This window comes from Halorubrum ezzemoulense DSM 17463 (assembly GCF_002114285.1).
GTDB classification, from domain to species: Archaea; Halobacteriota; Halobacteria; order Halobacteriales; family Haloferacaceae; genus Halorubrum; species Halorubrum ezzemoulense.
Genome location: NZ_NEDJ01000018.1, coordinates 1 through 52,247, shown reverse-complemented (window position 1 = coordinate 52,247; position 52,247 = coordinate 1). Strand labels below are relative to the sequence as shown.

The 52,247-nt window shown below is 70.8% G+C and carries 58 protein-coding genes, 1 tRNA gene and 1 pseudogene; 31 read left to right on the top strand and 29 right to left on the bottom strand.

All coding sequences use genetic code 11. The annotated features are described in order from the left end of the window. A pseudogene (locus B9H04_RS07275) lies at positions 1-263 on the bottom strand (HPP family protein); the annotation flags it as partial. A 194-nt stretch (positions 264-457) separates the two neighbouring features. Between B9H04_RS07275 and B9H04_RS07270 the strand changes: the two are divergent. Then, positions 458-979: a nucleoside deaminase gene (locus B9H04_RS07270; RefSeq protein ID WP_049929764.1), complete on the top strand. Its 522-nt coding sequence runs from the start codon at positions 458-460 to the stop codon at positions 977-979. Then, on the top strand, positions 976-2,079 hold the full coding sequence (locus tag B9H04_RS07265) for a carbohydrate kinase family protein (protein ID WP_049929765.1): 1,104 nt from the start codon (positions 976-978) through the stop codon (positions 2,077-2,079). Before B9H04_RS07270 ends, B9H04_RS07265 begins: the two co-directional genes overlap by 4 nt. Before the next feature lie 30 nt (positions 2,080-2,109). On the opposite strand, the gene B9H04_RS07260 is transcribed toward B9H04_RS07265, so the two are convergent. Beyond that, positions 2,110-2,937 carry a BtpA/SgcQ family protein gene (locus tag B9H04_RS07260; protein WP_049929766.1) on the bottom strand — a complete coding sequence of 276 codons (828 nt, stop codon included), beginning with the start codon at positions 2,935-2,937 and terminating at the stop codon, positions 2,110-2,112. Between the two features lie 76 nt (positions 2,938-3,013). Between B9H04_RS07260 and B9H04_RS07255 the strand changes: the two genes are divergently transcribed. From B9H04_RS07255 to B9H04_RS07245, 3 genes are all read left to right on the top strand, one after another. Next, a complete protein-coding gene (locus B9H04_RS07255) occupies positions 3,014-3,493 on the top strand; it encodes a DUF7124 domain-containing protein (RefSeq protein WP_049929767.1) in 480 nt (159 codons plus the stop codon). Between the two features lie 85 nt (positions 3,494-3,578). Then, on the top strand, positions 3,579-3,926 hold the full coding sequence (locus B9H04_RS07250; RefSeq protein ID WP_049929769.1) for a 4a-hydroxytetrahydrobiopterin dehydratase: 348 nt from the start codon (positions 3,579-3,581) through the stop codon (positions 3,924-3,926). 66 nt (positions 3,927-3,992) lie between these two features. Then, positions 3,993-4,475 (top strand): hypothetical protein, encoded by a 483-nt coding sequence (locus B9H04_RS07245; RefSeq protein WP_049929771.1) that lies wholly within the window; start codon positions 3,993-3,995, stop codon positions 4,473-4,475. A gap of 32 nt (positions 4,476-4,507) precedes the next feature. Here the strand turns inward: B9H04_RS07245 and B9H04_RS07240 are convergent, their stop codons facing one another. The 6 genes from B9H04_RS07240 to idi form a co-directional block, all read right to left on the bottom strand. Then, positions 4,508-5,422, bottom strand: a complete 915-nt coding sequence (locus tag B9H04_RS07240; RefSeq protein ID WP_049929773.1) for an ATPase — start codon at positions 5,420-5,422, stop codon at positions 4,508-4,510. Then, a complete protein-coding gene (locus B9H04_RS07235) occupies positions 5,419-5,760 on the bottom strand; it encodes a DUF5827 family protein (protein WP_049929775.1) in 342 nt (113 codons plus the stop codon). Before B9H04_RS07235 ends, B9H04_RS07240 begins: the two co-directional genes overlap by 4 nt. A gap of 434 nt (positions 5,761-6,194) precedes the next feature. Beyond that, positions 6,195-6,794, bottom strand: a complete 600-nt coding sequence (sod, locus tag B9H04_RS07230; RefSeq protein ID WP_049929776.1) for a superoxide dismutase — start codon at positions 6,792-6,794, stop codon at positions 6,195-6,197. A gap of 384 nt (positions 6,795-7,178) precedes the next feature. Next, positions 7,179-7,262: transfer RNA gene (locus B9H04_RS07225), tRNA-Ser, on the bottom strand. Positions 7,263-7,340: 78 nt separating this feature from the next. Then, on the bottom strand, positions 7,341-8,096 hold the full coding sequence (locus B9H04_RS07220) for a DUF2064 domain-containing protein (RefSeq protein ID WP_049929778.1): 756 nt from the start codon (positions 8,094-8,096) through the stop codon (positions 7,341-7,343). 96 nt (positions 8,097-8,192) lie between these two features. Further along, positions 8,193-8,801 carry an isopentenyl-diphosphate Delta-isomerase gene (gene idi / locus B9H04_RS07215; protein WP_049929779.1) on the bottom strand — a complete coding sequence of 203 codons (609 nt, stop codon included), beginning with the start codon at positions 8,799-8,801 and terminating at the stop codon, positions 8,193-8,195. 158 nt (positions 8,802-8,959) lie between these two features. Here idi and B9H04_RS07210 point away from each other — a divergent pair, with 158 nt between their 5' ends. Next, positions 8,960-10,387, top strand: coding sequence for an ATP-binding protein (locus B9H04_RS07210; RefSeq protein WP_049929781.1), 1,428 nt, complete (start codon positions 8,960-8,962; stop codon positions 10,385-10,387). 51 nt (positions 10,388-10,438) lie between these two features. Here the strand turns inward: B9H04_RS07210 and B9H04_RS07205 are convergent, their stop codons facing one another. Further along, positions 10,439-11,014 (bottom strand): class I SAM-dependent methyltransferase, encoded by a 576-nt coding sequence (locus B9H04_RS07205; protein WP_049929783.1) that lies wholly within the window; start codon positions 11,012-11,014, stop codon positions 10,439-10,441. 72 nt (positions 11,015-11,086) lie between these two features. Here B9H04_RS07205 and B9H04_RS07200 point away from each other — a divergent pair, with 72 nt between their 5' ends. After that, on the top strand, positions 11,087-11,716 hold the full coding sequence (locus B9H04_RS07200) for a GNAT family N-acetyltransferase (RefSeq protein ID WP_049929784.1): 630 nt from the start codon (positions 11,087-11,089) through the stop codon (positions 11,714-11,716). Here the strand turns inward: B9H04_RS07200 and B9H04_RS07195 are convergent. The 4 genes from B9H04_RS07195 to B9H04_RS07180 all read right to left on the bottom strand — a co-directional run bounded on the left by B9H04_RS07195 (position 11,713) and on the right by B9H04_RS07180 (position 15,280). Beyond that, positions 11,713-12,225 (bottom strand): TspO/MBR family protein, encoded by a 513-nt coding sequence (locus B9H04_RS07195; RefSeq protein WP_049929786.1) that lies wholly within the window; start codon positions 12,223-12,225, stop codon positions 11,713-11,715. The genes B9H04_RS07200 and B9H04_RS07195 overlap by 4 nt on opposite strands. Positions 12,226-12,260: 35 nt before the next feature. Then, positions 12,261-13,277, bottom strand: a complete 1,017-nt coding sequence (locus B9H04_RS07190; RefSeq protein WP_049929788.1) for an AI-2E family transporter — start codon at positions 13,275-13,277, stop codon at positions 12,261-12,263. Between the two features lie 113 nt (positions 13,278-13,390). After that, on the bottom strand, positions 13,391-13,987 hold the full coding sequence (locus B9H04_RS07185; RefSeq protein ID WP_049929791.1) for a DUF6149 family protein: 597 nt from the start codon (positions 13,985-13,987) through the stop codon (positions 13,391-13,393). 72 nt (positions 13,988-14,059) lie between these two features. Continuing rightward, a complete protein-coding gene (locus tag B9H04_RS07180) occupies positions 14,060-15,280 on the bottom strand; it encodes an outer membrane protein assembly factor BamB family protein (RefSeq protein WP_080508545.1) in 1,221 nt (406 codons plus the stop codon). A 106-nt stretch (positions 15,281-15,386) separates the two neighbouring features. On the opposite strand from B9H04_RS07180, the gene B9H04_RS07175 reads away from it, so the two are divergent. The 6 genes from B9H04_RS07175 to B9H04_RS07150 all read left to right on the top strand — a co-directional run bounded on the left by B9H04_RS07175 (position 15,387) and on the right by B9H04_RS07150 (position 21,250). Next, on the top strand, positions 15,387-15,956 hold the full coding sequence (locus tag B9H04_RS07175; protein WP_049929795.1) for a DUF1684 domain-containing protein: 570 nt from the start codon (positions 15,387-15,389) through the stop codon (positions 15,954-15,956). A gap of 158 nt (positions 15,957-16,114) precedes the next feature. Next, positions 16,115-17,353, top strand: coding sequence for an NAD(P)/FAD-dependent oxidoreductase (locus tag B9H04_RS07170; protein WP_049929797.1), 1,239 nt, complete (start codon positions 16,115-16,117; stop codon positions 17,351-17,353). 61 nt (positions 17,354-17,414) lie between these two features. Further along, complete coding sequence (locus tag B9H04_RS07165) at positions 17,415-19,625, top strand: PAS domain S-box protein (protein WP_049929799.1); 2,211 nt, start codon at positions 17,415-17,417, stop codon at positions 19,623-19,625. A 126-nt stretch (positions 19,626-19,751) separates the two neighbouring features. Continuing rightward, positions 19,752-19,967 (top strand): hypothetical protein, encoded by a 216-nt coding sequence (locus B9H04_RS07160; RefSeq protein WP_049929801.1) that lies wholly within the window; start codon positions 19,752-19,754, stop codon positions 19,965-19,967. A 103-nt stretch (positions 19,968-20,070) separates the two neighbouring features. Continuing rightward, on the top strand, positions 20,071-20,487 hold the full coding sequence (locus B9H04_RS07155; protein WP_049929803.1) for a DUF7124 domain-containing protein: 417 nt from the start codon (positions 20,071-20,073) through the stop codon (positions 20,485-20,487). A gap of 109 nt (positions 20,488-20,596) precedes the next feature. Further along, positions 20,597-21,250: a MogA/MoaB family molybdenum cofactor biosynthesis protein gene (locus B9H04_RS07150; RefSeq protein ID WP_049929805.1), complete on the top strand. Its 654-nt coding sequence runs from the start codon at positions 20,597-20,599 to the stop codon at positions 21,248-21,250. Between the two features lie 11 nt (positions 21,251-21,261). Here B9H04_RS07150 and trpG read toward each other — a convergent pair whose 3' ends face one another. The 6 genes from trpG to B9H04_RS07120 form a co-directional block, all read right to left on the bottom strand. Beyond that, a complete protein-coding gene (gene trpG, locus B9H04_RS07145) occupies positions 21,262-21,855 on the bottom strand; it encodes an anthranilate synthase component II (protein WP_049929807.1) in 594 nt (197 codons plus the stop codon). Beyond that, entirely contained in the window at positions 21,852-23,543 is a 1,692-nt protein-coding gene (gene trpE, locus B9H04_RS07140; protein ID WP_049929809.1) for an anthranilate synthase component I, read from the bottom strand. Before trpE ends, trpG begins: the two co-directional genes overlap by 4 nt. Then, a complete protein-coding gene (locus B9H04_RS07135; RefSeq protein WP_049929810.1) occupies positions 23,540-24,184 on the bottom strand; it encodes a phosphoribosylanthranilate isomerase in 645 nt (214 codons plus the stop codon). Before B9H04_RS07135 ends, trpE begins: the two co-directional genes overlap by 4 nt. Next, the gene (trpD, locus tag B9H04_RS07130; protein ID WP_049929811.1) at positions 24,184-25,257 is read right to left on the bottom strand and encodes an anthranilate phosphoribosyltransferase; all 1,074 of its coding nucleotides are present in this window, start codon (positions 25,255-25,257) and stop codon (positions 24,184-24,186) included. The genes B9H04_RS07135 and trpD overlap by 1 nt, the downstream gene beginning before the upstream one ends. Before the next feature lie 151 nt (positions 25,258-25,408). Next, positions 25,409-26,107 (bottom strand): universal stress protein, encoded by a 699-nt coding sequence (locus B9H04_RS07125; RefSeq protein ID WP_049929812.1) that lies wholly within the window; start codon positions 26,105-26,107, stop codon positions 25,409-25,411. A 158-nt stretch (positions 26,108-26,265) separates the two neighbouring features. After that, positions 26,266-27,549: a tRNA pseudouridine(54/55) synthase Pus10 gene (locus tag B9H04_RS07120; RefSeq protein WP_085682570.1), complete on the bottom strand. Its 1,284-nt coding sequence runs from the start codon at positions 27,547-27,549 to the stop codon at positions 26,266-26,268. Positions 27,550-27,670: 121 nt separating this feature from the next. Here B9H04_RS07120 and nth point away from each other — a divergent pair, with 121 nt between their 5' ends. The 6 genes from nth (at position 27,671) to B9H04_RS07090 (ending at position 32,077) form a co-directional block, all read left to right on the top strand. After that, positions 27,671-28,354 (top strand): endonuclease III, encoded by a 684-nt coding sequence (nth, locus tag B9H04_RS07115; RefSeq protein WP_049929815.1) that lies wholly within the window; start codon positions 27,671-27,673, stop codon positions 28,352-28,354. 151 nt (positions 28,355-28,505) lie between these two features. Continuing rightward, complete coding sequence (locus B9H04_RS07110) at positions 28,506-29,063, top strand: DoxX family protein (protein ID WP_049929816.1); 558 nt, start codon at positions 28,506-28,508, stop codon at positions 29,061-29,063. Positions 29,064-29,260: 197 nt separating this feature from the next. Continuing rightward, positions 29,261-30,340, top strand: coding sequence for a glutamate--cysteine ligase (locus B9H04_RS07105; protein WP_049929818.1), 1,080 nt, complete (start codon positions 29,261-29,263; stop codon positions 30,338-30,340). Positions 30,341-30,428: 88 nt separating this feature from the next. Further along, positions 30,429-31,028, top strand: coding sequence for a winged helix-turn-helix domain-containing protein (locus tag B9H04_RS07100; RefSeq protein ID WP_049929819.1), 600 nt, complete (start codon positions 30,429-30,431; stop codon positions 31,026-31,028). A 90-nt stretch (positions 31,029-31,118) separates the two neighbouring features. Further along, the gene (locus B9H04_RS07095) at positions 31,119-31,613 is read left to right on the top strand and encodes a phosphopantetheine adenylyltransferase (RefSeq protein WP_049929820.1); all 495 of its coding nucleotides are present in this window, start codon (positions 31,119-31,121) and stop codon (positions 31,611-31,613) included. Continuing rightward, on the top strand, positions 31,610-32,077 hold the full coding sequence (locus B9H04_RS07090; protein ID WP_049929821.1) for a hypothetical protein: 468 nt from the start codon (positions 31,610-31,612) through the stop codon (positions 32,075-32,077). The genes B9H04_RS07095 and B9H04_RS07090 overlap by 4 nt, the downstream gene beginning before the upstream one ends. A gap of 36 nt (positions 32,078-32,113) precedes the next feature. Here the strand turns inward: B9H04_RS07090 and B9H04_RS07085 are convergent, their stop codons facing one another. The 5 genes from B9H04_RS07085 to B9H04_RS07065 all read right to left on the bottom strand — a co-directional run bounded on the left by B9H04_RS07085 (position 32,114) and on the right by B9H04_RS07065 (position 35,322). Then, positions 32,114-33,541 carry an FAD-dependent oxidoreductase gene (locus tag B9H04_RS07085; RefSeq protein WP_049929822.1) on the bottom strand — a complete coding sequence of 476 codons (1,428 nt, stop codon included), beginning with the start codon at positions 33,539-33,541 and terminating at the stop codon, positions 32,114-32,116. A 122-nt stretch (positions 33,542-33,663) separates the two neighbouring features. Next, positions 33,664-34,101, bottom strand: a complete 438-nt coding sequence (locus tag B9H04_RS07080; protein WP_049929823.1) for an RNA-binding protein — start codon at positions 34,099-34,101, stop codon at positions 33,664-33,666. Between the two features lie 21 nt (positions 34,102-34,122). Next, on the bottom strand, positions 34,123-34,311 hold the full coding sequence (locus B9H04_RS07075; protein WP_006113388.1) for a hypothetical protein: 189 nt from the start codon (positions 34,309-34,311) through the stop codon (positions 34,123-34,125). Positions 34,312-34,411: 100 nt separating this feature from the next. Then, positions 34,412-34,990, bottom strand: coding sequence for a DUF7524 family protein (locus B9H04_RS07070; RefSeq protein WP_211216854.1), 579 nt, complete (start codon positions 34,988-34,990; stop codon positions 34,412-34,414). 137 nt (positions 34,991-35,127) lie between these two features. Beyond that, complete coding sequence (locus B9H04_RS07065; RefSeq protein ID WP_211277037.1) at positions 35,128-35,322, bottom strand: methytransferase partner Trm112; 195 nt, start codon at positions 35,320-35,322, stop codon at positions 35,128-35,130. 142 nt (positions 35,323-35,464) lie between these two features. On the opposite strand from B9H04_RS07065, the gene B9H04_RS07060 reads away from it, so the two are divergent. Further along, positions 35,465-35,749 carry a ribonuclease P protein component 4 gene (locus B9H04_RS07060; protein WP_049929827.1) on the top strand — a complete coding sequence of 95 codons (285 nt, stop codon included), beginning with the start codon at positions 35,465-35,467 and terminating at the stop codon, positions 35,747-35,749. A gap of 108 nt (positions 35,750-35,857) precedes the next feature. Then, positions 35,858-36,520, top strand: coding sequence for an HAD family hydrolase (locus B9H04_RS07055; RefSeq protein ID WP_049929828.1), 663 nt, complete (start codon positions 35,858-35,860; stop codon positions 36,518-36,520). Positions 36,521-36,635: 115 nt separating this feature from the next. Here B9H04_RS07055 and B9H04_RS07050 read toward each other — a convergent pair whose 3' ends face one another. From B9H04_RS07050 to B9H04_RS07040, 3 genes are all read right to left on the bottom strand, one after another. Next, positions 36,636-37,319 carry an HAD-IIB family hydrolase gene (locus B9H04_RS07050; RefSeq protein WP_085682569.1) on the bottom strand — a complete coding sequence of 228 codons (684 nt, stop codon included), beginning with the start codon at positions 37,317-37,319 and terminating at the stop codon, positions 36,636-36,638. Positions 37,320-37,403: 84 nt separating this feature from the next. After that, positions 37,404-38,576, bottom strand: coding sequence for a Cdc6/Cdc18 family protein (locus B9H04_RS07045; protein WP_049929831.1), 1,173 nt, complete (start codon positions 38,574-38,576; stop codon positions 37,404-37,406). 94 nt (positions 38,577-38,670) lie between these two features. Then, on the bottom strand, positions 38,671-38,874 hold the full coding sequence (locus tag B9H04_RS07040) for a hypothetical protein (protein WP_049929833.1): 204 nt from the start codon (positions 38,872-38,874) through the stop codon (positions 38,671-38,673). Between the two features lie 160 nt (positions 38,875-39,034). Here B9H04_RS07040 and B9H04_RS07035 point away from each other — a divergent pair, with 160 nt between their 5' ends. Further along, positions 39,035-39,433 (top strand): hypothetical protein, encoded by a 399-nt coding sequence (locus B9H04_RS07035; protein WP_049929835.1) that lies wholly within the window; start codon positions 39,035-39,037, stop codon positions 39,431-39,433. 113 nt (positions 39,434-39,546) lie between these two features. Here the strand turns inward: B9H04_RS07035 and B9H04_RS07030 are convergent, their stop codons facing one another. Together B9H04_RS07030 and glpK are read right to left on the bottom strand one after the other, a co-directional pair. Continuing rightward, positions 39,547-40,713, bottom strand: a complete 1,167-nt coding sequence (locus tag B9H04_RS07030; RefSeq protein WP_080508546.1) for a hypothetical protein — start codon at positions 40,711-40,713, stop codon at positions 39,547-39,549. Then, a complete protein-coding gene (glpK, locus tag B9H04_RS07025; protein ID WP_049929837.1) occupies positions 40,714-42,252 on the bottom strand; it encodes a glycerol kinase GlpK in 1,539 nt (512 codons plus the stop codon). Positions 42,253-42,632: 380 nt separating this feature from the next. Between glpK and glpA the strand changes: the two genes are divergently transcribed. The 9 genes from glpA to B9H04_RS06980 all read left to right on the top strand — a co-directional run. Continuing rightward, the gene (gene glpA / locus B9H04_RS07020; RefSeq protein WP_049929838.1) at positions 42,633-44,432 is read left to right on the top strand and encodes an anaerobic glycerol-3-phosphate dehydrogenase subunit GlpA; all 1,800 of its coding nucleotides are present in this window, start codon (positions 42,633-42,635) and stop codon (positions 44,430-44,432) included. Beyond that, entirely contained in the window at positions 44,432-45,811 is a 1,380-nt protein-coding gene (gene glpB, locus B9H04_RS07015) for a glycerol-3-phosphate dehydrogenase subunit GlpB (protein ID WP_049929839.1), read from the top strand. Before glpA ends, glpB begins: the two co-directional genes overlap by 1 nt. Beyond that, positions 45,808-47,316, top strand: a complete 1,509-nt coding sequence (locus B9H04_RS07010) for an anaerobic glycerol-3-phosphate dehydrogenase subunit C (protein ID WP_049929841.1) — start codon at positions 45,808-45,810, stop codon at positions 47,314-47,316. The genes glpB and B9H04_RS07010 overlap by 4 nt, the downstream gene beginning before the upstream one ends. 128 nt (positions 47,317-47,444) lie before the next feature. Beyond that, positions 47,445-48,437, top strand: a complete 993-nt coding sequence (locus tag B9H04_RS07005) for a hypothetical protein (protein WP_049929843.1) — start codon at positions 47,445-47,447, stop codon at positions 48,435-48,437. An 80-nt stretch (positions 48,438-48,517) separates the two neighbouring features. Beyond that, positions 48,518-49,924: a CRTAC1 family protein gene (locus B9H04_RS07000; protein ID WP_085682568.1), complete on the top strand. Its 1,407-nt coding sequence runs from the start codon at positions 48,518-48,520 to the stop codon at positions 49,922-49,924. Between the two features lie 92 nt (positions 49,925-50,016). Further along, positions 50,017-50,217: a DUF7576 family protein gene (locus B9H04_RS06995; protein WP_049929846.1), complete on the top strand. Its 201-nt coding sequence runs from the start codon at positions 50,017-50,019 to the stop codon at positions 50,215-50,217. 98 nt (positions 50,218-50,315) lie between these two features. After that, positions 50,316-51,041 (top strand): ribosome assembly factor SBDS, encoded by a 726-nt coding sequence (locus tag B9H04_RS06990; RefSeq protein ID WP_049929848.1) that lies wholly within the window; start codon positions 50,316-50,318, stop codon positions 51,039-51,041. Positions 51,042-51,201: 160 nt separating this feature from the next. Then, on the top strand, positions 51,202-51,687 hold the full coding sequence (locus B9H04_RS06985; RefSeq protein WP_049929852.1) for an aminoacyl-tRNA deacylase: 486 nt from the start codon (positions 51,202-51,204) through the stop codon (positions 51,685-51,687). 133 nt (positions 51,688-51,820) lie between these two features. Next, on the top strand, positions 51,821-52,247 hold a 427-nt coding region (locus tag B9H04_RS06980; protein ID WP_394334720.1), incomplete at its 3' end, for a metal ABC transporter solute-binding protein, Zn/Mn family.

The following is a 52,247-nucleotide window of genomic DNA, read 5'->3' as shown; positions in this document are numbered from 1 at the left end:
GACAGGGAGTACTGTCCCTGCGGGTCGGAGAAGAGCGTGTAGGCTCCCGACGCCAGCGGCGGGAAGAGGAGAAACGAGAGGTCGGTCAGGTTCGTTATCTGAGTGACGAGCGCGATGAGCATCGGCACGAGCAACAGCGTCGTCAGGTGGAGCAGATTGCTCGTGTCCTCGGCCCACTGCCGGAGTTCCGCGAACTCCCGGCGTTCGATCCGACGTGCCCGTCGGCGAGCGGCGCCGAGTTTCGCTCGCAGCCTGTCCAGCATTACTCTTGCTTCGCTCGTGGCGGTCAAGAGCGTGGCGGAGCGTCCGACGCGAACGCCGAGCGTGACCCCGACGCGCGTCGGCGACGGAGGCGACGCGGACCGAGACGCCTCGACGGGGAACCGAGCTCGCCGGACGACGACCGCACGCAGCCGGCGGTACCAACCGTTAGGTTCCCGGAGGCGAACGGGGACGTATGACCGACGCGGACGACGCCGGCGATCCCAGTGAGTTCCGTGACCTCGACGACCTGCCGGACGACCCGACCGACCGGGAGTACGTGGAGCGAACGATCCGGCTCGCCAAGGAGGCGGTCGAGGCCGGAAACACCCCGTTCGGCGCCCTGCTCGTGGTCGACGGCGAGGTCGTCAGCGAGGCGCGCAACGAGACGCGGACCGAGGACGACGTGACGGCGCACCCGGAGCTGACGCTCGCGCGGTGGGCCGCGCGGGAGCTCGACGCCGACGAGCTCGCGGACTGTACCATGTACGCCAGCACGGAGCCGTGCCCGATGTGTTCGACCGCGATCCACTACGCGGGGATCGACCGGGTCGTCTTCGGCGTCGACGGCGAGACGCTCGGCGAGCTCTCCGGCGGCGTGGTGCCAATCCCCTGCGAGGAAGTGGTCCGGCGCGGCGGCGGGGAGACGAGCGTCGAGGGACCGATCGCCGTCGACGCCGCGATGGCCGTTCACCGCCCCTTCTTCGGCGAGTCGTGACGGCGGAGTCAGATGCGAGCGACGGCGGAAGCGGTGGTTCGCCGGCCGTCCTCTGCGTCGGGGCCGCCGCGATAGACGAGTGGTACGCGGTCAGCAACCTCCCGGAGCCGGACGGCGGCGCGTTCGCCCGGGAGGTCACGTCCGCGTTCGGCGGCGTGGGCGCGAACGTCGCGGTCGCGCTCGACCGCCTCGGCCGCGACGCGGGGCTCGTCAGCCGCGTCGGCGACGACGAGTACGGCCGGAGAGCCCTGGAGTACCTCGGCGAGACGGGCGTGGACGGGACGCACGTCGCGGTCGGCGACGACGCCCACACCCGGTCCTTGATCCTCCGCGACCCGGATGGGGAGCGCGCCATCGTCACCGCCGGCGAGAGCTTCCGCGGGCTCCGCCTCGACGGCGACGCGCTCGCCGCGATGGCCGACGCCGACGCGGTCTTCCTCACCGCCTACACGCCTGACAGCGTGGCGCGGCGGGCCCTCGACCGGGTTCGGTCGCTCCGCGAAGCCGCCGAATCAGGCGAGTCAGGGAGCGACCCACCCGCGCTCGTCTTCGACCTCTCGGGATCCGTCGAGGAGCTAGTCGGGCGCGGCACGGAGCCGGCGACGGTCCACCGGTTTCTCCATGAGGCCGACCTGTTCGTCGCGGACGGCGTCGCCGCGCCAGCGTTCTTCGGGTCGGCGGACGCCGCGGTCAAGCGGGTCGCGAGCGCGCATACCCGAGCGGCCGAGTCGGCGCCCTCACCCGGGCCCGAGTCGCGGTCGCGGGGTGGCCCGACGTGGCCCCGCGCCGTCCTCACGCACGGCGCCGACGGGATGACGGCGATCGCGGGCGGCGAGGTGTCCGAGTTCGACGCGTTCGACGTCGAGACGGTCGACGCGACCGGCGCCGGCGACGCGTTCACCGCCGGGCTGATCGACCGGTGGATCGCTGGAGCCCCCGCGGGGCCGTCCGCCGACCGTGACGGCGTCGCTGGCGGCGTCCGGTTCGCGGCCGCGATCGCCGCGATCAACTGTACGAGCCGGTTCACGCAGCCCGGGCTCCCGACGCGGAGCGAGGTCGAGGCGTTCCTCGCGGACCGCGGCGTCGACGTCGGCCGGTAGGGGACCCTCCCCCCGATCACCGCGCCCCGCTCACCGAACCGCGTCGGCGGCGTCGACGAGGTCCGCGACGCGGTCGGCGTCGACCGGGGCGGTCGTCTCGCCGCCCCGTTTCAGCGCGGTGCCGACGATCGCGCCGTCGGCGACGTCGAGCAGGTCGGCGACCGTCTCCGGCGTGACGCCGCTGCCGACGAGGACGGGCGTGTCGAGGCCGTGGTGCTCGCGCTCGGCGACGACCGACCCGAGGGCGTCGGTATCGACCGCCTCGCCGGTCCCCGGCCCGGAGGCGATCACGGCGTCGGCGAGGCCGCGCTCGGCGGTGTCGGCGAACGACTCGGCCGTGTACCCCGCGGGCGTCAGCGGGGCGGAGTGTTTCACGTCGGTGTCGGCGAAGACGCCGATGTCGACGCCGAGGCGGTCGCGCAGGCGGAGCGTCTCGTGGGCGCGCCCCTGGACGATCCCCTGGTCGGTGACGCGGGCGCCGGTGTGGACGTTCACCCGGACGAAGTCGGCGCCGACCGCGGCGGCGACCGAGAGGGCGGCCTCGGCGTCGTTCCGGAGGACGTTGACCCCGAGCGGGAGGTCCGTCTCGGCGGCGACCGCGGTCGCGGCGCGGGTCACGCCGGCGACGACGTGCGGCGGGACTTCGTCGGGGTAGAAGGGGGCGTCGCCGAAGTTCTCGATCACGATCCCATCGACGCCGCCGCTGTCGAGCGCGCGCGCGTCGCTCGCGGCCCGGTCGACCGCCGCGCGCATCGCCTCGCGGCCGTCGTCGGGCGCGTTCGGGGCACCGGGAAGCGGCGGGAGGTGGACCATGCCGAGCAGCGGCGCAGCGGTGTCGAAGGTGGATTCGAACTCCATTCTCGGAGACGAGGAGGGCCTCGGACAAAAGCCTCCCCACAGCGTTTAGGCCGCCGGCCACCTGGATCCGGTCGAGATGGGAATCGACGCGACGACGACCGGCGACAGCGACGTGACGCTCGTCTTCTCGCTCGGCGCCGCGCGGTCGCTCGCCGACCCGGCCGCGGCGTTCGCCGACGCGCGCCAGTGGAGCCGCCACGTCGGCATCGTCGCGAACGAGGCGGACCGGGCCGCGCAGTTCGCGGGCGACTACGGGATTGACAACGACTACGCGCTCACGAAGTGGGACAAGTGGGGGACCCTCGCGGACATCCGCGAGCAGAGCGCCGCCCCGCGGTGCGTGTTCGTCGGCACGACCCGCGCGGACGAGCGCGTCGCCACCGAGACGGGCTACGAGTTCTTGCGCGTCGACGAGGCCGCCGAAAAGGCCGGCTGGGAGCTCTCTGACCCGAGCGCGACCGGCGCGGACGGGGGCGCCACTGACGACGAGCGCGGGAGGGGGCGCCTCGGCCGGCTGCGGCGCGCGGTACGCGAGGCGATCTCGCGGCTCCGGTAAGGCCTCGGTCCGCGCTTTTCGGTCGCCCGTCGTCCTCCGGGGTCGACCGCGGAAGGTACAAACCGTTCGTCGCCTAACGTGGGGTATGTCCTCACCGCTCGCGGACGAGCCGGTCGAACCGGCCGGCGACGACGCGGAGCCGCTCGACGGAGACGAGTGCGCCGACCACCTCGACGAACTGGGCGACGCGTGGGAGGTCGTCAACGACCACCACCTGGAGGCGAGCTACGAGTTCCCCGACTTCGAGACGGCGCTCGCGTTCACGAACGACGTGGGCGAGCTCGCCGAGGCGGAGTGGCACCACCCGGACATCTCGCTGTCGTGGGGCGAGGTCGGGATCGAGATGTGGAGCCACGAGGTCGGCGGCCTCACCCGCGCCGACTTCGTGATGGCGGCGCGGATGGACCGCCTGTACGCCGCCGACGGCGAGTGACCGCACCCGTCCTGACCTGACACATCAACAAACGGGTTTAAACCCCTCCCGGCGAAACGACGGGTAATGAGCGAGAACGTCTTCCTGGTCCCGATCGACCCGGAGAACTTCGACCGGACCGTCCGGTCCCCGGTCGATCTCACCGACTACCCCGATCGCCCCGAACCCCTCGCCGACCTCGACGAGACGCGCCTGTGGGCCGTCGACGACGACAGCGGCAACGGGTCGACGTTCGAGAAGATGGCGTCGGGCGACCTCCTGCTGTTCTACGCGGACGACGAGTACGTCGCGACCGGCCGCGTCGGCGAGGCGTTCGCGGACGAGGACCGCTGGGTGAGCGGGACCTTCTGGACCGCCTTCCCCACCACGCGGGTGTACACGGTCACCGACTTCGGCGCCGTCGCCGCGCCCAAGCGCGCAGTCAACCGGATCTTCGACTACTCGTCGTCGTACACGCCCGGCTTCATGCGCGTCGCCGACAGCCGCGTGACCGCCGACCTCTCGTCGATCGAGTCCGCGCTGGAACACTACACGAAGCGGAACGCCTGAGCCCGGGCCGCACGCGACGCTCCGTCGCTCCTTCAGTTCTCGACCGAATCCGTGAGCGTCGCGTACGCCGGCTCGTACGCCGCCGCGATCCGGTCGGGATCGCCGCGGACGTCGCCGGACAGCGCCGGCAGCGAGACGGTCGCGAGCGGCTCGATCATCTCCGTCACCGCGTCGACGTGCTCCTCGCGGGTCCCCTCCCGCGGGCTCCCGGCGGCGACCGCGCGGGCCTTCGCGTAGCGGTCGCCGGCGTATAGCCGCGCGCGGCCGGGGTCGACGACGGCGACCGCGTCGGGCGCGACCGGCCCGTCGCGGGGAAGGGTCCCGGCCACGTCGGCGTACGACTCGACGACGACCGGGACCGGCGTCCGCGCGACGCGGTCCGCGAGCCGCTCGATCGCGGGGAGGTGCGCCTCGGCCATCACCTCGTTGAACGCCGGTACGTCGCGCACGCGAGTCGCCTCCGCGAGGGGGAGGCGGTCGGTCAGCGCGTCGGGGAGCAGCCCCGCCTCCTCGGCCGCGCCGTTGACGACGAAGCGCGTGCCGGACGCGGTGGTGACGCGGTCGCAGAGGAACGTGCGCTCTGCGTCGCCGAGCATGCCCGTCCGTCCCGGCGTCGGTCGCCAGAGCCGGTGGACGGGGTTGATCGATTCCGGCGTGACCGCCGAGGGCGACGGGGAACCGTCGTCGGCCGCCGCGAGCGCGCGGGTGTTCGCGGCCGCGAGGGTGCGGGCGTCCTTCCCGTAGAGTCGGGCCGCGTCGGTCGCGATCAAATAGTCGTCGTGGTCGAACCAGAGGTCGTTGCCGGCCCGGGGCTTGACGCCGACCGCGTCGCCCGCGCGGTCGGCGAGGTGGGCGACCAGCCCCGCCGAGAAGGTGGTCTTGCCGGCGTCGACGCGCGCGCCGCCGGCGACGAGGTACGTCGGCGGGTCGGATCGGTCCCCGGTCACGCCGACTCGTCGAGTTCGTCGGAGTCAGCGTCCGACTCGGCGTCGGTGTCGGACGCCCCGCTGTGGTCCTCGTCCGTGGCGAGCCCGTAGTATCCCGGGCCGTCCTCGGTCAGGGGCTCGGCGACGACCATGTCGTCGGCGTGGACCATCACCCACGGGACGGCCCAGTCGACCAGCACGGCCTCGGTGTCGGGGTCGACCTCGGCGTCCGGTTCTAACCCCTGAAGCAGGCGACCGATCTCCGGGATCGTGTACATCTGGTCCGGCTCGAACAGCTCCGCGGGCTCGTAGAAGTCGCACGGGTAGGTGGCGTCGAACGCCGACTTCGGTTCGGGCATGCGCGAGCGTACGCGACGGCGTCCGTAAACGCTGCCGATACGGTTCGAACCTCATTCCGTGGGGTGGCGCGCGCCTTCGAGTGGCCGCCGGAGGCGGCCGCGAGGAGCGCGTGCGAGGGAGTCGGCCGACTGGAGGGAGGCCGACGAGGCTGGGGCGGTGAGAGGTGCGGTGCCGTGCGGGACGGGGCTCAAACGGGCAGCCGCGCTCGCCGAATCCCAGCGACGCAAGCACCGCAGGGAGTGAGCACGGCGGACGACCGCGGAGCGCGGCGAAGCTGTGGGAGTCGAGCGCGGCTGGGGCTTCGGAGGCGTTCGTCATCGCTTCGCCGGCGACCAGTCATGACTCACACCGCCTACGCGAACCCGTCGCTCACCGGGCAACACGCTGCGAAAAAATGCGGATCTCGACGCGCGTAACGCGTCCGGAGACGCGCTTACTCGAACAGCTCGACGGCCTGCTCGTAGCGGGTGGACGGCTCGTCCCAGTCGACGACCTCGAAGAAGTTGTCGACGAACTCGCCGCGAGCCGGGCCGTAGTCGTGGTAGTAGGAGTGCTCCCAGACGTCGAGCGCGAGGATCGGGTGACCGCCCCAGACCGCGCCCTCGTCGTGGTTGTCGACCACGACGTTGCGAAGCTGATTCGAGAACGTGTCGTACACCAGCAGGGCCCAGCCGCTCGCGCTGCCCGCGGCGGCTTCGAACTCGCCCTTCCAGGCCTCGTACGAGCCGAAGTCCTCCTCGATACGGTCGGCGAGGTCTCCTTCGGGCTCGTCGCCGCCCTCCGGCGACATGTTCTGCCAGAACAGGTCGTGGAGGATGTGGCCCGACGAGTTGTGGGTCACGTCGCGGATGGCCCCGGCCGACGAGGAGAAGTCGTGGTCCTCGCGGTTGGCCTCGAGCGTCTCCTCGGCGGAGTTCCAGCCGTTGACGTACCCCTGGTGGTGGGTGTCATGGTGCCATTCGAGCACCTGTTCGGAGATGTGCGGTTCCAGCGCGTCGTAATCGTACGGCAGCGGATCGAGTTCGTAACTCATGCTTGTATCACCTATCACGAACATGTGCCGGAAACCTGTTAAAGATAATGCGGCACGTGGTACCACGCGTCACCGGACGTGAGTGTTACCGGGCGTTTCAGGCCAGCAGCGATGTGATTGCGGTTCCGGCGGTCGAAAGCGCGAGACGAGAGACCGATCCGAATCGGCTGTCGAGAGAAACGAGTAACTGAATTCTGTTTCGCGGTCGCTCACTGATTCAATCCCGCACGAAACGCGCGCAGCGCGAGCTGCGCCGCGCGCCTACGGTGGGACTGGGATTCGAACCGATGTGAGACGGTCACCCTCCCTCCGCTCTGGCGCTGCGACTCACAGGCTTCGAATCCCGCACGAGACGCGCGCGGCGCGAGATGCGCCGCGCACCTACGGTGGGACTGGGATTCGAACCCAGGAAGCCGTGAGGCTACCTGCTTTCAAGGCAGGCGCAATGGGCCACTCTGCCATCCCACCACACGTGACTGCTCGGCGTCGGACGACTAAGTGGTGTCGGATCCGACGCACCGGGCCCCGCCGCCGCGCACGAGACGCTCAGTCCCGAACCAATCGTTGCTCGCCGTCCTCGACGACCACGTCCAACCCCTTCTCGTGGACGAACGCGGCCGTGTAGTCCGGCACGACGCGCTCCGCGGCGAACCGCGCCCGGAGCATCGGGACCACGTCGAGGAGGTCCGCCCCGGTCTCCAGCGAGGGGGACGGCTCGACGAAGTCCACGGAGCGGTCGGCGTCGCGGCCGCGCTCCGCGAGCGTCGGCAGCGCGGGCGCCTCGAAAGCGCCGTCGAAGTCGATCGGTTCCGTGAACCCGGCGTAGTACGCCCGGCCGTCCGTCGAGGGCCCGAGGACCACTTCGGTCGTCCGGAGCTTCATCGCCGCGGAGTCGACGCTCGTCCGCGAGAGCAACGGCGCGGTCGGGGTGACGACCGCGACGGAGTCGGCGCCCTCCTCGCGCAAAAGGTGGGTGACGGTGTTGCCGGCGCGCGCGCCGAACGACGAACCGACCTGCCGCTCGAAGCGGACCTCGTCGGTGCCGCCGAGGGTGTCCGCGACGAGCGTCCGCAGCTCCGCCTCCGGACTCGTCTCCGTCCGGTGCTCGGCGGGGAGGTCCTCGTCGTCGGGATAGTTGACGAGGAGCTCGCCGCCGGAGCGGTCGACCGCGAGGACGGCGTCACGGAATTGCGCCTCGTAGAGGTCAGCCGCCTCGGCGGCGGACAGCGGCGTCGACTCGGCGATCGCGGTTCCGACGAGCCCCTCGCGGGGCGGATTCGCCAGCAGGACGACGACGGTCATACGGGATCGCGGCGCGGGAGCGCCTTCAAGTCGCCGTTTCGGTCCGAGGAAGGGGAGCCCGGACGCGCGGACCGATCTGGGAGATGCGGCGGTCGGTCAAGAGAAGTCGCGGCGCATCGCGATCTCGAACCACGGGCAGAGGCGGAGCTGCCGGTACAGCTCGGGGTTCTCGTGGAGGTGGTCGTAGTCGGCCCACAGCATCCCGCCGATCTCGTCGTCGTCCGGGTCCAAGGCGGTGTCGTCGAGGGTCACCTTCAGCACCGCACACACCTCCCACTCGACGCCCTCGTTCGGGTAGTAGCGCTTGTACTCGAACTTGTCCGTCACCCGGAGGTCGTCGTACTGGTCGGGCGAGATGCCCAGCTCCTCTTCGAGGCGCTGCTCGGTAGCGTCCTCCTGAGATTGTCCCTCGACGGGGTGGGAGGCGACCGTGCCGTCCCAGTGGCCGTCCCAGAGGCGCTTGTTCGGCGCGCGCTGGGCCAGCAGGATCCGGCCGTCCCGGTCGAAGACCAGGCAGGTGAACGCGCGGTGGCGGATCCCGTCGCCGGTGTGCGCGTCGAGTCGGTTCACCGTGCCCTGCGCGACGTCGTCCGGGTCGACGGCGATGACGTCCTGAAGCGCGTTCTCGTGGTCGGTGTCGCTCGCCTCGCCGGTCGCGTCGTCGCCGGCGGGATCCCCCGGCGCGGCCGCGTCTTCGGAACTCATGCGCGGTACGTCGCAGACCAAGGCTAATAAGGGTTCGATACGACGGTCGCCTCGCCGCGCCGGTCGTTCCGCTTTGGCCCGCCATCCGCCGATGCTACCGCCCGCCGCCCGGGGGCGCTTCGACGCTCTTAACCGCGTCCCGGCGCTACTAGCCGCGGATGAGTGACCCGGCGCTCGACGTCGTCGAGTTCGTGTTGACGACGCACTTCTACACGCAGAACCGCGACCTCGACGAGAACGACCTGCCCCCGCGGTTCCGACAGGTGTTCTGGTCGGCCGACGCCGCCGAGGACGCCCCCGGCGGCGTGGAGCGACCGCTGAAGGCGACCGACGAGGCCACCCGCACCGCGACGGGCGTCGAGCGACCTTGGGACGCGGTCTCCGACCTCCTCTTCACCCAACGCACGGAGTTCTCCGGCGAGATATCGCTGACGCAGCCCGGAATGGGACTGGAGTGGTACCGCGACCAAGCCGACGACGACCGGATCGCCGGGAACCCGACGCTCGTCGCCGCCTTGGAGGCCGCGGACGACCTCGATGCGCCGGTGACGCGCGAGGCGGCGAGAGACGACGTGCGGCCGGTCCAAGCCGACCGCGTCTGGATCGACGCGCTGCTCTCGCAGTACTTCGACGAGGACGAGGACGGGGAGATGCTCGACCTCGTCAACGTCCGCGCGCCCGAGGAGATCGAGACGACGCTGGCGGACCTCGTCCTGACCGGCGACCAGGAGGGCGAGATCCAGAAGATCGTCAAGGCGATCGAACACCGCGAGTACCTCGCGGAGATCGGCCTCCGCGAGATCGGAAAGCTGCTGTTCGTCGGCCCGCCCGGCACCGGAAAGACCACCGTGTCGCGCGCGCTCGCTCACGAGCTCGGGCTCCCGTTCGTCGAGGTGAAGCTCTCGATGATCACGAGCCAGTACCTGGGCGAGACGTCGAAGAACGTCGAGAAGAGCTTCGAGGTGGCCAAGCGGCTCTCGCCGTGTATCCTCTTCATCGACGAGTTCGACTCGGTGGCGAAGACGCGCCGCTCGGACGAGCACGCCGCCCTGAAGCGCGCGGTGAACACCCTGCTGAAGTCGATCGACGAGGTGTCGCTGGTCCGCGACGAGGTCCTCCTCATCGGCGCGACGAACCACCCGGACCAGCTTGACGCCGCCGCGTGGCGCCGCTTCGACGAGATCGTCAACTTCCCCAAGCCGGACCGCGACATGCGCGCGGACATCCTCCGCGTGGTGACCAAGGAGATGAAGATCGCGGACTTCGACCCCGAGGAGGTCGCCGACCGGACCACCGGCCTCACCGGGTCCGACCTCCGGATGGTGCTCCGCGAGGCCGTCCTCGGCGCGCTCACGGAGGACCGGATGACGATCACGCAGGCGGACGTGATGGAGGCGGTCGAGGACTTCGAGGAGCGCGACAACCTCAAGAACATGGATATGATCGACGGGGAGGGCGCCGAAGTCCTCGGCGAGACGGGGTCGAACGACGCCCACGACCACGCGGATCACGACCACGATCACGCCGACGAGGGGTCACCCGACCCGGCCCGCGGCGCCGAGCCGCAGGGACGGACGCAGGACTGACGCGTCGGCTTCGGTTCTGCGGTCAAGTATGAACGCCGAGTTCGCGGCGACTCAGCGCCGAACGCCGGCGACCGTATAGCCGAACCCGCGATCGACGATCCGCGGGTCGAGGCCGGCGTCGTCCATCGCGGCCGCGAGGTCGTCCGGCGCGCGGAACCGCGACTCCATCCCGATCGCGCGTTCGCCGACGGCGAGGAGCCGTCCGAGCGGGTGGTCCGGATCGAACTCCCGGACGACGAGCGCGCCGCCGGGCACGAGCGCGCGGGCTGTCTCCGCGAGCGCGGCGTCCTGATCGGGCAGGTGGTGGAACGCGTCGACGACCGTGACCGCGTCGACGCTGGCGTCCCGGAACGGGAGTCGCCCCGCGTCGCCGGCGAGGCCAGAGAGTCCGCGGACGCGCCGCGCCCGTGAGAGCATCTCGACGGAGGCGTCGACGACCGTGATGTCGGGACCGGTCAGCGCGGCCGCCGCCCGTCCGGACCCGCCGCCGACGTCGAGGAGGCGCTCGATCGGACACTCGGCGTGGGCGAGACCCGCGGCGAGCGCCTCGCCGTCCGCCGGCGGCATCGCGAGGTCGTACAGCGGCGCTACCCGGTCGAAGAAGCCCACGTCGCCGAGTCCGTACATGAGCGGAATGAGCCCGGCGACGGATAAAGAGCCACCGACCGTGTTTAACCGCTCGACGCCGTACGACGACCCATGGAGTACGCGCTCGTCTGTCCCCCGGACGAGGGGACCACCCTGCGGCTCGATTACCGGGCCTTCGCGTACGCCGGGAAGTTCGTCGTCGGCGGGCCGGGGAAGTCGGTGATCCGGACGCCGGACGGGAGCCCGGCCGCGCCGGAGTGGGAGCCCGACGAACCGCTGCCGGAAACGGTCAACCCCGACGCGTTCGACGAGGACGTGATCGCCGCCGTCTCATTCTCCGCGGACCGCACCGACCCCTCCTGCTGTCGACTCCGCTACGTCACCGTCCACGCCGCGCGGCGCGGCGAGGGGGTCGGCCCGCGGCTCATCGGCGAGACCGTCGCTGACCTGTCCGCCGCCGGCTTCGAGCGCGTGAAGATCGCCGTGAACAACCCGTTCGCATACGAGGCGTGCCACAAGTGCGGCTTCGCGTACACGGGGGAGCAGACGGGTATCGCCGAGTTGGAGCTGGCGCGACCGGCGGCGGCGCCTGCGGACGCAGAGCCAGAGCGGTACCGCGAGGGGCTGGAAGCGTTTCGCGAGACTGACGGGGAACTGAGTCGAGCGGAGCGCCGATTCGTCGCCGAGCGGCTGAAGCGCGGGCCTCCGGAACTCGACCGGAGCCCGCGTGACGGCGGCTAGTTGAGCGCCCAGATCGCGTAATTGAGCGCGGTCGCGAAGCAGACCCACGCGAGGTAGGGGAGGAGAAGCGCCGCCGCGCGCCGGTCGACGCGGTCGAACGCCCAGACCGTCGCGACGACCAAGGGGAGGAGGACGGCGAGGACGACGAGCCCGAGGTCGGGGCGTTCGAGCCCCCAGAAGACCGGCGACCACGTGACGTTCAGGACGAGCTGGATCCCGAACAGCGCGAGCGCGGTCCGAACGCGGCCCGCCGACGCCGCACCGTCGCGTCCGGCGAGAGAGACGAGGGCGGCCGCGGCGCCGCACAGCGCGTACAGGATCGGCCAGACGACGCCGAACGCCCAGCCGGGCGGGTAGAAGGCGGGCAGCTCCAGCGCCGAGAACCACGCGCTCTGTGTCGTGGTGAAGGGGACGCCGAGCGCGCCGATCAGGTTGACGGCGACCGCCGCGCCGGCGATGCGGAGGATGTCGCGTCGGTCCGGAAGCCGAGAGGTCGCGGTCGTCGCCATGGGCGTTCTCGACCCCGCTCGGGCTTAAATCCCGCTCAGATCGCGTCGTAGTCCTCCCGGAACGTCTCCAGCGTGGCCGCGAGCACGCCGATCACGATGGGGCCGACGAAGAGCCCGGTGAACCCGACCGAGTAGATGCCGCCGAACACGCCGAGGAGGATGACCGCGGGGTTGAGGTGCGCCTGCTGGTCGATGACGAGCGGTCGGGCGTAGTTGTCAACCATCGCGATCACCGCGACGCCGTAGACGGCGAGGAACACGCCCGCGGTCACCTGGTCGATGATCACGAGGTAGGCGGCCGCCGGCCCCCACACGAAGAAGGCCCCGATGAGGGGTAAAAGCGCCAGCACCGCCATCACGAACGTCCAGAACACCACGTTGGGGATGCCGGCGGCCCACAGGCCGAGCCCGGCGACCAGTGCTTGGAGCAGCGCGACCGAGATGTGGCCGATGACGACCCCCCGAGTCATCACGTTGACGCGGTCGACGAGGTCGGCTGTGACCTCCGCCGGCAGCGGGCTCGTCTCTCGGAGCCACCCGACGAACGCCGGACCGTCGATAAGGGTGTAGTACACCAGAAAGAGCGCGAGCGACAGGCCGACCGACGCTCGGATCGCCGTGTTCAAAACACCGCTAAACCCGCCGAACAGCGTCTGGACGAGTAGTTCGCCGCCGGTCTGGAGGAGATCGCCGATCTCGGGATCCTGTCCCGTGAGCGTCGCGATTTCGGCTTCGATCGCGGCCACGTTTATCGACGTCTCGCCCGCCGCGATCGCGGTGAGGTCGCGGACGAACACCAACGTGATGTACGCAAGCGGCAAGATCACGGCGACGATGGCGGAGAGGATGAGCGTCAACGCCGACAGCATCTCGCCGAACCGCGTCGAGACGCGACGGCGGAGCCGGCGCGTGAGCCGCCGGTGGAAGGGGTAGAGGATGAACGCGAGGATCGCCGACGCGATCACGTACTCGACGAACGGGAGGATGACGAAGAGCGTGAGGAGCGAGACCGCTCCCATGAGCAGGAGGAGGAACGATTGCCCGCGGTTCATACGCTACGGTGTCCCCCGCGGATTATAAACGTGCCCGGCAGGCGGACGCGGTCGGCGGGTCTGCCGGCGAACGCGAGAGCGAAGGCGGATCTACCGACCGACCGTGACGGCGATCAGGCGCTCGCTTCGTCTTCGTCGAGGCCGGGCGCGGTCGCCGGGTCTACCTCCTCTGGCTCCTCTGCGCCGCCGCCCACGACCGTCTCGCCGTCGTCGGTCTCGACGTACACGTCGTCGGCGAAGCCGGCTAGCGCGTTCTCGTACTCCGGCTCGTCGAGCTTCCCCGGCGTCTCGGGGGCCTCGGCGAGACCCTCGGGCGGGCGGAACTCGCCCAGCGGGTCGTCGATGGTGATCCCGAAGTCGGTGAAGAAGGACTCGTACCGGCGGTAGTGCGCCTCGAGCTCGTCGCCCGGGATCTCCATCATCTCCGTCCAGCCGTGGTTGAAGAAGTCGAAGTTCGCCTGAACGTGGGTGATCTCGCGGGCCTCGGCCTCCGGGAACCCGGCCTCCAAAGCGGCGACGTAGGTGTCCATCGTCGCGTCGAAGAAGCTGTCGAGGTGATCGCGGCGCTCCTCGCGCCGGTCTTCGTCCGCCTTGTTGAGGAAGATGCTCGTGTGGAGGTCGACGAGCTTGTCGTTGGCGACATCGCCGACGACCGGCGTGGTCAGCGCCTTCTTGGCGGCCCAATGACGGATGTTCTGCCGGATTTTCATATCCGCGATTGGGCCGGGACGCTCTTGAATGTGTGGCGTCTCATCGGGTCGAAGCGCGACCCGGCAACCGTTTCAGCTCTCGCCGAGCGCGTACACATCACCCGCATGGGTCGCCGCGAGGACGACGCCGTCGACGACGGTCGGGGCGGCGCGGACGCCCTGGAGGAGGACGTCGGTGTAAGAGCGCTCGCGACTCCGGAAGGACCACCGCTCTGTCCCGTCTTCGACCGCGATCGCGCGGACGGTCCGACCGTCGCCGAGGTACGCGACCCCGTCCGCGACCATCGGCGCGGTCGCGCCGGCGATCTTTTCGTCGCTCCACAGGCGCTCGCCGCCGTCGCCGACGGCGACGAGGCCGAGTTCGGTCGGAACAACCGCTCTGTCGGCCGTGACGGCGACCGATCGCCGGACGGGCCCCGGGAAGTCGTCAGTCCGTTCAACGCTTCCGTCGCCGAGGTCGAGCGCGTACAGGGTCCCGGCCCGCGTTCCGATCAGGACGCGGCCGTCGGCGACGGTCGGCGTCGCGGTCGCGTCGCCGTCGACGTCGGTCGTCCACAGTTCCGCTCCCGAGGCGGCGTCGTAGGCGACGACACGAGGACCGCCCGCGCTGTAGACGACAGTTCCGTCGGCGACGGCGGGCGCGGAAGCGTACTCAGCGAGGTCGTTGCGCCACCGTTCGGTCCCGTCGCGGTCGAACGCCGCGACGGTCTGCGTCTCGTAGCCGCCTCCCACGAACACGCCGTCGGTGGTCACGGTCGGCGCCGTCGTGATCTCCGCGTCGGTCAGCCGCCGCCACCGCACCTCGCCGCTCTCGGCGTCGACGGCCGCCAGTCCGCGGTCTGTCTCGCCTCCGCCGTTCCACACCGTCACGTATGCGATGCCGTCGCGAACCGCCGGCGTCGACGACCCGTCGTGACCGACCTCCGTCGACCACTGTACCTCGCCGGTCGCGAGACCGAGACGAAACAAGGTCCCCGAGAACGAGACGTACACCCGATCGCCCACGACGACCGGCTGTGAGTGGTCGTACCGGTACGGCGTCCGGCGCCAGAACACGTCGACATCGTCTTTCGGTCCCGCCTCCTCGCGGTGTCCTCCGTGCGCCGGTCCCCACTGGAACTGCGAGCGTGCGCTGTCCTCGGCGCCGTTCGTCTCGACCTCCCGGTTCAGTTCGGGGTCCGGGCGGTCGCTGTCCGATCGCTCGTCGTCGCCGCCGCGCACGTTGTCGAGACAGCCACCAACTCCGACGAACCCACCGACCGCCAAGGTGGAGAGGGCAGTTCGTCTGTTCACGCCGCAACGTCCCCGAGAGGATTATAAGTGCCTTCTGTCGCCGGCGGGGTCGAGGCTTCCGTGGTCGGAATTATTATTGTGTGTGGAGCACAATACTAAGCCGATCATGGACGACGCTGACGACTGGGCGGCGCAGGTGGAGGCGCAGCGAGCGGCGAAGGTCGAGCAGTTCCGCGACTCGGCCCGGTCGCCGCTGCCGGTCTCGATGCGAGGCGACGCGTTCCCCGGACTGGCGTACTTCGATCCGGACCCGGCGTTCCGGTTCGTGGTCCCGCTCCACGAGCACGACGAGAAGGAGACGGTGACCGTCGAGACGACCGCCGACGGTGAGCAGACGTACAGCCGCTGGGGCGAGTTCCGCTTCGAGGTCGACGGCGAGCAGGCGACGCTTCAGGCGTACCGACCGGCCGACGGCGCGGACCGGTTCTGGGTGCCGTTCCGCGACGCGACCAGCGGCGAGGAGACGTACGGCGCCGGTCGCTACCTCGATCTGGAGCCCGACCGCGACCGCGTCGACGGCGAGTGGATCGTGGACTTCAACCTGGCGTACAACCCGACGTGCGCGTACAACCACGCCTACGAGTGCCCGCTCGTACCGACGGAGAACTGGCTCGACGTCGCGATCGAGGCCGGCGAGCGGGACTTCCCCGCGGAGCCGGCCGGCGCGGACCACTGACCGGGACGCGACTTTTTCCGCGGGCGTCCGCGATCGACCGCCCTCGCCCCGTCGCGAGAAGGCCCCGAGTACGGCGTTTCCGGCGGGCGTGCGTCTCGGCCGCACAGTGGCGGGCGCGGATGACAACCCACATTAACCGTGAATCCGAACGCCGGGATATGAGCGATTCGTACGTGATCGTCGGTGACGGTATCGCGGGCGCGTCCGCGGCCGAGACCCTCCGCGATGAAGTGCCCGACGCCGAGATCACGGTTCTCACGGACGAGGGAGAGTCCCTCTACAACCGGATCCTGATCAAGGAGTACGCGAAGGGGAAGCTCCCCGAGGCCCCGATCTCGATCCATCAGGAATCGTGGTACGACGACCACGACGTCGACCTCCGGCTCAACACGGTCGTCGTCGACATCGACATCGAGAACGACGCGGTCCACACCCACGAGGGCGAGACGTTCGAGTACGATTCCCTCCTGCTGGCCGTCGGCGGCACGCCCCAGCAGCTCCCGGTCGAGAACGCCGACGCGGAGGGGATCCACCACTTCTGGACCTTCCAGGACGCCCGCCGGATCAAAGAGAGCGTCGAGGGCGCCGAGCAGGCTGTCATCGTCGGCGCCGGACTGCTCGGCATCGACTTCGCGGCCATCTGCGGCGCGCAGGGCGTCGAGGCGAAGTACCTCATGCGCGGCGACAACTGGTGGCGCTACGCGCTCTCGGAGGAGGGCGCAGAGATCATGCACGAGGCGATGCGCGAGCGCGGCGTCGAGCCCGTCTTCGGCTCGGGCGTGGACCACTTCGAGGTCGACGACGACGGCCACGTCGAGGCCGCGGTCGACCCGAACGGCGAGCGCTACGAGTGCGACTTCGCGGGCGTCGCCATCGGGCTCGACTTCAACACCGAGCTCCTCCAAGACACGCCGCTGGAGCTCGACGACGGCATCGTCGTCGACGAGTTCATGCGAACCAACGTCGACAACGTGTTCGCCGCGGGCGACATCACGACGTTCAACGACCTCATCCTCGGCGAGCGCGCGAAGAACGGCTCGTGGGGGTCCGCGAAAGAGCAGGGGACGATCGCCGCCCGGAGCATGGTCGACTACGGCGCCGAGGAGTTCGAGTGGGTCTCCTCGTACTCGATCACGCACTTCGACTTCCCGTTCCTCTCGTTCGGCCACCCGACGCTCGGCGACGACTCCGTGGAGGCGACCACCGGCGAGAACGAGTGGCGCCGCGTCGCGCTGAAGGACGGGAAGGTCGTGGGCGGCGTGCTCATCGGCGACCTCTCGCCGCAGTCCGCCTTCAAGCAGCTGATGCGCGAGGGGCGCGACGTGAGCGGGCAGACCGACCTCCTCATGGAGCCCGGGTTCTCAGTCGACGACCTGGCGGCGACGACGGAGCAGTAGACCGCGGCACCGCCGCGAGTTCCGGTACCTTTTGGGCCGCGAGCGCGTATTCCTCATACCGATGAGCTCCGGACGGTCCCCCGACGACGAGTTCTTCGCCGCCTTCGTCGCGGAGTGTTCGGACCCGGTGGTCTCACTCGACCGCGAGGGGACCGTCGTCTACGTCAACCCCGCGACCGAAGCGGCGTTCGGCTACGCGCCCGACGAGCTACTTGGGCGCGACCTCGCCTCCGTCGTCGTGTCGGACGTGGGCGATGCGGGTAGCAGGTCGGTTCGCGACCGGCTCGCTCGGGCCGAGGGGCTCGACGAGAGCGGGAGCGTCTCGGTGCCGATCCGGCACGCCGACGGTCACACGGTGACGTTCTCCGCCCGCTTTCACGAACACGGCCCGGGTCGAGAGGGCCGCGACGGCGACGGAGACGACGACGGCAGCGGGGGCGGCGACGGCGAGCCGAGTCCGGACGACTGCGACGCGGTGTACACTGGGATCTTCCGCGACGGCGTCGAGGAGATCGGCGGGCAGCGGGCGGAGACGTTCCGCAACCTCGTCGAACACGCCGGGCACGCGATCTACGTCACCGACACCGACGGGACGATCGAGTACGTCAACCCGGCGTTCACGGACAACACCGGCTACGAGACCGCGGAGGCTCTAGGGGAGACGCCGGCGATACTCAACTCCGGCGAGATGTCCGACGAGTACTACGACGCGCTGTGGTCGACGCTCTTGGCCGGGGACGTGTGGGAAGAGGAGATCGTCGACCGGCGGCGCGACGGCACGCCGTACCACGCCCACCAGACCATCGCGCCGGTCGTCGACGACGACGGCGAGATCACGCGGTTCGTCGCCATTCAGACGGACATCACGGAACGGAAGGCCGCAACGGGGCGGTTGAAGCAGTACCGGGACATCGTCGAGCAGCTCGACGACCCCGTCCTCCTCCAGAACCGCGACGGCGAGTTCGAGCTGCTCAACGAGGCGGTGAGCGAGTTCGCCGGGATACCCCGCGAGGAGCTGTACGGCGGCGACGAGTTCGCGTTCATGGACCCGGAGGCGGCCGCCGAGGTCGACGCGCGGCGGCGGGAGGTGCTCGAAACCGAGGCGATGACCGAGTACGAGATATCGCCGACGTTCCCCGAGAGCGACCGGGCGGCGACGTTCAGCACGCAGCGGTACCCCTACTACGACGCCGACGGCGATCTGGCCGGCACGTTCGCCATCTGTCGGGACGTCACCGAGCGCAAGGAGCGCGAACGCGACTTGGAGCGGTACGAGCGCGCGATCAACGGCGCGACCGACCTCATCGCCGCGGTCGACCGCGAGGGTCGACTCCTGTTCGCGAACCCCCAGTACCGCGAGTATCACGACCTCGGCGACGGCGACGTGACGGACGTGACGCTCGCTGACATCGTCCCCGACGACGACTACCGGCGGGTCGAGCGTGAGGTGGAGAGCGCGCTCCGGGGGGAGTCGGTGGAGTACCGGACGACCCGGACGCACCCGACCCGCGGGACGCGGACGATGGACGTGCGGTACTACCCCCTCGACAGCCCCGAGAGCGAGGAGCCCGCCGGGGTCGTCGGCGTGCTTCGGGACGTGACCGACAGCGAGAACCGCGCGCGACAGCTCAGGGTCGTCGACAGAGTCCTCCAGCACAACCTCCGGAACGCGCTGACGGTCGTCCGGGGACGGGCGAAGCAGATCGCGGCGGGGGCCGTCGACCCCGCCGACGCGGCCGAGTACATCGTGTCGCGGGCCGACGACCTGCTGGAGACGAGCGAGAAGTCCCACCACATCACCGAGGTGCTGAGCGACGCGCCGGAGACCGAACCCGTCGACATCGGGCGCGTCGCCCGACAGGTGGCCGCGGAGCGGGACGAGGAGTTCCCGAACGCGACGGTCGGCGTCTCGGTGCCCGACGACGGGCACGCGACGGCGTCCGCGACGACGTGGATCTCGCGGGCGATCGACGAACTGGTCCGAAACGCGGTCGAACATCACGACCGCGACCGGCCGACCGTCGCGGTGTCGGTCGAGGCCCGGCCCGACGCGGTCGAGGTCCGCGTCGAGGACGACGGGCCGGGGTTGACCGGGATGGACCGAGACGTCCTCGTCGACGGCACGGCGGTCGACGCGCTGTACCACGGCAGCGGCCTCGGGCTGTGGCTCGTCTACTGGGTCGTTCGACAGTCGGGCGGCTCGGCCGCCGTCGCGAGCGCGGAGCCCCGCGGTACGGCGATCACGCTCACGCTCCCCCGAGCGGACGACTGAGCCGCCGACAATCGAACCGCTGCCAACGGCGGTGGAACGTCGCGCCCGCGACGCGGGGCGAACGGCGTCGGTCGAGTCAGCGACCGCCGCGAAACGTTTATGATTAACCATGTCATACGGTACCACATGTCACTTAGAGACACCGGACGGCGGCTACGGCTGCGTCGCACCGGTCGCGTCCCGGCCGACGCGCGGGTCCGGCACTACGACGAACTGGACGACGACGAACAGGAGATCGTGCGGGAGCTAGCCGACGAGCCGCAGACGGCGCCGGAGACCGGCGACCTCGACGACGGCGACGTCGTGAAGTTCACCGATTACTATCGGGTGCGAGCGCGGTGAGACCCCCGCGGCCGCCGAGAGGACCGCGACCGGTCGGTGAGCGGCGGAGGGGGTGGCTGCGCGGAAGCGAAGTTGTTTTCGCCGGGCGGGGGTAACCTGGCGCATGGACAGCGGCGGATCCACAGACATGACGCTGGCGTTCGAGCTGAAGGCGCTGAAAGCGCTCGCGGACCCCAACGCGGTGTTCAACAACGCCCGACAGTGGACGGAGTACGTCGGCGTCGTCAGCGAGAAGCCGACCTACGTCGTCACGAACTTCACGCGGAAACACCGCGTGCGACAGGACTTCTTCTCCGGGCCGCGCGGCGTCGAGGAGAGCTTAGAGAACATCAGCGGCCAGTTCGACACGGACCGCCACGTCTTCGTCGGGATCGACGACGAGGACGAGGCGGTCGCCGAGGCGACCGACTGGGAGTTCCTTCACGTCGAGGACGCCGCCGAGGCCGCGGAGTGGACGCTCGCGACCGAGGACGAGACCGACGAGGCGCCGGAAGAGCAGGCCCGAGACGACTGGCCCTGAGCGGCGACGGGTCTCCGAGCGGACTCCGGCCCTCCGGTGGTCGCCCGGAACGGCCACGCGCGGCTCGCCGACCGGGAGATGTTTTCACGCGGGCGCCGAACGTCGGTCCATGAGCGACCACGACGACCACGGCCACAGCCACGACGACCGAGAGGATCACGGTCACGGTCATGACCACGACCACGGCCGCGACCACCATCACCACCACGACGCCGAGTCGGTCGCGGTCGCGGTCGTCACCGTGTCCTCCTCGCGGTCAGCGGACGAGGACCCGGCGGGCGACTACGTCGCGGCCGCGTTCGAGGAGGCGGGCCACGAGGTGGCTGTCCGCGAGCTGATCCCCGACGACTACGACAGCGTCCAAGGCACCGTCGACCGCCTCGCCCGCCGGAAGGACACCGACGCGGTGGTGACCACCGGCGGGACGGGCGTCACGCCGGACGACGTCACGCCGGAGGCCGTGCGAGGGCTGTTCGCGAAGCGGCTCCCCGGGTTCGGCGAGCTGTTCCGCCGGCTCTCTCACGAGGCGGTCGGCACGCGGACGATCGGGTCGCGCGCGACCGCCGGGGTCGTCTCCGCCACGCCGGTGTTCTGTCTGCCGGGCTCGGAGAACGCGGTTCAGCTCGGCGTCGACGAGATCATACTCGCCGAGGTCGGCCACCTCGTCGGCCTCGCCGGGCGGGGCCTCGACGAGGAAGGTGACGAGAAAGACGCCGACGGGCAAGCCGACGGCGACGAAGATTCGCCGAGCGACGGGGCCTGACGCCCGGACCCTCAGACCGAAGTGAGGAAGTTCCGGACGAGGTCGTGGCCCGACCCGGTCAACACGCTCTCCGGGTGGAACTGGACCGCCTCGATCGGGTGTTCGCGGTGACGGATCCCCATCACGATCGACTCGCCGTCGTGGTCCGTGGTGGCCGTCACCGCGAACGCGTCGGTGACCTCGGTCGCCGCGAGCGAGTGGTAGCGGCCGCCCCGGAACCCCTGGTCGAGCCCGCAGAACACGCCCTCGCCGTCGTGGTCGACGGGGAACGCCTTGCCGTGAACCGGTTCCGGCGCGTGCCCGACGGTCCCGCCGTACTCGTACACGGCGGCCTCCAGACCGAGGCACACGCCCAGCGTCGGCACCGTCGGCGAGAGGTCGCGCAACACCGGCATCGTCACGCCCACGTCGCGGTCGTTCTTCGGGTGGCCCGGCCCGGGACTGATGATCACCGCGTCCGGATCCGCGGCCTCGACCTCGGCGAGCGACGCGGTGTTCTTGAACACCTCGACGCCGACCGGCTCGCCGTCGATCGTCTGGTCGGAGACGTACTCGACGAGGTTGTAGGTGAACGAGTCGAAGTTGTCGACGACGACGACCTTCATCGCTCCGCCTCCGAGCCGGTGGCGATCGGGTCGGCGTCGCCGGGCTCCCGGTCGGCGTTGCCGCCCTCGTCGGCTGCGTCCTCGCGGATCCGGTCGATCGCGGTCAACACGCCGTCCATTTTCTGTTCTGTCTCCTCGTACTCCGCGGCCGGGTCGGAGTCGGCGACGAGCCCCGCGCCCGCGCGGACGCCCACGACCGACTCGTCGCCCGACTCGTCGAGCGTCGCGGTCCGGATCACGATCGCGAAGTCGGCGTCGCCGGTCCACGAGTAGTAGCCGACGCCGCCGCCGTACGCCTCCCGCGGCGTCGTCTCTAAGTCGTCGATGATCTCCATCGCGCGCACCTTCGGCGCGCCGGTGAGCGTCCCCGCGGGGAACGTCGCGCGCGTCGCGTCGAAGGCGTCCGCGTCGGCCGCGAGCGTCCCGGTCACGGTCGACTCGATGTGCTGGACGTGACTGTACTTCAGCACGTTCATGAACTCCTCGACCCGGACGGAGCCGGGCTCCGAGACGCGCCGCACGTCGTTGCGCGCGAGGTCGACGAGCATCGTGTGCTCGGCGCGCTCCTTCCCGTCGGCGAGCATCTCGCCCGCGAGCCGGCGGTCCTCGACCGGGCTGGTCCCGCGCGGACAGGTCCCCGCGATCGGGTTCGAGACGACGCGGTCGCCCTGGACGGAGACGAGCGTCTCGGGGCTCGCGCCGACGACGCTCCGGTCGTCGTGGCGCAGCACGTACATGTATGGCGAGGGGTTCACGTCGCGCAGCGCCGCGTACAGGCCGAGCGAGTCCACCTCGCCGCGGAGCTCGCGGCTGCGCGAGATCACGCCCTGGTAGATGTCGCCGTCGAGGACGTGTCGCTTGGCCGTGCGGACGGCCTCCTCGTACTCCCCGCGCGGGTCCGCGGACTCCTCGCGGACGCGCACGCCGTCGGGGTCTGGCGGGGCGGCCTCTCGCAGTTCGGCGGCGACGCGCTCGGCCTCCGCGAGGAGGTCGTCGTACACCGCGGCCGGGTCGTCGTCGACGCCGATCACCGGGGTGAACACGAGTTCGGCGCCGCCCTCCCGCTCGTCGAACACGACGGTCCGGGTCGTGAGGGCGAACTCCGCGTCCGGGAACTCGGTCTCGGGGCGGTCGACACCGACCTCCTCTAACCAGAGGTCGTAGACCGCCTCGTACGCGAGGAAGCCGACGAACCCGCCCGAGAGGATCTGGCGGTCGGTGTCGGGGAAGCCGCGCAGGGCCACGTCGGGGAACGCGGCGCGGACGCGGTCGACCGCGTCGCCTTCGTCCGGGCCGAGGCCGGGCGCGGTCGTCGCGGCCCCCGCGTCGCCGTCGAGCCCGTCGCCGAGGAACTCGGCCGCCGGGCCGAGCTCGGTCACCTCCGTGCGATCCGGGTGGACGGAGACGACCGCCTCCGGGTCGTAGCCGACGAACGAGTAGCGGGCGTGCCGGTCCGCCTTCCCGCCGTTCGTGAACGCGCCGTCAGGGTCGCTGGAGGCGACCTTCTCGCCGGACTCCAGGAGGAACCCGTACGGCCCCTCGCCGACGAGGGTCGCGTACGCGCCGAGCGGGGTCACGTCGGCGTCGAGCGACGCGGACGCGCGGACGACGACCGGCTTCTCGGCATCGGCGGCCAGATCGACGAACTCGGCCTTCGAGCGGTCGAGCGAGGGGGTCGCGTCGCTCATGCCAGCTCCATCTCCCGGCCCGCGTTGGCGACGAAGCGGGCCACCGCGTTGTGGTCCTTCCGGCCGCCCTCGATCTCGACGCCCGACGCCACGTCGACCGCGAACGGGTCGGCGACGCGGACCGCCTCGGCGACGGTGTCTGCCGTGAGCCCGCCAGCGAGCACGACGGGCGTGGTGAGTCGCTCGGCGAGCTCGCCGGTCGCGCGCCAGTCGTGCGTCTCGCCGGTGCCGCCCGCGCCCGAGTCGTCCGTGGAGTCGACGACGAAGGCGTCGACCGCGCTGTCGAACTCCTCGGCGCGGGCCGGGTCGTCGGCATCGACCGTGAGCAGCACCTTGCGCTCCGTCTCCGCCCGGATGTAGCGGAGCTCGTCGACGGTCCACTCGCCGTGGAGCTGGATCGCGTCGGGCGCGGTCGTGCGGGCGAGCTCGACCGCGCGCTCGGCGGACTCGGGCATCGTCACGAGCGTCGCGGTGACGAACGCGGGCACGTCCGCGAGCAGCTCCGCCGCCTCGGCGGGGTCGACCTCGCGCGGCGAGTCGACCGGCACCTCCGTGATCACGCCCACCGCGTCGGCCCCCGCGTCGACCGCGGCGCGGAGGTCGGCCTCGCGCGTGATCCCGCAGATCTTCACCCGCGCCATCAGTCGTCGTCCTCCGCGGTCGTCGCGCCGTCCGCCGCTCCGCTCGTCCCCGCGTCAGCCGGGGGCGCCTCGTCGCCGTCGCAGAGGGCCGCGAACTTCTCGGCGGCCGCGCCGGAGTCGATCGCCTCCGCGGCGCGCTCGACGCCCGCGGCGAGGGTCTCGGCCTCGCCAGCGACGTAGACGGCCGCGCCCGCGTTCGCGAGGATCAGGTCGCGCTTCGGACCGGTGACCGAGCCGTCGACGATCCCGCGCAGGTCCGCGGCGTTCTCCGCGGGCGTCCCGCCGGCGACCGCCTCGATCGGGGCGCGGTCGAGCCCGAGGTCGGCGGGCTCGATCGTGAACTCCGTCACGTCCTCGCCGTCGACCTCGGCCGCGACCGTCTCGGAATGGATTCCGATCTCATCCATGCCCGCGCCGTGGACGACGAGCGCGCGCTCGACGGGCATGTGCGCCAGCGACCGCGCGATGACGGGGACGAGGTCGGGGTCGTACACGCCGAGCACCTGCGCGTCGGCGCCGGCGGGATTGGTGAGCGGGCCGAGGACGTTGAAGATCGTCCGCATCCCCAGTTCCTTGCGCGGACCGATGACGGCCTTCATCGCCGGGTGGAAGACGGGCGCGAGCATGAAGCCGATCCCGTCGTCCTCGATCGCCGCCTCGACGGCTGGCGGCTCCGCCTCGACGTCGGCCCCCGCGACCTCCAGCACGTCCGCGCTGCCCGAGGAGGAGGAGACCGAGTAGTTGCCGTGCTTGGCGATCGGGACGCCCGCGCCCGCGGCGACGACGGCGGCGGTCGTCGACACGTTGATCGTGTCGTGGTCGTCGCCGCCGGTGCCGCAGGTGTCGACGAGCGGCTCGCGGTCGGGCTCGATCGTGCGCGCCGCGTCGCGCATCCCCTGCGCGAACCCGGCGATCTCGGCCTCGGTCTCGCCCTTCGCCCGGAGCGCGGCGAGCAGCGCCCCGATCTGGGCCTCCGTCGCCTCCTCGAAGACGAGCCGCGCGGCCTCGCGCGCCTCCTCTACGGTCAGATCCTCCCCGTCCGTCACGCGCTCGACCGTGTCGTTGAGATTCATTGTGTCCACCGATGTGGTATTCCGCGTTATGATGTACAAGTATGTACACTGTTTTAACGCTGTCGCCGAGACGTGAGACGGTAACACGCAGTCAACGGGGCCGAGAACGGCGAAAACGGGCCTTTGTCGTAGCAACGACGGCGGTCGGCGCCTACTCCGCGTCGAGGGCGGTCGACCCGTCGGCCTCGACGACGACGACGGGGACCTCGGCGTCGCCGACGACCGTGTCGGTCGTGGAGCCGAACACGAACCGGCCGACGGTACCCGTCGTCGGCGCGCCCACGACGACCAGGTCGTAGTACGCGGACTGCTCGACGACCGCGCCCGCCGCGGTCCGGTCCTCGACGAGCCACCGGTCGGCGCGGTCGAACCCGGTGAGCCGGTCCTCGGCCGCGTCGAGGAGTCGTTCCCCCGCCGCGGCGTAGTCGGCGTCGGCCGCGCCGGCGGGGGCGACGGTCCCGGAGGCGTCGTCGTCGGGTGCCGCGTCGGCGAGCGCCGCGTCGGAGGGCACGACGTGGAACAGTTCGAGCCACGCGTCCGTGGCGTCCGCGATCTCCCGGGCGACGTCGACGGTGGCTCCGGAGTGCGGCCCGGGCCCGACGGCGACGAGGACCGAAGAGACCCGGTCGGGTCGCTCCGCGCGGTCGGCACCGTTCAGCGATACGTCGGCGGCGGTCGGAACCGCCCCCGCGTCGTCGACGGCGGGGCGGATCACGGGGTCGCCCACCGCGGGCGAGCCCGCGCGACCGGCGTCGCCGGCCGCGGTCGAACCGTTCGACTCGCCGCCGGGGGCGCCGTTTCGGGTGCCACCCTCTCGGGCGTTTCCGCCGTCGGCGTCGCTCCCGTTCATATTCGAACGTCTGACGCTCGTCAGATAAATCCCGTTGATTCCGCGTCCGCGGCCGGCTCGGTACGGTGCGTCGGGGCCCCCGACCGGAGCGGGCGGCGCCGGATCGGATCGACCGGACCGGACGAGATGCGACGGCATCGGCCGGGCCTCGGAGCGCGCTACTCCCGGAAGAACTCGTCGCGCTCGAACGGCTCGTCTTCGCCCTCCACCGCGAGGACGTCGAGCGCGGTCACCTCGGCCCCGACGCCGAGCAGGCCCGCGAGGCTCGGCTCGGTCCGGCCCTCGTCGCCGGAGATCAGCTCCTTGATGTAGAGGCCCCCCTCGCCGCGGATCTCGACGGTCGCGTGACGCGCGTCGTCGAGGTCGGCCGTCGCTTCGTACACGTCGCGCTCGCGCGTGATGCTCGCGCGGCGGTGGTCGACCCGGTTCGGCGTGTACTGCCCGACGGTCGCCCCCTCCAGCGTGGCGACCGCGTCCGCGAGGGCGTCGGCGTCCACGTCGGCGTCGAACGTCAGCGCGGCGCGGTACCGCTTCGCGGCGTCGTGCTCCTTGACGCGCTCGACCATCTCGTAGGTCGCGAGGCGGAGCCCCTCCACCTCGACCGCGCCGTCGGCGCAGGCGTTGATGTCCGACTGGAGGCGGTCGGTGTCGACCCGGCGACGGCGCGGCTCCTCCACTTCGACCACGAACGGGCGGCCGGTGCCGAGCATGAGCGCGTCGACGTCCTCGCGGCCCGCACCGTGGAACGTCGCCTCCGTCCCGTCCATCACGTCCTCGACGACCGGCGCGGTGTACTCCTCGACGCTGTCGTCGTACAGGTAGCCGGAGCCGCCGCAGTGGTCGCAGGGGTCGGCCCCTTGCCGCCCGGAGCCCTTACACTCGCGACAGGGCCACTCGGTCTGGGGGATGTCCCGCTCCAGTTTCCTGTAGCGGCCGTAGACGAACGTGGAGTTCACCTTCGCGTCGATCTCGTCTTCGGCCAAGTCGATCGTGAACTGGACGTCGGGGCGGTCGAAGGAGACCTCGACGCCCGTGAGCCGCCCGAACCGCTTGCCGACCTCGCGGTTGAACTCCGACTTGAACGGCTCGCCCGCGTCCTCGTCGAGGCCGGCGTCGGCGCGGAGCAGCGCCTCGTTCTCCTCGATCAGCGGTGGCGGGCGCGTGCCGACGTTGTAGGTGGCGAACTCGACGCCCTCGACCGCCTCGGCGGCGCGGTCGGCCCAGTCGTCGAACGCGGCGCAGCGACCCTCGCACACCCAGCAGTCCGCGGTGTCGACCGCTTCGTGGTCCTCGTCGTCGCGCAACGCCAGCGACACGCGGAGCGCCGAGCCCCGGTCGGCGTTCGACAACCCGAAGCTCCGGTCGGCGACGAGCCGGCCGAGGCAGGCGTCGCACACCGGCCCGGTCTCTGTCGCGCGGGCCGCGACGTCGAGTACGTCCATACGCTCATCAGCGCGCCGCGTGGTAATTGTCTTACTACTCGGCGGGGCGGGCGGCGTGCCGATCCGTCGCGGCGGGGCGCACAGTCGGATCGTTCAATGTCGCCCGGACGGAGGGATTCGTATGGGAACGCCACTCGATCCGCGTGAGGAGCAGGTCGCCGAGGTCCTCGACCGGCTGTACGAGGAGTACCCCGACTCGACAATCTCGCTCAACTACTCGAATCGGCTGGAGCTGCTCATCGCGGTGATCCTCTCCGCGCAGTGTACGGACGAGCGCGTGAACAAGGTGTGCGCAGACCTGTTCGAGACGTACGAGACGCCCGAGGAGTACGCGAACGCGCCCCAAGAGGAGATGGCCGAGGCGATCAACTCGATCACCTACTACAACAACAAGGCGAAGTACATCCGCTCCGCGTGCGCGGACATCGCGGAGGAGCACGACGGCGAAGTGCCGGACACGATGTCCGAGCTGACGGACCTCGCGGGCGTGGGTCGCAAGACCGCGAACGTCGTCCTCCAGCACGGCCACGACGTGGTCGAGGGTATCGTCGTCGACACCCACGTCCAGCGGCTCACGCGGCGGCTGGGGGTCACCGAGGAGGAACGGCCAGAGGCGATCGAACAGGACCTGCTGGACGTCGTCCCCGAGAGCGACTGGCAGCAGTTCACTCACCTCATGATCGACCACGGGCGCGCGACCTGTACCGCGATCAACCCCGACTGCGCCGACTGCGTGCTCGCCGACATCTGTCCCTCAGAGAAGGGGGACGCCGAGGTCGACCTCGCCAGCGGCGAGGCGTGGTGAGCCCGGAGAAGCGGTCCGATCCGATGACGTTCGGGGATTGTATTTAAAGACCCGACAGATGGGGGGCCAGGTCGAATTCGTCTCGGCGAAGGGGAACCCGCTTTCCGGTTTATATACTCGTCCGGCGTATTCGCAAGTGAGGAGAGACACAATGTCCACGAAGACCACAAACGAGTTCGGCGGCGAGTTCGGCGGAATCACGTTACTGGGGAAGGCGCACTCGCTGTCGGCGCTGTTCATCGTCCTGCTGCGGGCGACCATCGGCGGGATGATCCTGTTCGCGGGCCTCGGAAAGGTCTCGGAGTGGCCGTTCGACGCCAGCGGTTACCTCGTCCACGCGCCCGACGCGGCGAGCCCGGTCAGCGGCCTGTACGCCGCGATGGGGTCGACGCCGTGGTTCGTCGAGTTCGCGAACGTGTTCGTGCCCGCGACGCAGCTGCTGATCGGCACGGCGCTGATCCTCGGCGCGTTCGTCCGCCTGGCCGCGCTGGGCGGGGCGATACAGATGACGCTGTTCTACCTCGGCGGGTGGAGCGGCGACTTCCTCGCCCTGTTCGACTCGACGCTAGTGTACGCGATGGTGTTCCTCACCGTCGCCGCGTTCGGCGCGGGCCGCGTCCTCGGCCTCGACGCCTACATCGAGCAGATTCAGGTCGGCGGGCAGGCGCTCGTCGAGAAGGTCCCGGCGCTCCGGTACGTCCTCGGCTGAACGGGACGCGGGACCGAGCGTCGCAGCCCCCGGCGCGCGAACGCGCGCCGCCGACTCGTTTTCGACGCGCGGAGTGCGGTTCGGCCGATTCGATCTTCCCACTCGATTCACCTGCCCGAGCGCTCGTCGGAGAGCGACGGCGCCGCGCCTTCCGCCTTCCAATCCTTATAAGAGCGAGCGACCGGTACGGAGCGGTAATGGAACTCGGTTCGCGGGACGCGTTCTCCCGGATGGGGACGCTCGGCATCGAGGAGGAGTTCTACATCGTCGATGCCGAGGGCCGCCCGACGTCCGGGACCGACGACCTCGTGTACGGTCGCGACCCGCCCGCGGCGGTGCCGGAGGGGTTCGACCACGAGCTGTTCGAGTGTACGATAGAGGCCCAGACCGAAACGATCGAGGAGGGTGACGACCCCGCCGAGGCGCTCGCGACGGTCCGCGAGGCGCTCGTCGACCACGCCGCCGCCGACGGCTACCGGATCGCGGCCGCGGGGCTCCACCCGACAGCGAAGTGGCGCGAGCTCGACCACGTCCAGAAGCCGCGGTATCAGGCACAGCTGGACCGCATCCAGTATCCCCAGCACCGCAACGTGACCGCGGGGCTCCACGTCCACGTCGGCGTCGACGACGCGGACAAGGCGGTCTGGGTCGCGAACCGGCTACGGTGGCACTGCCCGGTGCTGCTCGCGCTGTCGGCCAACTCCCCGTTCTGGAACGGGTTCGACACCGGGCTCGCCTCGGCCCGCGCCAAGGTGTTCGAGAACCTCCCGAACACCGGGATCCCCTCCGCCTTCGAGGACTTCGACGCCTTCCAGCGGTACGAGCGCCGGATGGTCGAGACGGAGTCCATCGCGGACCGCGGCGAGCTGTGGTTCGACGTGCGCCCCCACACCGGGCACGGGACCGTGGAGGTCCGCGCGCCCGATGTACAACGCGACCCGGCGATCACCCTCGCGCTCGCGGAGTACGTCCGTGCGCTGGTCGTCGACTACGCCGAGCGGTACGAGGACGGTGAGTCGCCCCGCTCCCTGCGCCGCGAACTCCTCGACGAGAACAAGTGGCGCGCGATCCGTCACGGCCACGACGCCGCGTTCGTCGACCGCGACGGCGAGGAAACGACCGCGCTCGGCGAGGTCGTCGACGCCGAGTGCGACCGGCTCGGGATTTCGGGGATCCGCGAGGTCTACGAGGCGGAGAGCGGCGCCGCGCGCCAGCGCCGGATCCGCGAGGAGTCGGGCGTGGACGCGCTGTGTTCGGACCTCCTCGTGAGACCCTGACGACGCTCAGGACGATCGGCGTCGAAGCGTTTCGTCGGAACGAAAGCGACGAGAAACCCTTTTGCCCGCGTGGCCCCCTGTTTCGGATATGACCACGGACGACACAGCCGCCGAGCCGGTCGACGACCCGGAGGAGTCGCCGACGGACCGGACGCGGGAGGAGCTTCGGAAGACGAAAGAGCGGCTCAGCGAGGGCGCCGACCAGGCGGTGAAGGGGTTCGACGACAACGTCGTCGACCTGCTCGCGTGGCTGCTCGACACCGAGACCCGGGCGCGCATCTACGTCTACCTGCGCGATAACCCCCACAGCACGAGCGACGAGGTCGCGGACGGGACCGGCCTCTACCCCAGCACCGTCCGCGAGGCGCTCGCCGAACTCCACGACGAGGGGACCGTCGAGCGCGGCAAGCGAAAGGCGGAGGGGGCGGGCAACAACCCCTACGAGTACGAGGCCATCGCGCCGAGCGAGCTGGTCCGCGGCGTCGTCGGCGACGTTCAGGCGGAGCTGAACGCCGTCTTCAATCTCGACCGGCGGCTCGGCGGCGAGTCGCCCGACGGCGACACCGAACCCGTCCAGATATCCGTCGACGCCGAGAGCGACGGCGGGGACGAGGGCGGCGACGCCAGCGTGGGCGAAGCCGACGACGGCGCGGAGGGCGACGGAGCGGACGACGAGACGGAGAACTGAGCCGGTCGACGACTCGGCCCCGCCGCCCGACTTCACCGGGCCGGGACGCGGTTCGGGACGTTTTAAGTTTGACCCGCGCAACGGAGAGGCATGAACGTCGCGCTGGGAGGTACGTTCGACCCCGTTCACGACGGCCACCGCAAGCTGTTCGAGCGGGCGTTCGAGCTGGGTGACGTCACCGTCGGTCTCACCTCCGACGAGCTGGCGCCGGAGACCCGCCACGTCGACCGGTACGTCCGCCCGTTCGACCGGCGCGAGCGCGACCTCGAAGCGGAGTTGGCGCCGCTGGCCGAGTCGCACGGGCGCGACTACGAGGTCCGTGAGCTGACGGAGCCGACCGGCATCGCGGTCGAGCCGGAGTTCGACGCGCTAATCGTCTCCCCGGAGACGAAGGCGGGCGGCGAGCGGATCAACGAGATCCGTCGCGAGCGCGGGCGCGATCCCCTCGACTTAGTCGTCGTCGACCACGTCGCGGCCGAGGACGGCGAGCGCATCTCCTCGACGCGGATCGTCGCGGGCGAGATAGACGAACACGGCAACCTCACCCCGGACCGCGAGGGGCGGGGGGCGACGCGACCGGAATGACCGACGCGAACGCGACCGAGGGCGACGCGAGCGGGGCCGATGGTGCCACTTCCGGTCGCGCGGCGCTCCGGCGGATCGCGCTCGGCGAGACGGGCTTCGAGCGAGCGACGGTGTGGAGCGCGGTCGGGCTCGCGCTGTCGTACGTCGCCTTCGACGCGACGGCGGCGGTCGGCGTCGGCGCCCCGGCGACCACCGGCGTCCTCGCCGCGGTGGCGGCGGTCGGCGCGGTCGCGTTCGCCGCGACCGGAGGCGGCGCCCTCCCGACGGCCCTCCTCGCGTACGGGCCCTTCGCAGGGTCCCTGCTGCGGGGGCTCGGACCGACGCCGTACGCGGTCCCGGGCGGCCTCGGCGGCCCGCCCCTCTCGGCGGTCACCGCGCCGCTCGCGCTCGCCGCCGCCGCTGCGGTCGCGGTCGGCTTCGCGGCGGCGGTGGTCGGGTTCCTCGTCGGTCGGATACGGGAGTGAGCGACTTCGTCCGGGCCGCACCGCCGTCGCCGCCGTTCAGTCCTCGATTTTTCCGTTCAACACCTTCGCGGCGACCAGTATCGGGTCCCACACCGGACTGAACGGCGGCGCGTACGCGAGGTCGAGGCGCTCTACCTCGGGAACGGTCATGTCCGCCTCGATCGCGGTCGCGAGCGTGTCGATCCGGATCGCCGCGCGGTCGGTGCCGACGACGCTCCCGCCGAGGAGTCGCCCCGTGTCGCGGTCGGCGACGAGCGTCACCTCGGTCTCGGCCGCACCGGGGTAGTAGCCGGAGCGCGACCCCGCGGTCACCGTCTCGCTGACCGGGTCGAACCCAGCCGCCTCGGCCGCCTCGGGGTCGAGGATCCCGACCCGGGCCCCCTCGGTGTCGAACGCCTTCACCGCCGCCGTGCCCGCGATGTCCCCGACCGGCGCGGGATCCCCCGCGACCGTCGCACCGATCGCGCGACCGGCGCGGTTCGCGGTGAGTCCGAGGGGCATCCAGTCGGGCTCGCCCGTCACCGCGTGGCGCGCGGTCGCGCAGTCGCCCGCCGCGTACACGTCCGGGAGGCTAGTCCGGCCGTGGTCGTCCACCCGGACCGCGCCGCCCGGTCCGAGGTCGACCCCGGTGCCGTCGAGCAGTTCGGTGTTCGGTCGAATCCCGACCCCGACGACGGCCATGTCGACCGGAACGCGGTCGCCGCCGACGTCGATCGCCTCGATCCGCTCGTCGCCGACGAGCGCCTCGACCGGGGCGTCGGTGCGAACGCTGACGCCCTCGGCCTCGAGCGCGGTTTCGACGCGGTTCCCGACCGCCTCGCCGAACGGCGAGAGGAGGTGCCCGGACCGGTGGAAGACGCGGACGTCGACCCCGCGCTCCGAGAGCGCCTCGGCGACCTCGACGCCGACGTACCCGCCGCCGACGACCGCGGCGGTCTCGGGGGCCGGCATCGCCGCGTTGCGCTCGACGCGGTCGCGGTCGACCGCGCTCACGTCGACGCGGTCCGAGTCGTAGTCGTCGGGGTCCGCGACGTACGCGTCGATGGCGGCCGCCGCGTCCATGTCGTGAAGCGTGAACGCGCCGTCGAGGCCGCGCACGTCGAAGGGGCCGGAGTCGGCGCGCGCGCCGGTGGCGACGAGGAGGTCGCCGTACGCCTGCTCGACTCGATCACCGTCGGCCGTCTCGACCGTGACGCGCTTCGCGTCGGGGTCGACGGCGACCACCTCGCGGCCGCGTCGGAGGTCGATCCCCCGCTCGTCGACCTCGCTCGGCGACAGCGACAGGAGGTCCGACATGCGGTCGACGTAGCGGGCGATGAAGTACGGCATCCCGCAGTAGGCGTACGAGATCCAGCGACCCTTCTCGAAGACGACGACCTCTCGGTCGGGCGCCTCGCGACGGAACTTGCTGGCCGCGCTCAATCCAGCCGCGTCGGCGCCGACGACCACGAACGGATCGGTCATGACGTGACATCGACGGGACGGGTGAAAAAGTCACGCCGCGGGTGCGGCCGGGGCACGCGACCGGGAGAGCGCGGCTCGATCGCGCGGCCGTCGTCGATCAGTTGTCGCCGAGCAGTAGTCTGTCAGCCGTCGTCGGCCAGCCGCGAGAGCGTCTCGCGGGCGTTCGCGACCGCCTTCTCCTTCTTCGCCGGGTACGCCTCGACCTTCGTGCGGACGGTGAGACCCGGGCCGAGGCGGACCTCGTCGCGGAACGCCGCCTGTTTGTCGAGGCGGAGGAACAGCGCGCAGTTGTCGTCGACCCGCTCGTCGAGCTCGTCGAGGACGCGGTCGAGGTCCTCCAGCTCTGCGAGCCGGTCTAACACGTGTCGCATCTCGTCGGCCCGCTCGACCCGCGCCGAGAGCACGACGATGCGGTCCCCGTGGTGCCCCACGTTCTCGACGCGGTCGAGTTCGACCTCGTCGGGGAGGAGGGAGTACAGCGCCTGCTCGACCCGTTTGACGTCTTCGGTGGCGTACGAGAACGCGCGGAGGTCGACGTAGTGGAAGGGGACTTTCGGCATGCGGGACGGGTGGGGGCGGCGTTACTCCTCGCTCTCGACGGCGTCGAGCGCGTCCTCGGGGACGCCCGTCTCCTGGCCGTCCTCGAAGCTGACCGTGTACGTCGCGTCGCCGAACATGGTCTCCATCACCTGCGTGATCGTGCCCGACTCGCCGTCGTACTCGCTGTGTTTGTCGTGGAGCACGACTTCGTCTTCCTTCTCGAAGCTCATGGCGTTTCGTTCCGCCGGGACGGTTAAAAGCGCGCGGATCCCGACTGAGAGGACGCGGACCGCGCGCGGGGGAACGGGCGGGACGGCGACCCGCGTCGCCTCACGTCACCGCGAGCAGCACCGCGCCGAACGCGGTCATCAGCGCGACCCCCACCGCGAGCCAGACGACGGCGCTGTCGGCGGCGAGCGCGACCCCCACTGCGGCGACGACCGCGATCAGCCCGAACGCCGCGCCCGCGACCCCGCCGCGCCGAACGAGTCGGTCGAGCGCGTTCACCGCGCGCTGCCCGGGCGGCACCTCCGTCTGCTCCGGGGGGGCGGAGAGCGTCTCGTCGACGGCGACGGGCTCGCTCGGGGAGTCGGGCGACGGATCGACCCGCACGTCGACGTAGCGCGTGTTCGACCCGTAGCCGGTGACGATCTTCAGCTTGCCGCGGACCCGCTCGTCGACGTCGGCGGTCGACACGTGGACGTGACGGGTGGCCTCGTCGGCGACGAAGTGGTTCCCCTCGTCGAGCGTCGCCACCCGGTCCAGCTCGTCGTCGAAGTGAAGGTGGACGTGCGTCGAGCGGCCGCTGTTCTCGAGCACGACCGGGAACGGCCCGTCGGTGACGAACGAGTCCGGCGCGTCGATGTCGTGGACCGCCTCCCCGTTCAGTTCGACGTCGAGTGTCGGCACGGGTGGAACCACGACCCCGCACTAAAAAAAGATTCACACGAGCGAGGAGTTCGGGCGGCGGCGTCGACCGCCGGAGGCCGTCGCCGCGGTCGGCGCCTCGGGGCGGATCCGCTCCCGCCGCTCCGGAGCGGAACCCCCTACGCAGCCGCCTCCTCGCGCATGTCCGGCGGGCGGAGGTTCGGGATCCCGTCTTCGATGGGGTACGTCTCGCCGCACTCCGTACAGGTGAGCGTCCCGGCGAGGACCTCCTCGTCGTCCGCGTCGTCGACGTCGAGTTCGAGAGTCGCCTTGTCGAGCGGACAGCAGATCACGTCCATCAGGGATTCTTTCATATCGCTCGGTTGGGTCGGACCGATAAAAAAGCGTGCGGGTCCCGGCCGGCGCCCCGCGTCCGGAGCGTCGGCACGGTCCGGGCGGCCGCCCCGCCCGACCCGGATAACAACCTCTTTGGCGCCGCGCGCCGCCCTCGGTGACATGGGCATCCCGGCGGAGCGGATCGAGCGGCTGTTCGCGCTCGCTCGCGAGGCCGTCGTCGACGACGAGTACGATCGCGCCCGCGAGTACGTCGCCCGCGCCCGCCGGATCGCCGAGCGCAACCGCTGCGGCGTTCCCGCCGAGCTCTCACGGCGCGCCTGCGACGACTGCGCCGTCTACCTCCGCCCCGGCAAGACGAGCCGCGTCCGGACGCGACCCGGGCGCGTGGTCGTCCGGTGTACGGAATGCGGGTCGACGGCGCGGTACCCGTACGGTGAGGAGTGATCGCAGCGGTCGCTGGCCGACGACGCCACCCTCTCGACGCGGCCGCCGTGTGGCCGGTCGAACCGGGACACCGAAACGACTAATCCGAATTTCGGGACACACGGAGACGTGACCGGATACGACGCGGTTCTCTTCGACAACGACGGCGTCTTGGTCGAGCCGCCGGCCCACGAGACGGCGGTCGAAGCGACGCGGGAAGCGTTCGAAGCGGTAGGCGTCCGGGACCCGGACCAAGCGCACGTCGACGACGTCGTAGGCGGGACGACCGTCGAGAGACTGCGTGAGATGTGCGCGGTCTACGACGTGGACGTGGAGGCGTTCTGGCGAGCCCGAGAGCGGCTCGACGAACGGTCTCAGTTCGAGAAGTTCGAGTCGGGGTCACGGGCGCTCTACGACGACGTTCGGAGCGTCACGAACCTCGATCGACCCCGCGGCGTCGTGAGCAACAACCACCACAGCACGGTCGCGTTCGTGTTGGACTTCTTCGGCCTGCGGCACGCGTTCGACGCCTATCACGGCCGAGAGAAGAGTGTCGAGAGCCTGGACCTGAAGAAGCCGAACACGCACTATCTCGACCGGGCGCTCGCGGAGCTCGGCGCCGAGTCGGCGCTCTACGTCGGCGACAGCGAGAGCGACGTGAGAGCGGCCCACCGGGCCGGGCTGGACTCGGCGTTCGTCCGACGGCCACATTGCCGGGACACGACCCTCTCCGTCGCGCCCACCCACGAAATCGACTCGCTCCGCGAACTCGCGGCCGTGACGGACGCGTGAGCGGAGACCGACCCCGAGGGCGATGCCCCCGAATCGAACAGATGACCCGTACGCGTCCCCCGGAGTCGCCGGGACGAGCTGAGCAGAGCGGACGCGCTCCGCCGCCGGATACGGACTACTCGGCGCGCTCGCGCAGCCGTTCGAGCACCGAGACCGTCCCGTTCATGTACCCGTCGTCCACCACCTCGTCGGCGGCATTGCGGGCGGCGGCGTCGGCGTTGGCGACCGCGTACGACTCGCCGGCGACGCCGAACGTCGACGCGTCGTTCTCGCTGTCGCCGATCGCGACGAACGCGGCGGGGTCGACGCCGAGCGCCTCGGCGACGGCGCGGAGCGCGCGACCCTTGCTGACCCCCACCGACTTCACGTGGTAGGCGTAGCCGGTGTCGACGATCTCCACGTCGTCGCCCGCGGCCGCGGCGACCTCGCGGAGCAGCCCCGCGTCGACGTCGGGTCCGAGCGCGACCTCCGTCTCGCGCCAGCGGTTCACCGTGTCGCCGTCGCCCCAGCCGATCGCTCCGCCGCGCTCGCGGAACGCCTCGACGACGGCCCACGCCGCGTCCGGGTCGCCGACGAGCGTCGTCTCGCCGCCGACGTACGCGACGCCGCCGTTCTCCGCGATCACGGTCTCCTCGCGGCCGAGGAAGTGCGCGAGCGCCACCGGGTACGGGAACGCCTTGCCGGTGGCGAACACGACCGGCGCGTCCCACCCGGGCAACAACTCGAAGACTCGCGGATCGATCCGGTCGCTCGGCGTCGTCAGCGTACCGTCGATGTCGAGCGCGAGGGGCGGAACCATACCATCGGGTCGGCGGCACGGCGACAACTGTCTTCCGTTCGAACGGAGGCAGGGCGGACCGGACGGCGGCCGCCCGCTCGGCGCCTACCCGGAGCGGGTGCGACGGTCGAACAGCTCGCTGAAGACGACCGTCGGGAACAGCGGGACGAGCCGGCTCGGCGGTCGGCCCTTACCGTCGGTCTCGCGGACGGTGACTCGTTCGAGCAGGCCGGCGTCGGCCAGCTCGTAGAGCACGCGCCTGACCGTCGACGCCGAGAGGTCGACGCCCGAGCGCGCCGCGATGGTCTCCGTCGCCACGCCGACGGTCGAGCGCTCGTCCTCGGAGAGCCCGGCGAGCTCGTAGAGGAGCCGCTGGCGGCTCTCGGGGAGCGCGAGCACACGCCCCAGCGCCACGCAGGGCCGGGGAACGCCGTCGACGCCGGCGTCGACGTCGCCGGATCGGATCGTCGACGCCCCCGACCGCTCCGCGTTGACCGCCGCGCCCATCACGGCGGCGAGGGCGTCGTGGGCGTCGCCCGCGGCCCACTCGACGACCTCGCGGATCTGGTCGTGGCTGAGCGCGTCTCGGCCGAGCCCCGTCGAGCACCGGCTCGTCAGCAGCTCGACGAGCACGTGTCGGCGGTACTTCGCGAACTCGACGGTCGTCTCCGGCTCCCAGCCGATCGCGTCCGGCGGATCGCGGCCGAGGAACGCGGGGACGAGCCGCTCGCCCACGTCGTTCAGCCAGTCGATCAGCGTCGCCGCCGTCGGCGTCTCGGCCTCGTTCGCGTGGTCGACGGCGACGACGAGGTCCGGACCGGTGCGCATCGCGTCGCGCAGGGAGGCGGCCAGCTCCTCGGTCCCGATCCCGTGGTCGGGAACGGAGTCGTCGCTCATGGCGGCCAGCATCGCGTGGTACAGTCGGAAGCGGGTCGACGCCCGCCGGGCGTCGACGTAGACGAACCCGGGGATCGTCGGTTCGACCGCCCGCGTCGTCGTCTGGATGGCCCGACGGGGGCCGCTGTGCGCCGCGAGCCGGTCGAACAGCGAGGAGACGACGGCGGACTTCCCGCTCCCCTTCGGGCCGTACACGTAGACGCTCGGCGGGAGCGACCCGGAGAACGCGGGCTCGAACACGTCGAGCAGGCGCTCGATGGCCGGGCCGCGACCGACCGGCGAGTCGACGTGGGTGACCGGGGAGACGGCCTCGAAGTCGGCGAGAACGCTCATGCCCGCGTCGTAGCCGAGCCGTCGCTCGATCCGGTCGTCGATGTTCACGGGCCCCCCTCCGTGATCGCCGAACAAAACTGTCGCGACTCGCGGAGCGCGCGCGGCGGCGCGGTCGGGCGGGTTCGGCGCGCCGACCGGCCCGTTACCAGTGTTCGGGTTTGTATCGGTTGATGAGCGCCGTGGAGACGACAAAGACGACTCCGCTGATGAGGCCGGCTATCACGCCGACGACGAGCCGAACGGAGATCGTTCCCGCCGAGACCACCGCCGTCACGGCCGCGACGACTGCCATCACGACGAGGAGGTTCCGCCGATCCCGCCGGTCGAGCCCGAGCCGGTCCAACATACCACCACCTCCTCGGCGCGGTGATTAAATACCCCACGTTCGCTCCGCGGCGAGGGCTCACCGGACGCGCGCCCTCGACGGCGCCGACCGCGGTCGCGGGAGCGAGCGCGGGACTCGCCCGATGGAAACCTATACCAGCGTCGGGCGAACTACGACTGGTATGTCGAACGACCCGGGCGTGGAGGCGCTCCACACGGTCGACGACCGGAGCAAAGTTGTCGCCGTCCTGACGACCGTGGCCGCGTTCGGTGCCGGCATGTTCACCGTCGGCGACATCGAGTTCGTCTCGATCGCCGCCGCCGCGATCGGGATCGGCGCCCGGTTCGGCTCGGTGTGGTGGGGCGCCCGGATCTTCGTCGACCGCGACTCGGCGGCGGTCGCCGACCAGCCGACCGCGGGGCGCTACCACCACGGCGCGGTCGGAGTCGCGCTCGTTCTGGCGGGCGCGCTCGCCCTGATCGCCCGGTATCTCGGCGTCGAGGTGACGACGGTCGCCGTCGCCGCGTCCGCGGTCGCCGCCGGCGCGTTCCTCGCCTTCTCCGCGTTGCTCCCGGACTGACGGTCGCACCGGGGCGCCGTCACCGAGACACCGGTCGCTGTCCGGGCGATTCCGACCGACCGCGGATGAGCGATGTGCCATAATAAAAGACCCCTGCCGAAAGTGAGGACGCGTTAGATCCCCGTGCCGGGGATCCAGACGGCCCAGTTGAGCAGTCCGGCGATGACGAGCAGGCCGAGCGTCAGCGACCAGACCACGATGGCGGCCGCCGGCGGGTCGAAGTGCGTGTCGGAGTGCGCGTAGAACACGCGCTGCGACGCCTCACCGACGACCGCGGCGAACACGCCGAACAGCGCGCCGAACAGCAGCGCGGGCGCGGCGCCGAACGCCAGCGGCGCGGTCAGGTCGGCCGCCGAGAGGTCCGTGAGCGTCGTGATGCCTCCCTGCCACACGGAGAGGAAGGCGGTCGACCCCGCCAGCGTCATGTGGTGGGTGACCGGGATCCGGTCGACGCCGAGGTTCAGGAACAGCAGCGACCCGGCACTGATCCCGAAGCCGGCGAACACGGCGATGAGGCCGTGCCCGCCGGTGATCATGTTGTACGTGATGACGGCCGAGGCGAGACCGGCGAAGAAGCCGATCGCCGCGACGTGCGACCACTTGTACATGTTCGGCAGCCACGGCTCGACGGCGAGGCGGTCCTCGCTGGCCTTGCCGCCGTCGCCCACCACTTCGCCGGGCTCGCGCATCTGCTCGCGCTCGAACGGCCCCATGTCGAAGTAGCCGTTCGCCTTGTCGCTCACCTTGCCGACGATGCTGTATCCGAACACCGCCCGAACGACGAGGGCGCTGATGACGATGCTCACCGGGATCGGGTCGACCGGGATCGCCAGCTGCCGGGAGAGCTGCTCGATGAGGACGCCGAAGACGCCGAAGACGGCCCCCACGGCGAGGATGTCGGGTTTACTCCCCAGCGCGAAGCCGATGTCCTTCGCGTTGTGGTAGTCGAATCCGGACTCCATATAGCCCTTGTTGGCAGCGTAACCGGCGGCCGCGACACCCCCCGCGAAGGAGATATGCGGGCCGAAGACGGGACCGAACCCGACGTCCACGCCGAATCCACCGCCGCCGAGCGACCCGCCGATCACGAGGAAGCCCGTGAAGATGAACGCCGGCAGGGCGCCGAGCGCCGCCCCGAAGGCGCCGCCCGCGAGCGCCCCGAGAAGGATCGCTGGATTGGTCAGGCTCTGGATCACGTCGGTCGGCGCGCCCGGGTCGTAGCCGACCTGTAGCACGGTGTCGGCCGCGACGGCCAGTTCCGGCAGCAGTTCGACGCTCATCTATTCGTCCTCCTCGTCGATCGCCCAGTTCTTCGAGCGCTCGACCGCGTCGTCCCAGCGGCCGTAGAGTTTGTCGACATCGGCCTGGTCCTTCTCGGGCGTGAACTCGCGGTCGATCTGCCAGTTGTCGCGCAGCTCGTCGACGTTGTCCCAGTAGCCGACCGCGAGCCCGGCGGCGTACGCCGAGCCGAGCGCGGTGGTCTCGTCGACCTCGGGCCGCGCGATGTCGGTCTGGATGATGTCGGACTGGAGCTGACAGAGGAAGTTGTTCTTCACCGCGCCGCCGTCGACGCGGAGCGTCGTGGTCTCCACGCCGGAGTCGGCCTCCATGGCCTCAGCGATGTCGCGGGTCTGGTAGGCGATCGATTCGAGCGTCGCCCGGACGATGTGCTCCTTGCTCGTGCCGCGGGTCATCCCGACGATGGTCCCGCGTGCGCGGCCGTCCCAGTGCGGCGCGCCGAGTCCCGTGAACGCCGGGACCATGTAGACGCCGTCGGTCGAGTCGACCGAGCGCGCCAGCTCCGCGGTCTGTGCCGCGTTGTTGATCAGGTCGACGTCCTCGAGCCACTCGATGGCGGCGCCGGTGATGAAGATGGACCCTTCGAGCGCGTACTGGACGGGCTCGCCGGACATCTGGAACCCGATCGTCGTCAGCAGTCCGTGGTCGGACTCGACGGCGTCGGTCCCGGTGTTCATCAGGTAGAACGAGCCGGTGCCGTAGGTGTTCTTCGCGTCGCCCTCGTCGAAGCAGGTCTGGCCGAACAGCGCGGCCTGCTGGTCACCGAGCGCGCCGGCAACCGGGACCTCCTCGCCGAGGAAGCCGTCGGCGTCCGTGTGGCCGTAGTAGTCCTCGTCGGAGGAGGGGCGTACCTCGGGCACCATCTCCTTGGGCACGTCGAACTCGTCTAAGAGCTCGTCGTCCCACTCCAGTTCCCGGATGTTGTACAGCATCGTCCGGGAGGCGTTCGTGACGTCCGTGATGTGGTTGCCCGTCAGGTTGTAGATGAGCCACGAGTCGATGGTGCCCATCACGAGTTCGCCTGCGCGAGCGCGGTCGCGGAGGTCGCCGCCGCGCGAGCTCTGCATCTTGAGCGGCTCCGCGTTGTCGAGGATCCACTCGGTCTTGGTCGCCGAGAAGTACGCGTCGGCCTCGAGGCCGGTCTTCTCGCGGATCTCCTCGACCTTCTCGTCCTCTTGTAGCTCCTCGACGCGGTCGGTCGTCCGACGGTCCTGCCACACCAGCGCGTTGTGGACCGGCCGTCCGGAGTCTTTGTCCCAGACGATGGTCGTCTCGCGCTGATTGGTGATGCCGATGGCCTCGAGCTGATCGGCGTCGAGCCCGGCCTCGGCGAGCCCGTCGAGGACGACTTCTTGGGTGTTCTCCCAGATCTCGATCGGGTCGTGTTCGACCCAGCCCGGGTTCGGGTAGATCTGTTCGTGCTGTTCGTAGGCGTTCGCGACGACCTGGCCCTCATGGTCGAACACCATGAATCGAGTCCCGGTCGTCCCCTGGTCTATCGCACCGACGTACTGTGTCATGTTGTGGATCCCTCCTGTGGCGCTGGTCCGCGTGCGTCGGCGACCGGCTCGGCCTCGTCGTCGAGGGCGAATCCGGGGTCGCGTTCGCCGTCACGGCGTCCGACCGTCGAGGCCGACCCGTCCGGAGCCGGACCGAAACGGCCGGAAGACGCACCGCCGCCGCCGCGACATATCTTCACGGAAGCTACCACGCCGATCGTGAACATAATGTACTACCATAATAATCTTCCTGTTGAAATCCGGACATCGGCGCGAATGAAAAAGTCTAGTATATAAATAAATCGGCGCTGGCAGGGATTACACTACTTGAATATCCGTGATAGTTATGGGTGGGGCACCTCGGGAGGTAAAGTAAAGTGGTCGGGGTCCAAGTGGCTCGCATGGACAGACAAGTGGACGTCGTCGTCGTCGGTGGGGGCTCGACGGGGTGCGGCGTCGTCAGGGACCTGGCGCGACGGGGGCTCGACGCGGTCCTCGTCGAGAAGGGGAACCTGACGCACGGCACGACCGGACGGATGCACGGGCTCCTCCACAGCGGGGGCCGCTACGCGGTCTCGGACCAGAAGAGCGCGGAGGAGTGTATCGAGGAGAACCGAGTTCTCCGCGACATCGCGGCCCACTGCGTCGAGGAGACGGGGGGAATGTTCGTCAAGCGACCCGAGGACTCCGAGGAGTACTTCCAGGAGAAGCTGGAGGGATGTAAGGCGTGTAACATTCCCGCCGAGGTGATCGACGGCGAGGAGGCGCGCCGTCGCGAGCCGTACCTCGCGCGCGACGTCGAGAAGGCGATCGCCTTACCAGACGGCGCGATCGACCCGTTCCGGCTCTGCGTGTCGAACGCCGCGGACGCCCGCGAGCATGGCGCGCGAATCGAGACCCACGCACCGGTGACCGACGTGCTCGTCGAGGACGGCGAGGTCGTCGGCGTCGAGATCGAACACGAGACGGGACCGGGGAAGCGCGTCCACCGCGAGCCGGGGACGACCGAGGAGATCCGCGCGCGGCACGTCGTCAACGCGACCGGCGCGTGGGCGGGGAACGTCGGCGAGATGGCCGGCGTCGACGTGGAGGTGCGCCCCTCGAAGGGCGTGATGACGGTGATGAACACCCGGCAGGTCGACACCGTGATCAACCGCTGTCGGCCGAAGGGCGACGCCGACATCATCGTCCCCCACGAGACCGCCTGTATCCTCGGCACGACCGACGAGGAGGTCGACGACCCCGAGGACTACCCCGAGGAGGACTGGGAGGTCGACCTGATGATCGAGACGCTCTCGGAGCTCGTGCCGGCGCTCGAAGACGCCCGCACGCTCCGCTCGTTCTGGGGGGTCCGCCCGCTGTACGAACCCCCGGGGACCGGCACCGAGGACCCGACCGACATCACGCGCGACTACTTCCTCCTCGACCACGGCGACCGCGACGACCTTCCGGGGATGACGACCATCGTCGGCGGGAAGCTCACCACCTACCGGATGATGGCCGAGTCCATCTCCGACCACGTCTGCGAGACGCTCGGCCACGAGGCGACCTGCGACACCGCCGAGGCGCCGCTGCCGGGCTCCGAAGACCCGGCGCGCATGGAGGAGCTGATGGACGAGTTCGGGCTCCGGTCGCCCGTCGCGCGGCGCTCGGGCCAGCGGCTCGGCTCCCGGGCCGACGACGTGCTCGACGAGTACAACCCGAACCCGATCGTCTGTAACTGCGAGAGCGTGACCCGCGCGGAGGTCCAGGACGCTGTCGACGACGCCGGCTCCGACCTCAACGCGGTCCGGCTGCGGACCCGCGCCTCGATGGGGAACTGCCAGGGCGGCTTCTGTACGCACCGCATCGCGTCGGAGCTCGCCGAGGAGTACCCCGAGCCGGTCGTCCGCGACGCGGAAGACGAGCTGTACCAGGAGCGCTGGAAGGGCCAGCGCCACGCGCTGTGGGGCGAACAGCTCTCGCAGGCGATGCTGAACCACCTGCTCCACGCGACCACGATGAACCGCGACGGCGACCCCGCGAACCTCGACGGCGAGGTGGACTTCGGCGCGTTCGACGCGGGCGCCGACGCGCCGGGCGCCGACGGCTCCGGCGGCGACACGGGGACCGCGGCCGCGGACGGTGGCCGCGCAAGCGACGACGCGGCGACCGACGGGGGCCGCGCAAGTGACGACGCGGCCACCGACGGAGGGCGCTGATGGCGATAAACAGCGACGTGCTCGTGATCGGCGGCGGCCTCGCCGCGATCACGGCCGCGGTTTCGGCCGCCCGCGAGGGCGCGGACGTGCGGCTCGTCTCGCACAAGTCGAGCACGCTGCGGCAGGCCTCCGGGCTGATCGACGCGCTCGGCTACGTCCCGGCGACCGAGCCCGCGAAGCCGCTCCGGGACGGGCCGCCGACCGCGGGCCGGAACCTCGACCGCGACGAGTGGCCGGACCCGGAGGGGCCGCTCGCCGACCCGTTTGAGGGGATCGACCGGCTCCCCGAGTCGCACCCGTATCGGGTCGTCGGGAGCGACGCGCTCCGGGAGGGGCTCGACCTCTTCGACGACCTCGCGGGCGACGCGTACCGCGGCGGCCACACCGACCGCAACGCCCTCGTCCCGACGTTCGGCGGCGCGGTGAAGCCGACGGCGCGCTACCCCGCGGCCGCCGAGGCGGGGCTCGCGAGCGACGATCGCCCGATGCTGGTCGTCGGGTTCCGGTCGCTCACGGAGTACGACGCGCGCGCCTTCGCGGGGCGGCTCGAGGCCGCGGGCGTGCCGTTCGACGCCGCGGGCGCGGAGGTCGAGTTCGCGGAGGCGTTCCGCGCCGACGCGAAGATCACCCGGCTCGCGAAGGCGCTCGACCACGACGAGGAGATAGACGGCGTCCCCGCCCGCGAGGCGCTCGCGAAGGCGGTCGCGCCGCACCTCCACGACGTGGTCGACGAGGCAGGCGGCGTCGACCGCGTCGAGCGGGTCGGCTTCCCCGCGTTCCTGGGCGACGACCGGGGCGAGGAGGTCCGCGAAGAACTCGCTGACCGGCTCGGCGCCGACGTGTTCGAGATCCCGATGGGCCCGCCGAGCCTCCCCGGCCTGCGGCTCGAAGACCGCCTGTTCGACGCGGTCGACGCCGAGGGCGTCCGGTTCGAGACCGGGAACCCCGTCGTCGGCGTCGAGTCCGCGACCGACGGTCGCGTGGAGACGGTCGCGGTCGATCGGAAGGGTCGCACGGCGCCGTACGGCGCCGACGCGTTCGTGCTAGCGACCGGCGGGCTCGTCGGGAAGGGGCTCGACTCCGACCGGGAGGGGGTCCGGGAGCCCGTCCTCGACCTCCACGTCGACCAGCCGGACGACCGGTACGAGTGGTTCGTCGACGACGCGTTCGGCGACCAGCCGTACGCGCGGTTCGGGGTCCGGCCCGACGAGCGGTGTCGCCCCACGGACGCCGAGGGAACGGTACAGTACGAGAACGTGTTCGCGGCCGGCGGCGTCGTCGGCGGCGCGGACGCGGCGCGGGAGAAGTCCGCGAGCGGGGTGTCGCTCGCGACCGGCCTCGCGGCCGGGCGACAGGCGGCGACGGAGGCGAACCAATGACACGACACACGGACGACGACGGAGACGCGGGGGAGTCGAACGAGGCGACCGAGTCGAGCGACGGCGGCTACGAGGGGCCGACGCCGGGCGTCCCGGAGTCCGGCCGCGACGAGCAGCCGTCGGTGTTCGTCCCCGACGAGGGGGAAGCCGCGGAGACGGACGCGACCGCGGGCGACCGCGCCGCAACCGACGGCGGCGTCGAAAGCGCCTCGGCCGGAGCGGATTCGACCGAGCTCGACCCGGACGCGTACGACCCGGTCGACGTGTTCCCCGGCGGCGACCTCGACCTCCGCGAGGGGGCCGACTCCTGTTACAAGTGTACGAGCTGCGATACCTCCTGCCCGGTGGCTGAGGTCGACGACGAGTTCCCCGGGCCGAAGTTCCAGGGCCCCGAGCAGTGGCGGCTCAAACGGAAGGACGACCACGACATCGACGAGTCGATCACCTCCTGTTCGAACTGTATGCGCTGTGACGACGCCTGCCCCTCGGGAGTGCCGCTCTCCCAGATGCACAACGAGGCCCGCGGGCAGTTCGTCGAGCGCCAGATGGAGAAGCTCTCCGTCGAGTACATCCGGAATCGGGTGTTAGCGAACTACCGCACCTCGGCGAGCCTCGCGAGTATGTTCCCCCGGACCGCATCGTTCGCGATGAACTTCGGCCCCGCGCGGTGGGCGATGGAGAAGGTTATGGGGATCCCGAAGGAGCGCGACTTCCCCGAGTTCGCCACGGAGACGTTCCGCGAGTGGTGGAAGGCGCGCGGCGGCGCACAGGTGGAGAACCCCGACAAGCGCGTGGCGTACTTCCACGGCTGCTACTCCAACTACAACACGCCCGAGGTCGGCAAGGCGTTGGTCTCAGTCTACGAGCACTTCGGCTACGAGGTGATGGTCCCGCCCCAGAAGTGCTCGGGCACGCCGATGTTCGCGAACGGGATGCTGAAGGACGCCCGCCGCCACGCGGAGACGAACGTCGAGAACCTCGTCGAGGCCATCGCCGACGGCGCGGACGTGATCGCCTCCTGTACCTCCTGTTCGCTGTCGCTGCGCCAGGAGTACCCCGAGCTGTTCGACCTCCACGGGATCGACGACGTCGCCGAGCACACCTTCGAGGCGCTGGAGTACCTCCGCATCCACGAGGACCTAGAGGAGGCGCTCGACGAGGCCGGCGGGCTCGACGACGAGCGCGCCTTCGCGTATCACGCGCCGTGTCACGCCCGGAATCAGGGGCTCTCCCGGCAGGCAGTCGAGACGTTCCGCGACGTCGACGGCGTGAAGATGGAGGACGTCGGCGACTCCTGTTCCGGCATCTCCGGCACCTACGGCTGGAAGGAGGAGAAGTACGAGAAGTCGATGGAGATCGGCGCGGAGATGTTCGAGCACATGGAGGACGCCGAGGGCGAGGTCGGGATGACCGAGTGCCCGACCTGCGCGATGCAGATGGAACACGGGACCGGCTACGAGATCGAACACCCGCTCCAGCTGCTTGAGGACGCGCTGGGAGCGTAAGGTCCCGTCGCTCCGCCCCCGCGCCGGACCCGACTCGGCACGTCGCGGTTTCCCCGCTCACCGGTGGTTATCGGACGCGATAACTGTGCGAGAATCCTTATGAGGAGGACACGCCCACACCGGTACACGTGACACTCGAACAGTTTCTCGATCGCTTCGACGGCCCCGAGCGCTCCGTCGTCATCGTCAACCGGACCGACCCGGACCCCGTGCTGAACATGCTCGTGGACACGTTCGGCGACGACGCGGTGGGAGTGGTCGACGGCCGCGTGATCACCGGCTCGGGCGATCGACGAGTCACCGACGGCGCGGGGCCAGCCGGAGCCGCGAGCGGCGAGCGGACGCACGGTCTCACCGCCCGAGAACTGGCGACGACCGGCGTGCTCGACGATGACACCGGGACCGTCCCCTCCCTCGATGTCGAGGTGCTTCGCCGCCACGACGACGTTCCGTTCGACGGCGGCGACCCCGACGAGATCGAGAACCTCGTGCTGCTCATGGAGGGCGGCGAGGTGGTCGCCGGATCGACGCTCGCCGAACTCGGCGACGCGGTGCTCTTCGTCAACTCGGACCTGTACGTCACCGGCAGCCGGTCCCTCGGCGACGTCGATCTCCCGTCGGTGATAAGCGGCCTCGGCGACGCGACGTTCACGCTCCGCGGGTATCCCGAATCGAACCGACAGAAGCTGCTCCTCATCACCATCTCGCGGTTCATCGAGCGCGCGGCGTGGGCCGCCGGCGACGGCACCCTGCGCTCGTCGTTCCAGCGGCTCTCGCGGATCGACGACGAGGTCGGCACGCGGAACGTCTACGAGCGCGTCACCGAGACCGCCGTCGACACGCACCTCTACGGGGTCCCCGACAGGCTCCCGGCGGACCTCGACGCCGTGATCCACGCCGGGAACGACCCGGACTTCACAGATAGCTGGTTCGTGGTGTACCGGCCGCCGGAGGGACCGCACTCGGCCGCGAGCGACCCGAGTAGCGACCTCAAGCGCGGTGTTGAGGGCGGCGTCGGACTCCTCGCGGTCGAGACGGAGCCGCGAGTCTGGCGCGGGCTGTGGACGTTCGACGCCGACCGGATATCGCGGGTGAACCGGTACATCGAGCGGAACTTATAGCCTCGGTTACCATTTCTCACCGCGGGAGCCGCTCGTATCCAACCCGTGCGTTCATATTCTCGGAGCGGTGACGGGCGGCCATGTTCACGGGGCGGTCCGGTCTCCTCGACGACGGACGCCCGATGCGCGGATACGGGGTCGCGGTGACGCCCGGCCGCGACGGACCGCTCGTCTGCGTCGCCGGCTACGGCGAGCCGAATCGGCTGTACGCCCGGAAGGACGGCCGCTACGTCGACACCGCCTGCGGGATCGTCGCCGACGGGACGCGCCATGGGATGGGCGTGTGCGCGGCCGACCTCGACGCCGACGGCTGCGAGGAGGTGTACGTCCACAACTGCGCGCGCGGCGTCGACGGCGGCGACCCCGACCTCCTCTTGAGCCGACTGGAGGCCGACCGGTACCGCTGGACCGACGTGTTCGCGCGGGAGGTGAACGCCGACCGCCTCGACGTCCGCGCGGGCCGGTCGGTCGCGGCGCTCGACCGACTGGGGACCGGCCGGTACGGCGTCGCGGTCTCGGGCTACGCCGCCCCGCTCGCGTTCTACGAGCTCGGCGACGACGGCGAGGTGACCGACATGGCCGAGGCGGTCGGGCTGGAGGTCGACGGCGGCTGTCGGTCGCTGCTCGCGGTCCCGTACCGCTCCCGCGAGGGCGACCTGTTCGCGGGCGTCGAGGGGGGACCGAACCGGCTGTTCAGCAACCGCGACGGCCACTACGACCGCACGGACGGCGGTCCCGCCCTCTCCGATCCCAGCGGCGACACCCGCGGCGCGGCGGTCGTCGACGAGGGCGGGACGTTCGCGCTCGCGGTCGGCAACGAGGCCGCGCCCAGCCGCCTCCTGCGCTGTTCGCCGGCGGGCGGCTACGACGACGTGGCCCCCGCTCCGCTCCGCGAGGTGGGCGCGGTCCGGACGGTCGTCGCCGCGGACTTCGACAACGACGGGCGCGAGGAGCTCTTCTTCAACGTCTGCGGCGCGGAGAACCGGCTGTTCGAGCGCGTCGACCGCCCGGGCGAGCCGCCGGAGTGGGAGCCCGTCTCGCTCGGGGCGGCCGCGGAGCCGGACGGGTTCGGCACCGGCGCGGTCGCGGCCGACGTCGACGGCGACGGGGCCCTCGAACTCCTCGTCGTCCACGGCGAGGTCGCCGCGCAGCCGGTGACGGTGTACGGCGCCACGGACGCGCCCGACGCCGGCTGGCTCCGCGTGCGCCCGACGACGCGGCAGGGCGCGCCGGCGCGCGGCGCGGTCGTCACGCTGGAGACCGCCGACGGCGTCCAGCGGCGGGCGATCGACGCGGGCGGCGGCTGTCTCTGTCAGACGGAGCCAGTCGCGCACTTCGGGCTCGGCGGCGCGAAGCCGCTGCGCGTGGACGTGCGGTGGCCCGACGGCCGCGAGCGGACCGTCGTCGGGCCGAGCCCCGACCGAGAGATCACCGTCGAACACCCGTCGCGCAGGGCGACCGCCCGCGACGCGCGAACGAGGCGGTAGCTGCCGGACCCGTCCCGCCGAGGGTCGGGCGTCGTCGTGGCCAGAACTGCCGCCCTTCGCGGGTTCAAGTGCCCCCGGACGTACGGGGAGGTATGGTAGATCCGACCTCGGACCTCGAGGAGGACGTCGACGAGGAGTCCGCGCCCGGGTGCGCCACGTGCGGCCAGCCGGCGCTGGGGAGCGGTCGTCGAACGATCACGTGGGTCGACGGCGACGACATCGTCCACCGACACTTCTGCTCGGAGTCGTGCCGCGAGGAGTGGGACGACGAGCGGCCGTCTGCGGGAGGGTAGCCGGGTCGGCGCGGGGGCGCCGCGACCGGACACCGCGGTTCATTGCGGCGAAGACGGCGGCGGGAGGCTTTTTGCCCGCGGGGGTGGTAGCGTCCGGTATGATATCGCTCGACGAGGCCGTGACGGCCCGACTGGAGTCACACGGGGAGCGCTTCGAGGTCCTGATCGACCCCGACGCCGCGCTCGCGATCAAGCGCGGCGAGTTCGACGGTGACTTAGAGGAGGTCATCGCCGCGGAGGACGTCTTCGAGAACGCCTCGCGGGGCGACCGACCGGCAGAGGAGGATTTAGAGACCGTCTTCGGCACCACTGATCCGCTCTCGATCATTCCGGAGGTCGTCGAGCGCGGGGAGATACAGATCACCGCCGAGCAGCGCGCGGAGATGCAAGAGCGGAAGCACAATCAGCTGGTGACCACCATCACGCGCAACGCCGTGAACCCGCAGATGGACGACTCGCCGCACCCGCCCGAACGGATCGAGCGCGCGCTGGATGAGGCCGGGTTCCAGATCGACCCGATGGAAGCGGTAGAGAACCAGGTCGACGACGCGCTCGACGCGCTGCGACCGGTGATCCCGATCCGGTTCGAGGAGGTGACGATGGCGGTCCAGCTCCCGGCCGACTACGCGGGGTCCGGACAGGCGCAGATCCGGGAGTTCGGCGACCTTGAGCGCGAGGAGTGGCAGAACGACGGCTCCTGGGTTGGGGTACTCACCTTCCCGGCCGGGCTCCAGAACGACCTCTACGACCTCGTCAACGAGGTCACCTCGGGCGAGGGCGACGCCCGCGTGATCAAGGACAAAGACGAACTCCGGACCCGGTAACGGGTCCTGACGGCCCGGCGACGGCGACCGCGCCCGGAGAGCGACTGCAACGCCGACCGCGCTCGCGACACCGACCACGACGCGGACCGCGACTCTGCCCGTCGCCGCAGTTTCACCGCCTCCGAGAGGTTGATGTCCGCGGGGCGCGGTCTCGTATCGCATGCACCCACGCGCGGCGGAGTTCGAACGGCGGGCTCGGGAGCGGTACGGCGTCGAAATCGACGTGCTGGAGTTCGACGCCGGCACGGAGACGGCGGCCGCGGCGGCCGACGCGCTCGACCGCGAGACGGGCGCGATCGCGTCGACGATCGTCGTCTCGCTCTCCGGCGGCGACCGAGACGGAAGCCTCGTCGCCGCGATCACGAGCGGCGCGAACCGGCTTGACCTCGACGCCGTCGCTGACCACTTCGACGCCGACGACGCCGAGATGGGCGACCCGGGGCGCATCCGCGAGGTCGTCGGCTGGAGCATCGGCGGCGTGCCGCCCATCGGCCACGACGCCGCGCTCCCGACGGTGTTCGACCCGACGCTCACCGAGTACGACACCGTGTACGGCGCCGCCGGGACGCCGAGCGCGGTGTTCGCGGTCGACCCCGAGACGCTCGCCGACCTCGCGGACGCCGCGGTCGTCGACCTCACCGAATGAGGCGGCGTCGCGCCGGGCTCGACGCCGCTCCGACTCCGGCGTTGTTAATCGACGGTCGGTTTCGGGGGCGAGATTATTAAGACTGAGTTATGAAATAATAACTTTTTTCTATTAATCCGCGTTACAGATCGGTATGACTCACTCACGGCGGTCGGTGCTGCGGCGCGGTGCCGGGTTGGCGGTCGCGGGAACGGCGGCGTCGCTCGCGGGGTGTGCCGGGAACGGTGGCGGCGGCTCCGAGGGGTTCGACTCCGGGTACGCCGCGTTCTTCACGCTCAACGACTGGGCCAACGAGGTCGCGGGCGACAACGCGAGCTTCGAGGACCCGGTCGACGTGGGCCAGCTCGGCCACGGGTGGACGCCCGACGGGACCCTCGCGGCGGACGTCGCGGCGACGGACGCGTTCGTCTACCTCGACAGTCCGGAGTTCGCGTGGGCGCAGGACCTGGCGGCGACGCTGGAGAGCGACTACGACACGGTCGCCACGGTCGACGTGCTCGACGGGCTCGAAGGCGATCTGCTCGAGTGGAACCACTCTCACGGGGAGAGCCACGACGGGG

Excerpts from the sequence above, each read along its gene's own strand:
- B9H04_RS07270 (WP_049929764.1), top strand. The coding sequence starts at position 458 with ATGACCGACGCGGACGACGCCGGCGATCCCAGTGAGTTCCGTGACCTC.
- B9H04_RS07260 (WP_049929766.1), bottom strand. The coding sequence starts at position 2,937 with ATGGAGTTCGAATCCACCTTCGACACCGCTGCGCCGCTGCTCGGCATG.
- B9H04_RS07255 (WP_049929767.1), top strand. The coding sequence starts at position 3,014 with ATGGGAATCGACGCGACGACGACCGGCGACAGCGACGTGACGCTCGTC.
- B9H04_RS07250 (WP_049929769.1), top strand. The coding sequence starts at position 3,579 with ATGTCCTCACCGCTCGCGGACGAGCCGGTCGAACCGGCCGGCGACGAC.
- B9H04_RS07245 (WP_049929771.1), top strand. The coding sequence starts at position 3,993 with ATGAGCGAGAACGTCTTCCTGGTCCCGATCGACCCGGAGAACTTCGAC.
- B9H04_RS07235 (WP_049929775.1), bottom strand. The coding sequence starts at position 5,760 with ATGCCCGAACCGAAGTCGGCGTTCGACGCCACCTACCCGTGCGACTTC.
- sod (WP_049929776.1), bottom strand. The coding sequence starts at position 6,794 with ATGAGTTACGAACTCGATCCGCTGCCGTACGATTACGACGCGCTGGAA.
- B9H04_RS07220 (WP_049929778.1), bottom strand. The coding sequence starts at position 8,096 with ATGACCGTCGTCGTCCTGCTGGCGAATCCGCCCCGCGAGGGGCTCGTC.
- idi (WP_049929779.1), bottom strand. The coding sequence starts at position 8,801 with ATGAGTTCCGAAGACGCGGCCGCGCCGGGGGATCCCGCCGGCGACGAC.
- B9H04_RS07210 (WP_049929781.1), top strand. The coding sequence starts at position 8,960 with ATGAGTGACCCGGCGCTCGACGTCGTCGAGTTCGTGTTGACGACGCAC.
- B9H04_RS07205 (WP_049929783.1), bottom strand. The coding sequence starts at position 11,014 with ATGTACGGACTCGGCGACGTGGGCTTCTTCGACCGGGTAGCGCCGCTG.
- B9H04_RS07200 (WP_049929784.1), top strand. The coding sequence starts at position 11,087 with ATGGAGTACGCGCTCGTCTGTCCCCCGGACGAGGGGACCACCCTGCGG.
- B9H04_RS07195 (WP_049929786.1), bottom strand. The coding sequence starts at position 12,225 with ATGGCGACGACCGCGACCTCTCGGCTTCCGGACCGACGCGACATCCTC.
- B9H04_RS07190 (WP_049929788.1), bottom strand. The coding sequence starts at position 13,277 with ATGAACCGCGGGCAATCGTTCCTCCTCCTGCTCATGGGAGCGGTCTCG.
- B9H04_RS07185 (WP_049929791.1), bottom strand. The coding sequence starts at position 13,987 with ATGAAAATCCGGCAGAACATCCGTCATTGGGCCGCCAAGAAGGCGCTG.
- B9H04_RS07175 (WP_049929795.1), top strand. The coding sequence starts at position 15,387 with ATGGACGACGCTGACGACTGGGCGGCGCAGGTGGAGGCGCAGCGAGCG.
- B9H04_RS07170 (WP_049929797.1), top strand. The coding sequence starts at position 16,115 with ATGAGCGATTCGTACGTGATCGTCGGTGACGGTATCGCGGGCGCGTCC.
- B9H04_RS07165 (WP_049929799.1), top strand. The coding sequence starts at position 17,415 with ATGAGCTCCGGACGGTCCCCCGACGACGAGTTCTTCGCCGCCTTCGTC.
- B9H04_RS07160 (WP_049929801.1), top strand. The coding sequence starts at position 19,752 with ATGTCACTTAGAGACACCGGACGGCGGCTACGGCTGCGTCGCACCGGT.
- B9H04_RS07155 (WP_049929803.1), top strand. The coding sequence starts at position 20,071 with ATGGACAGCGGCGGATCCACAGACATGACGCTGGCGTTCGAGCTGAAG.
- B9H04_RS07150 (WP_049929805.1), top strand. The coding sequence starts at position 20,597 with ATGAGCGACCACGACGACCACGGCCACAGCCACGACGACCGAGAGGAT.
- trpG (WP_049929807.1), bottom strand. The coding sequence starts at position 21,855 with ATGAAGGTCGTCGTCGTCGACAACTTCGACTCGTTCACCTACAACCTC.
- trpE (WP_049929809.1), bottom strand. The coding sequence starts at position 23,543 with ATGAGCGACGCGACCCCCTCGCTCGACCGCTCGAAGGCCGAGTTCGTC.
- B9H04_RS07135 (WP_049929810.1), bottom strand. The coding sequence starts at position 24,184 with ATGGCGCGGGTGAAGATCTGCGGGATCACGCGCGAGGCCGACCTCCGC.
- trpD (WP_049929811.1), bottom strand. The coding sequence starts at position 25,257 with ATGAATCTCAACGACACGGTCGAGCGCGTGACGGACGGGGAGGATCTG.
- B9H04_RS07125 (WP_049929812.1), bottom strand. The coding sequence starts at position 26,107 with ATGAACGGGAGCGACGCCGACGGCGGAAACGCCCGAGAGGGTGGCACC.
- B9H04_RS07120 (WP_085682570.1), bottom strand. The coding sequence starts at position 27,549 with ATGGACGTACTCGACGTCGCGGCCCGCGCGACAGAGACCGGGCCGGTG.
- nth (WP_049929815.1), top strand. The coding sequence starts at position 27,671 with ATGGGAACGCCACTCGATCCGCGTGAGGAGCAGGTCGCCGAGGTCCTC.
- B9H04_RS07110 (WP_049929816.1), top strand. The coding sequence starts at position 28,506 with ATGTCCACGAAGACCACAAACGAGTTCGGCGGCGAGTTCGGCGGAATC.
- B9H04_RS07105 (WP_049929818.1), top strand. The coding sequence starts at position 29,261 with ATGGAACTCGGTTCGCGGGACGCGTTCTCCCGGATGGGGACGCTCGGC.
- B9H04_RS07100 (WP_049929819.1), top strand. The coding sequence starts at position 30,429 with ATGACCACGGACGACACAGCCGCCGAGCCGGTCGACGACCCGGAGGAG.
- B9H04_RS07095 (WP_049929820.1), top strand. The coding sequence starts at position 31,119 with ATGAACGTCGCGCTGGGAGGTACGTTCGACCCCGTTCACGACGGCCAC.
- B9H04_RS07090 (WP_049929821.1), top strand. The coding sequence starts at position 31,610 with ATGACCGACGCGAACGCGACCGAGGGCGACGCGAGCGGGGCCGATGGT.
- B9H04_RS07085 (WP_049929822.1), bottom strand. The coding sequence starts at position 33,541 with ATGACCGATCCGTTCGTGGTCGTCGGCGCCGACGCGGCTGGATTGAGC.
- B9H04_RS07080 (WP_049929823.1), bottom strand. The coding sequence starts at position 34,101 with ATGCCGAAAGTCCCCTTCCACTACGTCGACCTCCGCGCGTTCTCGTAC.
- B9H04_RS07075 (WP_006113388.1), bottom strand. The coding sequence starts at position 34,311 with ATGAGCTTCGAGAAGGAAGACGAAGTCGTGCTCCACGACAAACACAGC.
- B9H04_RS07065 (WP_211277037.1), bottom strand. The coding sequence starts at position 35,322 with ATGAAAGAATCCCTGATGGACGTGATCTGCTGTCCGCTCGACAAGGCG.
- B9H04_RS07060 (WP_049929827.1), top strand. The coding sequence starts at position 35,465 with ATGGGCATCCCGGCGGAGCGGATCGAGCGGCTGTTCGCGCTCGCTCGC.
- B9H04_RS07050 (WP_085682569.1), bottom strand. The coding sequence starts at position 37,319 with ATGGTTCCGCCCCTCGCGCTCGACATCGACGGTACGCTGACGACGCCG.
- B9H04_RS07040 (WP_049929833.1), bottom strand. The coding sequence starts at position 38,874 with ATGTTGGACCGGCTCGGGCTCGACCGGCGGGATCGGCGGAACCTCCTC.
- B9H04_RS07035 (WP_049929835.1), top strand. The coding sequence starts at position 39,035 with ATGTCGAACGACCCGGGCGTGGAGGCGCTCCACACGGTCGACGACCGG.
- B9H04_RS07030 (WP_080508546.1), bottom strand. The coding sequence starts at position 40,713 with ATGAGCGTCGAACTGCTGCCGGAACTGGCCGTCGCGGCCGACACCGTG.
- glpK (WP_049929837.1), bottom strand. The coding sequence starts at position 42,252 with ATGACACAGTACGTCGGTGCGATAGACCAGGGGACGACCGGGACTCGA.
- glpA (WP_049929838.1), top strand. The coding sequence starts at position 42,633 with ATGGACAGACAAGTGGACGTCGTCGTCGTCGGTGGGGGCTCGACGGGG.
- glpB (WP_049929839.1), top strand. The coding sequence starts at position 44,432 with ATGGCGATAAACAGCGACGTGCTCGTGATCGGCGGCGGCCTCGCCGCG.
- B9H04_RS07010 (WP_049929841.1), top strand. The coding sequence starts at position 45,808 with ATGACACGACACACGGACGACGACGGAGACGCGGGGGAGTCGAACGAG.
- B9H04_RS07000 (WP_085682568.1), top strand. The coding sequence starts at position 48,518 with ATGTTCACGGGGCGGTCCGGTCTCCTCGACGACGGACGCCCGATGCGC.
- B9H04_RS06995 (WP_049929846.1), top strand. The coding sequence starts at position 50,017 with ATGGTAGATCCGACCTCGGACCTCGAGGAGGACGTCGACGAGGAGTCC.
- B9H04_RS06990 (WP_049929848.1), top strand. The coding sequence starts at position 50,316 with ATGATATCGCTCGACGAGGCCGTGACGGCCCGACTGGAGTCACACGGG.
- B9H04_RS06985 (WP_049929852.1), top strand. The coding sequence starts at position 51,202 with ATGCACCCACGCGCGGCGGAGTTCGAACGGCGGGCTCGGGAGCGGTAC.